Here is a 48,078-nt window from a genome sequence, read left to right as displayed (position 1 = left end):
GGGGCATGAGAGGGAAACGGCTCCAGCCTAGCATCTATCGCATGGCACCTGCTATCGTGTCGTCATCGGCCCCATCTTCACCACTTCGAGGTCGCTGCCTTTCACCCGGCGGATGGGGAGCAGCTCCTCATGCACCCAGCGATCATCAGGCACGCCGCTGATGAACCAGTCGCCGCCGTTGTCGGCGAGGATCAGGCCATGGGTCTTGAGCCCTTCGAGAATGACCTTCGCCGCGCCGGTGAACTTGCTTGTGTCAAAGCTGGCCTTCAGCCGCACTCTCATGCCCATGGGCGGCAGGTTTTCATCCTTGTGCGGACTGGCGAAGTGGGTGGCGGGCGGCACGTAGGCGCGGCGGGATTTCTTCACCGTGAAGCGCAGCGCATGGGTGAGCTTCTTTGCGCCGCAGATTTCATCATAGCGGGCCAGGCCGGGCAGGATGGGCAGCCCTGCGGCATCCGCACTCGTCCAGCCCGCGGGTCGTGGCTTCGGTGTTTTTAAATCAAAGACGGCTCCACTGGCGGCTTTCCAGGATTTTCCGCCATCGATGGGGAAGGCGCGAAAGAGCTCGTAGAGACGCCAGTTGTCCTTGTCGAGCACGAGCACATGGCGGTCGCCATTGCTCTGCGGGCCGCCTTCGATGTGAGCGGCTGGCGGGATGGGATAGGGGCCGGGGTCGCTCTCATCGGCATAACCAAAGATCACCGGAACACGCGGCTGGTCGCCGCCCACCACATGATAGGGGATGCCGCCGGGCGCGCCCTTCCAGACGATCCCGAAGTCCTCATGCAGCGGTTTGTCCGCGCCGATGCTGGCGATGATGGCATCGCTGAGCGGATCGACAGGGTCTTTCGAAACATCGCAGTTCCATTCGTCATCGGCTGGCATCAGCAGGACGCCGCCGAGATCGGCATTCGGACCCGTTTTGAGCTGCGGATGCTGGGCAAGAGCAAGACTGGCCAAGAAAAGGAATCCCAAGGATTTCATGACGTGAAAGCTATCGGGTGATGGCGCCGCTCCATGGCATCGTGCGTGAGGCACCGTGAAAATCCGTGGGAAGCAGAAAGCTGGGATCAGCCAGGCCGAACGGCGCGTCCGGTGCGGGCTTTGCGTCGTGGCGCTCGCCTTCCCAGTTTACGCCTGGCAAATCTTGCAGGCCGCGACCGCGCGCGGAGTCATGATGCGCACCACTTCCGAGGATGACGTTGCCTTTGATGACCACACCCGAGCTGCCGTTCGCGAAGTGAAGCGCGTTCTTGTCACGCGAGTAGATCACGTTGTTGGCGAGGATCATGCCCTCCCGCTCATTCCACGAGCCGCCGCTGAAGGCGTGGCCGGTGTTCACGATGGTGTTGTGCACGACCTGCAGCCGCGTGGTCTTGCCTTGATGGTCGGTGCTGGCAAAGCCGGAGCCCTGGGCGCTGATGAGCACGTTGTTGCGAACGATGGCCTCGCCCTGCACCTGCATCACATGGTCGCCGCTGCGGTAGCAGAGGTTCCGCTCGATGATGTTCACCGGCTTTCCTGCGGTGCCATAGACGGTGATGCAGGGATAGTTGGTGTCGTGGACATGGTTCTCGGCGATCAAGTTGCCCCACGAGCCCTGCTTGACCTCAATTCCATCTCCTTGATCGCCGCGGCAGTCATGAATGTGGTTCAGTGCGATGACGCTCTCGCTCATAATGTGGTCGCCGTTGTTCGCGCCGAGATACATGCCCTCGGCATGTCCCGCGCCGTGATGAATGTGGTTTCGCGTGAGAAACAGACGCCGCGTGTCGGCACTGTTGGCGCTAAGGCAGACGCCATCAGTGTGATGAATGTGGCACTGGTCGATCCAGACCTCGGTGCAATGCCCGAGCCTCATGCCGTGGCTGCCGCCGGTGAACTCCAGACCTCGCAGGCACAGAAAAGAAACAGGGCCGCCCTGGCCGATGTTGATGACGTTTTGCTTCGCATCAGGGCGAGTGATGATCACGGAGGCACCCTCAGCCGCAGTGATCCAGATGGGTGCCTCGCGGGTGCCGCTGACGCGCAGATCCCACATGAGATCGACGCTGTAGGTGCCGGCGGCAATTTCGAGCTTGTCACCAGGTTTCAGGGCTTCCACGGCCTTCACCAGCGCATCGCCATCACCACCCGCATGAGAAATCACACGCTGGGGAACGATGGAGGCCCAATCAGGCTGGTAGGAATCGCCGTGGGCGAGTTGCGCGAAAGACAAGAGGCAAAAGAGAAGTCGGATCATGGTTGGTGAATCGGGCCGAGGTATTCTGGCGATAGACGCAGGTCATGCACGTTTACGTCCGCCCCCGGCGTGCCGTTGCAGCCCACCATCTTCTTTGACCCTGTTCCGAAGCTTCACCCTGTTTTGATGAACCGCCTGTTTAGGGTCCAAGGTTGTGAGAAATGAGCCTTCCAGCGTCCGTAGAAAGCTGGATGACTCCCCCGATCCCCTTCTCCCGCCGTGAACTGCTGACCCGCATGGGTGGCGGACTGGGATCGTTGGGCTTGGCATCGAGCTTGCAGGCGGGCGGTGGGGTGGCGACGCATTTTCTGCCGAAGGCGAAGCGGGTGATTCATCTCTTCATGAATGGCGGGCCGTTCGGACCGGACTTCTTCGATCCGAAGCCTATGCTGACGAAGTTCAACGGTCAGCGGCCCGAAGGTGCCGACCTGCGCACCGAGAGGCCCACGGGCGGACTTTTGGCATCGCCTTATGCGTATTCGAAGCATGGGCAAAGCGGGCTGGAGATCAGCGAGCTGCTACCCAACATCGCCCGCCATGCGGATGATCTTTGCCTGCTGCGCTCCTGCCACACGGACAATCCGAACCACGGGCCGGCGCTGCTGCTGATGAACAACGGCACGATGACGGAGCGCGTGCCGAGCATGGGTTCGTGGCTGAGTTACGGCCTGGGCAGTGAGAACGCGAATCTGCCCTCCTACGTCGTGCTTTGCCCCGGCAGGCCGGTGCGGTTTTCCATCCTGTGGAGCAGCGCCTTTCTTCCGGCGCAGCATCAGGGGATCTACATCAATCACACGAATCCTGATCCCAAGCAGCTCATCCCATGGCTGAACAATGGCCGCCTCGGCATGAGCGATCAGCGCAAGCAGCTCGATCTGCTTCAGGAGTTGAATGCGGAGCATCTCGCCGCGCGTGGCGGAGCTGATGTGGCGCTGAATGGCCGCATCCAGGCGATGGAGACGGCCTACCGGATGCAGTCCGCCGCGACGGATGCCTTTGATGTGAATCTGGAGCCCGAGAAGGTGCGCGAGATGTATGGGAAGAGTCATTTCTCCAATGGCTGCCTGATGGCGCGAAGGCTGGTGGAGCGTGGGGTGAGGTTTGTGCAGGTGTATTACGGCAACGGACAGCCCTGGGACTCGCACTCGAATCATGATGCGACGACGCGTCGGCTCGCGGCGGACATTGATCGCCCCATCGCAGCGCTGCTCGGTGATCTTAAACAGCGCGGGCTGTTGGATGACACGCTGGTGGTCTGGGGCGGTGAGTTTGGCCGCACGCCGGTGAGTGAAAACGGCAATGGCCGCGATCACAACCCGCACGGCTTCTGCATGTTCTTCGCCGGTGGCGGCGCACGCGGTGGCACGGCCTATGGCGAGAGCGATGACTTCGGCTTCAAGGCAGCCGTGGACAAGATGCACATCCATGACATCCACGCGACGATGCTGCACCTGATGGGCATGGATCACGAACGCCTGACTTATCGTTACGCCGGGCGTGACTATCGCCTCACCGACGTGCATGGCCGCGTGCCCCGCGCCATCGTCGGCTGATCAAGCCGACTGCCGTGCCAACTCATGCCCCACCATAGCCAGTGAGGCGATGGCGGCGGTCTCGGCGCGCAGGATCAGCGGGCCGAGCGTGACGGGCTGAAAGCTGTGCTGCTGGGCGAGGGCTTCCTCCTCAGGCGTGAAGTCTCCCTCAGGCCCAATGAGGATGAACACGGATTTCGCCTGCGCGAGCGGCAGCTCATGGAGACGACGCGAGTGCTCACTGAGCGCGGGGATGATGCGGGTGCTGTCCGCAGGCAAGGAAGCGAGCGCCTCGGCGAGGCTGCGCGGCCTTGCCAAGTGCGGAATCCAGGGCGTGTGGCACTGCTTCGCGGACTCGACCATGTGACGACGCCATTTGCTGAGCTTCTTTTCCAAGTGATCGCCGCTGAGATGCACGATGGTGCGTGCGGTGACGATGGGCTGCACGCTGGCAGCTCCGAGTTCGGCGGCCTTTTCCAGCAGCCACTCGAAGGGCTCGGCCTTGATCATGGCTGGCAGGAGATGGATCTGGTGGGCACGCGTCTCGTGCTGATGCTGGGAGTCGATGCGCGCAGTGACGGTGCTCCTGGTGATGGCCGTTATCGTGGTGATGGCCACACGTCCGAGGCCATCAAAGATCTCGATCTGCTCGCCCACCTCCCGACGAAGCACGCGCGAGCAATGCGCGGCTTCATCACCGATCAAGGTCAGACTGTCCGACTGCCAGGCTTCGGCGGGGAGATGGAAGCGGCTGAGGGACATGGCGGAGGGGATTACGCTCCGCGGAGCTTCGACACGTCGTAGAGGCTCATGATGGATTTCATGACTTCGTCACGACGGCCTTCTTTGAGCGCAGCGAAGGTGGTGTGATTGCCTTCCTTAAAAGTGAAGTGGCCGCTGCGGGTGCGGCGGAGGTTGGTCAAGTGTGCGCCACATCCGAGCTTCTCGCCGATGTCATGAGCGTAGGTGCGGACGTAGAAGCCTTTGCTGCACACGACGCGGAAGTCGATGTCTGGCACGGCGATGCGGTTGATCTCATGCGCATAGACGCGGACGAAGCGCGGCTCGCGTTCGACCACTTTGCCCTGACGTGCGAGCTTGTGCAGCGGAACGCCATTGATCTTGATGGCGCTGACCATGGGAGGAGTCTGATAGAAGTCGCCCTGGAATGCCTCGAAGGCGGCCTTGATCTCTTCGTCGGTGAATGCAGGCACGGGCCGCTCTTCCAGCACCTCGCCTTCGCGGTCCTGCGTGTTTGTGGTCTGGCCGAGCTTCATGCTGCCGGTGTACTCCTTGTCCTCGCTCATGAGCAGGTCCTGGAGTTTCGTGCCGCTGCCGAGCACGAGGATGAGCATGCCTGTGGCCATGGGATCGAGCGTGCCACAGTGGCCGATCTTCTTCATGTTCAAGCATCGGCGTGCGACCGCGACGACATCATGGGAGGTCATGTCGGGGCTTTTATCTACTAGCAGGACGCCGTTAAGCGATTCTTCGGACTTCATGTTCAAGAGCTGTCAAAAAGGTTTCTGCGGCCGCTTCAATGGGGCCTTTCATTCGTGCGCCAGCCGCCATGCGGTGACCACCGCCGCCAAACTGACCACAGATGGCGGAGACATCCAGTCGTGTGTCTTTGGAGCGGGCGGAGATGCGTATTTTGCCATCAGGCAATTCTTCAAAGATCACGGCGCTGATCACGCTGTCGATCATGCGGAGGGTGTCGATGATGCCTTCGGTATCACCGGACTCGATCTGCACCTCGTTCATGAGAGCCTGGGTGAGGTTCCAGCTCACGACACGCCCATCAGCACGGAAGGCCATCTCATTGAGCATGGCGCGCATGAGAGCAAGTCGCCGCGCCGGGTAGGTCTGGTAAATCAGTCTGGCGAGACGTGCGGTGTCCAACCCGGCGCGCATCATCTCAGCAGCGATCTCATGGGTCCGCGCGGTGGTGGAGGAGAACTGGAAGGACCCCGTGTCCGTGCTGATGGCGGTGAACAAATGTTGCAGCACCGCATCTGTGAGAGGGAAGCCGCCCTCCTTCAGCAGTTCATAAATGATCTGGCCCACGGCGGGCTGGTCACTGTCGATGTGATTGAGGTGCCCGTAGCCGGGATTCGTGCCGTGATGGTCGATGTTCAGCAGCAGAGGTGCCGCAGCGAGTGCAGCCTTCGTTTGCTCACCCACACGCTCGTGCGTGGCGGTATCGACAGCCACCGCGCAGTCGATCTCCATCGCGGCATAAGGCGGCTGGAGGACGGTGATCGTCTCCGGCAGGAAGGTGAGATTGCTCGGCACGCCATCTTCCAGGAGGGCAAAGACGGTCTTCCCCGCCGCACGCAGACTGAGAGCGAGCCCGAGCACGGAGCCCACGGCGTCACCATCCGGGCGCACATGTGCGGCGATGGCGATGCGCTGCGCGGAGTGCAGTGCGGAAGCGATTTCAGAGAGGGAATTGGCCGGGCTGGGCATGAGGGGTTTGCACAAAGCACTACAACTCTTTCGCGCAAGGGGGAAGATGGCCGCAGCAAGACGGTGAGACATTGGGGTTGCGCGTCTTGATTCACGCGGCTTAGCCTCCGCTCAGCATGGATTCTCCCCCTCAGTCCTCGGCTTCTTCATCTCAAGCGAAAGGCTTTGCGACCATCGCGCTCGCCTCCGCAGCAGGGGTGATCGTGGCCTCGCGCATGAATCGTCCGGCCTTGATGCTCGCTGCGGGACTGGCTCTCTCGTGGTGGCAGAAGCGCGCCAGGATTCCTGCCAGTGAGAAGCCGATCGTAGAGGAGGCTGATGCGGTGAATGCGTCCGTGATGCCCGTGACGCACTCCCCCACTCTACCTGCCTTTCCTGAAGCCCCTCGACGTCCGGTGGAGCCGCTCGTCAATGCCTGGGATGATTTGCGGGCAGCGATCTCTCCTGAAGTCAGAAAAGTCGTCTCAGTGACGGAGCCAGTGCCGCCGATGCCAGCCTTTGTGTTGCATTCGGAAGCCGAGGAGATCGAGGATGAGTCAGCTCCGCCGATGCCCAATTTTATCATCTCTGCCCCGTCCTCACCCTTGATCACTGCTGACGATCTCGCTGAGGTGATGACTGAGCCAGACATGCATTTCATCCCACGCAGTGCTGGTCATTCCAGGTCGATTCCAGACAGCATCAGCCTGCCCATCATTGCCGAAATCGAGTCCACGCTGGAGGCTGGGTCAGGCGATTTCATGCTGACAGAAACAAGCACGAATCAAGCTCCGACCACACCCATGGGGCACCCGGATTCGTTCATGGTGCCAGATGCTAATCCTGAGATCGGCTCCTCCACTGCACCGTCCTTCCCGCCGTCCCCAAACTCTTCTGTAAAACCTCTCGCCGACCCAGATATGGGCTCGCGTGAATCACAGTCGAAGAAAACGTTTTTCGACTGGTTGAGGAGCTGATTGATCCAGCCGCACTAGCGCCTCTTTTTCAATCCCCAACCTGCAAGCAGGATGCCTGCGACAGTCTGAACGAGCAGCCAGACGATGGCGCTCGCTGGAGTGGCGAACCAAGTGCGCACGAACTTTGTCATCGGCTCAAACACCGCCGAACTCGTGAGTGTGTCCACACTGCCAGACCAGCCGTAGTAGGCCGTCACGAAGGGCTGGATCAACATGCCCAGCGGTCTCGGAAAACCGAGCAGAGCGCCGGCGAGGATGACATTTGCGGCCCACAGCTTCCATGCATGGCTCTGCGCCCTGTCCGCACTGCGGCTCGTGGCGGAGATGCCGAGACACAGGCTGCTGAAAGCCACTCCCGTGAGCACGAGAAGCACGATCCTGGCGGCTCCGGCTCCTGGCAGATGGCCGCCCATGACATCCACGAGCAGTGCCAGCGCTGCACCATGGGCGATCATCAGCGGGATGAGGAATCCAAGCTTGGCGACGAGATACGCCATGCCTCGCAAACCGGCGCTCCGCTCACGCTCAAAGACGAGCCTGTCACGGGCGATCTCAGGTGCGGCCACACGCAGACTGACGATCATCAGAAGCAGCACCTGCACAAACACGATCATCGTGCAGGTGTAAGCGGCGGGCCAGAGCACCGCCGGGCTGTGGTTCTGACTCTGAAGTTCGGAGAGGTAACCCGTGTTCGGCGCCACGAGCAGCATGGCTGCCAGCGGGCAAACCAAAAACAAAGCCAGATGCTCCAGCCACTCCCGCTGTGTGCGCCGCCAAAGAGTCCAGCGACGACGGACAAGGTGCCCGATCTGCGAGATGATGGAAGGCAGTGGAGATGGCAATGGATACTCGATCTCAGGCTTCGAGGCTGAGTTGGTTTCTCGCCGGGCTTCGGTTTCATCGTTCGCCTCGACTTCAGCTTCGTTGGGCTCCTCGAAGGGCTTGCCGATTTCACCAAGCTTGAATGCTTCATAATACTGATCGCGATGCCGCGACCATGATTCACCCCAGCGCTCGGCGGGACGCTTGGCCAGCCTTGGATACAACTCCTCGACATTCGAAATGCTGAAGTAATGGGCCACCGCGCGCGCGGGTCCATGGAAACAAATCCTCCCTTCATGCAGAATGAGCACTGAATCATACGTGCTCAGGTTTGCCAGGCTCTGGCTGGCATGGACGACGATGCGCCCCGGCAGATCTGCCACGACGTATTTCAGCAGTGCCGCCATCTCCTGCTCCGATTTCACATCGAGCCCGTCTGTAAACTCATCACACAGCACCAGCGGCGCATCACTGAGGAGAGCGAGTGCCAGTTTCAAGCGACGACGCTGCGGCAGAGACAAGGTGTTGACTCGATGAGAAGCCACGGTTTCCAACCCCATGCCGACGAGTAGATGAGAGACCTTGTCCACCCGCGCCTCATTGTTCTGACCCGCCACCCGGAGGATGTGAGCGCTCATCATCGACTCACGCACGGTCAGCGCATCGAAAAAAACCTCATCATGGGCGGCAACGAGGCCAAGGCTGTTCGGGTGAATCGGCTTCAACGCCGTGTCGCGCCCCTGGAAGCGGATCTCGCCTGCCGTCGGTGACTCCAGGCCTGCCAGCAGGCGAATCAGAGTACTTTTGCCACTGCCAGGCGCACCGATGATTCCCAGCAGATGTCCGGTGGGAACCGCGAGACAAAGCGCATCTAGCACTGGGTCCGCAGAGGCGTTGGACTTCGTGGGGAGATGGGAAAGGTTCAGGACTTCCAGCATGGCTCTATCAAAGATGGCTGACTGACAAACACAACCACCAAGTCCTCATCCAGCGGTGATGGTGATCACGAAGCTCTCGCAGGATTGCATTTGGCAACAGCAGGTGCTTTGGGCTTGATGGCCTCCGTGTAAAACCCAATTCTAAGCAAATGATGAAACACCAGCCTTTCATTTTCGACGCTCTCTGGACCTGAATTGAAGTAACCAACTGATCCGCATGAAACTCGTCGCTGCCATCCTTCTCGTCCTCTGTCCCGCTCTCGTCGCAGCCACACCCAACTTCGTCATCATCCTCGCGGACGACCTTGGTTACGGTGACGTGCACGTGAACAACCCAGAGCGCTCGAAAATCCCCACGCCAAACATGGATCGTCTTGCTGCGGAGGGGATGCGCTTCACGGATGGACATTCGAGTTCAGGCTGCTGCTCACCGTCGCGCTACACGCTGCTCACGGGGCGCTATCATTGGCGGACGACATTGCAGGCGGGCATCGTCAGCGTGTGGGGCAAGCCACTCATCGCACCAGATCGTCTGACGATTGGCAAACTGGCGCAGCAGCATGGCTATCGCACAGCCTGCATTGGCAAATGGCATCTCGGCAGAGACTGGCCGATCACGCCGGAGCAAAAAGCACACTTCACTGGCTTCGGCGGCAAAGCGGGTGGCGGCGGCGAGGTTTCGACGGCGATCACCGATGCGCATCGCGAGACATGGAAGGCGGTGTTTTCGCAGCGCATAGCAGGAGGGCCGACAGAGCGCGGCTTTGACGAGTATTTCGGCACCGACGTGCCGAACTGGCCGCCGTATTGCTTCATCGACGGAGATCGCACCGTCGGCATCCCGAACGTGCTGCTGCCCGCGTCGAAGTTGGTGAAGAACCAGGCAAGCCTGCAAGGCCCTGCGTTGCCGGACTGGCAGTTGGAGGGCATTTTGCCCGCGCTGGCGGATCGGGCGGAAAAGTTCATCCAAACGCAGTCAGAGGCGAAGAAGCCCTTTTTACTTTACCTGCCGCTCACCTCGCCACACACGCCGCTGGCCGTAAATGCCGAGTGGAAGGGCAAAAGCGACCTCAACAGTGATTACGCTGATCTGGTCATGGAAACCGACGCGGTGATCGGTCGTGTGCTGGCAGCATTGAAGGCCGGTGGCGTCGAAAACGACACCTTCGTGCTGTTCACAAGCGACAACGGCTGCGCGTCCTACATCGGCGTGCCGCCGCTGGAAGCGCAGGGCCACTTCCCCAGCGGCCCGCTGCGTGACTACAAGGCCTCCGTCTATGAAGGCGGTCATCGCGTGCCTTTCGTCGTGAAATGGCCCGGAGTGGTGAAAGCCGGAAGCGTGTGCAAGCAACTCGTGCTGCAAGCCGACACCATCGCAACGCTCGCCGAGATCCTCGGCACCAAACTGCCCGAGACGGCTGGTGAAGACAGCTTCAGCCTCATGCCACTGATCAAAGGCGAAGACCGACCCATCCGCACCCACGCCATCAACACCGCCTGTGGCGGCACGCCGAGTCTGCGCGAAGGTGCCTGGAAGCTCGTCCTCGCCGCTGATCCGGTGATGAAGACGCCCGTGCAACTCTACAACCTCGATGAAGACCTCGGCGAGACCACAAACCTCGCCGCCATGCATCCCGACCGCGTGAAGTCGATGCAAGACACGATGGAAAAACTCATCCGCAATGGCCGCAGCACGTCCGGTGCTCCGCAGAAGAATGACATCAAAGTCGTGCGTTACCCCAAAGCAGCCGTACCGGCCAAAGCCAAGAAAAAATCATGATCCGATCACTCGTCTTCTGTCTCACCACCATCGGCAGCCTGGCCATTGCTGCCGAGCCTGCTTTTCTCCACGAAGCCTTCGACGCCGGCTTCGATGCGAAGCGATTCACCACACCCATCCCGAACAAGAACACGGAGGTGCGGGATGGCGTACTCTGGACGCGTGGTGACAGCGGCGGGAAGTATCCTCCAATGGTTTATCTGCCCGTCGAAGGCAGGGACTTGAGCATCTCCTTCCGCTACCGGCATCTCGGTGATGGCGGCTGGCTGTGGTTCTTCGTCGATGGTGATGATGGCTTCGGCAGCGTCGATCACATGCTGCGCGTGAAGCTTCTACGCACCGGCGTCCAGCTCCAGATCGATGCGCATTCCAAAGACCCGAATCACCCCATGCGTCAGAAGCAGGGTCGGCCTGCTGATAAGGTCAGCGGTGCCTACCGCCTGAATGAACATCTGCCGCTTGAGAAAGTCGATCTCGCCAAGAACGAATGGCACACCGTGAAGCTCGTCTTCACTGGCGAAACCGTCGTCATCACCCTTGATGACACAACGTGGACTCACACCCTTGCGCGTCCAAATTTTGACGCCGCCAAGCGTAAGCTGCTCTGGATGCAAAACGGTGGTTCTCAGGGAATCGAACTCGATGACATCCATGTAGAACCCGCCTCGAAAAAGCCATGAAGACCATCCTCTCCTCACTCGTCCTCATCCTAAACTCATTACTCGATTCCACGGCGGCATCGAAGCCCGACATCGTCTTCATCATCGCCGATGACCTTGGCTGGGCGGACGTGGCGTTTCATGGTGGCAATGCGCCGACGCCAAACCTTGATCGCCTCAAGCGTGAAGGAGTGGAACTCACGCAGCACTACGTCGCGCCAGTGTGCAGCCCGACACGCACGGGACTGATGACCGGACGCTGCTGGAGCCGCTTCGGCGTCACCACACCGCAGAATAATCGCGCGCTGCCGTGGGACACCGTCACGCTGCCACGCGCGCTCAAGGCCGCAGGCTACGACACCTGCCTCACGGGCAAGTGGCACCTCGGCTCGCTGCCGGAGCAGGGTCCAAATCACTTCGGATTCGACCACTCCTACGGCTCACTCGCGGGTGGCGTGAGCCCGTGGAATCATCGTTACAAGCAGGGGCCGTTTTCCATCACCTGGCATCGGAATGAAAAGCTCATCGAAGAAGAAGGCCACGTCACCGACCTCATCGCGGCGGAGGCCGTGAAATGGATTGAGGCACGCGGCAACGCGCCCTTTTTCCTCTATGCACCCTTCACCGCCGTGCATCTGCCGGTGAAGGAACCTGCAGAATGGGTCGCGCGTGTGCCCGCAGCTATCACTGGCGATGTGGCACGCCACTACGCGGCATCGGTGATGCATCTCGATGATGCCGTGGGCCGCATCATTACCGCGCTGGAAAAGAAAGGCCGCCGGGGGAACACACTTCTCATTTTCACCAGCGACAACGGTGGCAGCACCACGGAGAACAACGATCTCAAGTATCCCGACGACAACTGCCCGAATGGCCAACTCACCGGCAACAACTTGCCTCTGCGCGGGCAGAAAGGCAGCGTGTATGAAGGTGGCATCCGCGTGCCCACGCTGCTCTCATGGCCGGCAAAGCTGAAACCGGGCACCTACAACGGTGTCGCGCAAATCATCGACTGGATGCCCACGCTCTGCGCTCTCGCAGAAGCCAAGCCCGCGCAGGATTTGAAATGGGACGGCCTCAATCTCTGGCCGCAGTTCAGCAGCGCGGAGCCAATTAAACCTCGCGCGATCTACACCACCGGCCCCGGCTTCAACGCCCGTGCTGTGCGTGATGGCGACTGGAAACTCATCGTCTCCCGTAAAGGGGCTGCAAAGAAAGATGCGGCTCCTGCTGGTGAAATAACCGAGCTCTACGACCTCGCGACCGACCCGAACGAAACCACCGACCTCGCTGCGAAGATGCCGGAAAAGGTCGCCTCACTACACGCTCGAATGGACGAGCTTTCCAAAGCAGACCGCGACTCTGTAGTGAAGGACTGAACCATGAAACACATCCAATCCGTCATCAGCGCCCTGCTGCTCGCTCCAGTGAGCGCGCTCCAAGCCGCCGACTTCATCCTGGTCGATAACGGCAAAAGCCTTGCTCCCATCATCCTGCCGACGGAGCCGACGATGTTCACCAAGATCGCCGCACAGGATTTGGCCGCATACATCGGCAAGGTCGGCGGCGTGAAGCCGGAGATTCTGGAAGGGCTGCCGAATCCGGTGCCAGCACATGCGATCTGGGTGGGGTTTCAGCCGCAGCTCAAGGCGTTGTTTCCTGACACCGACTTTGATTTCAAAAACCCCGAGGAGATACTCATCAAGTGCGATGGCAAGCATCTCGCCATCGTCGGACGCGATGTCTGGGACGCGATCACGAACCAGATGACGATCAAGGGCGGCGCGACGGAAGCGGAACGAAAAGACTACCTGGCGGGCTTCGCGGAGGCGAACCGCGATGTGGTGGGTTTTCAGTATGAGTATGGCACTGTGAACGCGGTGGCGACATTCTTGCAGGACCAACTCGGCGTGCGCTGGCTCTGGCCTGGAGCGGCGGGTGAAGTGGTGCCGAAGCAGTCCAGAGTGATCGTTGGCCCGATGGAGTTCCGCTATCACCCGAAGATCCGCCAGAGATCGACGGTGTATGCGCCGCTGGCCCTTTATAAACAAGGCGGGAAGCCGGGATCGAGTGGTGGCGACTGGGTCCGCAGACAGCGCCTCCAGCTCGACTCGCTCTACACGCCGAGCGGCGGTCACGGCTTCACCGAATGGTATGCGACCTTCCACAAAACCCACCCGGAATACTTCGCCCAGCAATCGGATGGCACGCGGGTTTACAAGGGCGAGCCGCGACATGCCAAACTTTGCCAGTCGAATCCCGCCGTCGTGGAGCAGTGGCTGAAAATTGTGGAGGCAGCAATTGCCAAAAATCCGCACCGCACTGTTTTCAACGTCGCGGCCAACGACGGCACCGCCAGCGGCATCTGCTGCTGCGAGAAATGCAAAGCCTGGGATCATCCCGACGGAATGAAAATGGTCTGGAACTACCCCGGCGGAACCGAATTGATCGGAGTAGCCACCACGGACCGCGAGGTCACCTTCGCGAACATCCTCGTGAGGAAGCTCAGGGAACGCTACCCGGACAAAGATTACAAAGTGCTCATCCAAGCCTACGGCGGCGCGGCCACTCCGCCGGTCAAAGCGGTGCCCGACGCCAACGTGATCGTCTCCTCAGTCGCCGCTACCTTTTCCAATCTGGAGGAATGGTCGAAGAAGACCACGGCGGGCATGATCTGGCGACCGAACTTCGCCGATCCAGCGCACTGGAAGACCGGCGGACCGCCGAACATCACGGGAACCGCCGACTTACTCAAGCGGGCAGCAGCTTGTGGCGTTTCAGGCGTTTCCCTCGACATGCTGTGGTCGTGGTGGTCCACGCAAGGGGCGATGTATTACGTCATGGCACAACTCGCTTGGAATCCTGACAAGTCGGTCGGTGAAATCATGGACGACTACTGTAAATCGGGCTTCGGACCTGCGGCTGATGAGATCAAAGCCTATTGGAAACTCCTCCAAGACAACCGCATCGCCATCGCGCCCGATAAGGCGACCACAGGCACCAAAACCTGGGCGGAGGCCTTCAATCCAGACTTCTTCAAGACCGCCTACGCGCTGCTGGACACAGCCGCAGCCAAGACCGCCACCGCCGGAAAAGAATACACCGACCGCATCGCCTTCGTCCGCGCCGGACTCGACTACCTGCGACTGAACACGGAGAATCAGGCGCTGGCAAAACAGGGCATCGAAGCGAAAACCCCTGACCCAGCCATCAAGACCAGGATGCAGGCGAACTGGGCGGCGATTCAAGAGATCGACAAAAAGTTCCCCGAGGCCTTGAACATCACCCGAGTGTCAGAACTCGGTTATATCAACCCTGCCGTGGACCACCGCGAGATCGAAAGAAAGCTGGCGAACAAGGCAGCTCTCAAAAAGCGGAAGGACGCCAAACGAATGGAGCTCAATGCGAAGTGAGCTGCTCCCCTTGGTGCCTCTTCATTTACCGGGCAGCTGCACTCGTGATCACGAGTCCCATGATCCCATATCGAGAAATCAGAAAGCATAGGTAAAAAGCACAGGCTCGTTGCATGTGATGGAGCGCCACGTTAGTAGTGATGTTTTATGATGAAAGCAGCGTCGCACGAGTCCACCCCATCCGCTGAGGAACTGCCGGAGGAGTTGCGTCCCGCCGCAAGGGCACTGACCAAGGCGCTGGCAGAAAATCACGGCGTGAACCATTGTTTCGCGGACTTTTGTGCCAAGGCGTATGTGAAGCCTGAGTGGGCTGGGGCAGCCAGCGAATTCCTCGTGTCCTCCTTCGGAGAGCGCGAGGAGGAGCTGGCCGGCATGGCTCGCATCCCGGACCTGATCATCGAGCTGGCCAGTGGACAGCAGACGCTGACCACGGTGGTGGCCTTCCAGTGGGCGGCACGCGCAGATGCCGGCCGTCTGGCAAAGCTGGCCGAGGCACTGGCCGCCACTCAGTCCAAGATCCAGAGTTCGGAGGTCGTGCATCTGATGCTCGCCCTGGCCACCTCTCTGGCGATCACGCGCTACCCGCGTGCGATTCAGATGCTGACATTGTCGGAGCCCCAGGCCACGGAGGAACATGCGGAGAGTCTCGCCGAAGCCCGGCAATGGCTGGCCATCGGCGGCATTCTGCGCGGTTGCAGCCAGGAAACGCGCGATCTCTGGGATTACCGCCTGCGTCGGCGACGCACGACGTGGACTTGGACGAGCCCGGTAGAATGTGCGGCGCTGGAGGAATTGGCGGATCATTTGAAGCCTGATCAGGACGGCTCGGAAATTTTCAAATCCATCGTTCCTGCCGCCTGGTGGGAGACAGCTCAGAAACTCATCGCCGAGCGAGCTGTCAGTGACACTGAACCGACGGAGCCTGAGCGGATCGAGTCCGAGCCTATTTTCCCACGGACAGCCGCGTCCTCTTTGGCGAGCCAGGACATGGCTGTGAGTGGAACGACTTCGCTGTTCCCGCCTGAGGAGCCCCCCGTCATCATCTGGAATGCCTGGCCCTTTTTTGCTGGAGGGCTCGTGGGTGCGGCTGCCTTGGCGATGGTCATCTGGGTTTCGCCCTATGAGCTGAAAAAAGTCCGGCTGACCGACTCGGCTGAAAGCGAATACCGCTCCATCACACCTGCCGCAGATGAACCACCGCCGCCGCAGGAAGAATGGCGCAAGACAGAGGCAGCCCGCGTGGCCGCTGAAAGCACGGACCTCAAGGATTTGCATGGACGCATCCTGACCAGCACCTGGGCGGATGTGGAGGGACTGCTGTCTGGCTCCACGGCCGACCTCCCCAAAGAGGATACCCGCTACCCACGCCTGCTCACCTGGCTGCATCTCGACCCGCCGAAGGATGTGGAAATCCGCAAGCGCCTCCCTGCCTTGCTCAGTGCCGTGAAGGCGGACAGCGACACCCTCGAACTCTGGGACAAGCTGGCCTACAAAGGCAGCCCGATGGAAGAGGCCATCCGCAATGGGGCACGTCGTCAGATTTACGAAAACAAGGACGCCTGGACTGCCAGCCAGGAGCATGTGCTCGGCCGCATCGGCTTTCCTACAGCTCCGTAGCCTCCGGCTCCTTCACAAACAGCAGGCGCAGGGAGTTTAAGCAGACCACCACGGTGCTGCCTTCATGGGTAAGGACGCCCAGCGTCAGCGGCACGACGCCAAACAGCGCGGCCACCGCCATCACCATCACCGAGCCGAGCGAGATGGCGAGATTTTGCCGAATGATCGACCTCGCCCGCGAGCTGATGTGACGGGCGGAGAGCAGTTTCTCGATCTTGTCCTGCATGAGCACCACGTCCGCCTGCTCCAGCGCCGCATCACTGCCGCGCGCGCCCATCGCCATGCTGACGTACGCCACAGCCAGACTGGGCGCATCATTCACACCGTCGCCGATCATCGCCACCTTGTGTCCCTGCTTCGTGAGTTCCTGGATGGCGGCCACTTTGTCCTCGGGATGCAGGCCTGCGCGCACATCGGTCACACCGAGTTCCTGCGCCACCTGAGTCGCCGCGGCACGGCGGTCGCCCGTGAGCATCACCGTGCGCACATGATCTGCGGCCAGCGCTTTCAAAACGGCTCGGCTGCCACGGCGGATCTCGTCTTTGAGCAAAACACGGCCCATCGTGCCAGCGTTCAGCACCCAGACTTCAGAGAAGCCGAGTGGTGCATCCGGCACCTCGGCCAGCCAGCGGGAGAAGTCTCCCTGGTCCATGAGTTCACGCCTGCCCACATAGGTCACGCCATCGGCGGTGCGTCCACGCACGCCCTGGCCGGGGATGGACTGATATTCGCTCAGCTCGCCGGGCTCGATCCCCTGCCCTTTCGCGTGCTGCGTGATCGCCCGGGCGATGGGGTGATTCGAGTGTGCATCCAAGGTCACCGCGAGGCGCAGCACTTCATTTTCACGCCCCGGCGGAAAGCTTTCAACGAGAGCCACGCGCAGATTGCCTTCGGTGAGCGTGCCCGTTTTATCCATCGCCACCGTGTCCACTTCGGCCAGCTTCTCGATAGCAGCACCGCCGCGAAACAAAATCCCGCGTCGTGCGCCCCAGGCGATGGCCGCGAGGATGGCCGAAGGGATGGAAAGCACCAGCGCGCAGGGGCTCATCACCACCAGCAGCGTCATCGCGCGATAGAAGGCCGACTTTGTGCCCTCCGTGCTGGCGAAAGGCTCCAGTCCCAGCGCCAGCCACCAGATCAAAAACATCACCAGCACCAGACCTAGCGTGATCAGCGTGTAGGTCGTGCCGAAACGATCCGTGAAGCGCTGGCTGGGGGCGCGCATCTGCTGCGCCGTCTGGATCATGAGGATGATGCGTGCCAGCGCGCTCTGGGTGGCGAGTTTGTCCACCCGCGCCTGCACCAGGCCCCAGAGATTCAACGTGCCGCCAAAGATCTGTGCGCCTTTGCCTTTGTCCACCGGCACCGCCTCGCCCGTGAGCGTGGATTCATCCGCCGCCGTCTCGCCGCTGATCACTGTGCCATCCACGGGGAAAAGCTCCGCCGGGCGCACCTGGATCACATCACCTATTTTCAGATGCGCCACCGCGCGGGTCTCCACGGAGCCATCTGGCAAAACCACGCGCGCCTGCTTCGGCGCCGCCTTGGTGAGGGCTGAAATCTCACGGTGAGTGCGGTGAAGTACATAATGCTCCAGCGCCCCCGAAGTGGAGAAGAGAAACAGCAGCAGCGCCCCCTCCTCCCAGGCTCCGATGGCAACCGCACCCGCTGCCACGGCAAGCATGAGGAAATGAACATCCAGCCGCCGCTCACGCAGATTTTCCCAGGCATCCTTCGCCGCATCCCAGCCACCACTGACGAGGGCGATGCCGAACCAAGTGTGAGCCACCCACAACGGCACCTGGAAGAACCGCTCCGTCACCCAGCCGGCAACCAGCGCCACTCCGCAGATGGCGGCCTGCAGGGCCAGCGCCCTCCATTCCTCATCACTCTGCCGTTCCATTTCCTCCGGCTCCGGCCACTCAAAATCACGCCACTTCCAAAAACGAGGCGCGGTGGGGCAGGTCGGCTTTTGCAGCAGCAGCGCACCTTCCTGGCGCGTCATTTGCAGCCCCTCGGCATGACCAAGCGGGGCGGAGGCCAGCAGACGCTCATCCAGACTGCGCAGGACTTCATCCAACTGCGTCTTCAGCGCCTCCATGTCCACCGGCCCCAGGGTGGCTACCTCGACACGACGATCACCCGCATTCAGCCGGATCGCCTCCACGCCGCTCTGGCCCGCCAGGAAGTCAGCCAACGCGTCAGTCCAGGATGTATCAGTCTCTTTTTCAGCCGCCATGTTCCGCGCTGATACGCCAGAATTGCAAGGCTGTCCGCTTCTTTGAGCAAGGAAGCCGGGGCACCTATTCCCACACGGAGTCTAGCTTTGAGAAAAACGAGTTGCAAAGATCTTTGTTCGAGCGAACAGAGTTCGTATGTTCGGCTCCACCAACATCAAACTCACGGATCGTCAGCAGGAACTCCTCACCTACCTGCGCCTGCATCAGCGCGAACAGGGCGTCATGCCCAGCACGCGAGACATCCAGAAGCACTTCGGCTTCTCCAGCCAGACCGCCGCCATGAGCCACCTCCGGGCTCTGGAGAAAAAAGGCGTCATCCAGCGCCATCCCCACAAGGCACGCGCCGTTGTCTTCCCCGAAGACCTGGTGCGTGAGGAGATCGTGGACATCCCCCTCTACGGCAGCATCCCCGCTGGCTACGCCGAACTCCAGCAGCAGCAGCCCGACGGCAGCCTCTCCATCGACACTGCCACGCTCGGCATCAAGCGCGCGGACAAAGCCTATGCCCTCCGAGTGCGCGGCGAATCCATGATCGGCGCGAACATCTGCGATGGCGACATCGCCATCCTCGAGATCAAAGAACCCCGCCCGCGTGACATCGTGGCCGCCCTCATCGACGGCGAAACCACGCTGAAACGCTACGTGATCGAAAACGGGCAGCCCGTCCTTCGCGCTGAAAACCCCGCCTTCCCTGACCTCCATCCAGCGGAAGAACTCGTCATTCAGGGCGTGATGAAGACCCTGATCCGCCGCATGGCGTAAGTCGGGGCCATTGGCTTTCCACTTTACTGGCTCACCGCCCCTCTTGACACCCGGCAGCGAGCTTCGGACACTCCCCCCCTCGTGTCCCTCTTCGCCTCCGGCCTTCTTTACCTCGGCCTCCTCGCCCTTCTGGCCATCATCTCCGCCACGGAGACAGCCATCCATTCAGCGCGAGATCTCGAAGAACGTCTGGAAAAGGCGGGAGAAGGTGGCGTGGCACGGAATCTGCGAAGCATTACGGCAAATCCCTTCGTCCAATTGCAACGCACGCTGCTGCTCTCCGCAACGCTGAATCTGGCTCTCGCCGCACTCGGATTGCACCTCGTTTCCGGCCCTTTCAAGGCCATGGGCTGGCACCCGTGGATCACCGCTGCGGTGTTGTTCGCCGGCACCGTTTTGGTCGGTGATGTGATTCCCAAGTTCCTTGCCGCCTACTCGCCCTCCGGCGTTCTGCTCGGCAGCCTGCGTCTGCTGAATCCACTGCGCTCCGTGCTCGATCCGCTCACGCGTCTGGCTGACCGCAGCACCGATGCACTCATCCGAAAGATCGTCCCCAGCCGCATCAAAACGCGCGTGCCGATGACGCGGGAGGAGTTTGAGACTCTCGTGGAAATGCGTGAAGAACAGGGCCTGCTCGATGCCGCTGAGGCGGAGATCATCCGCGAGGCGCTCGACATCGAGCGACTGACCGTGCGTGACTGCATGGTGCCGCGCGTGGACCTCACACTCCTGAGTTCTGAAGAAAGCGCTGCCAAGGCAGCCTCGATTCTCGATCAGTCCGCCGGGCGGTTCGTCGTCGTGTATGGCGAGACACCCGACGCCGTGCTCGGCATCATCGACACCCTGGCCTGGCGCTTCGCCGAACGGCCAGCCTGGCAACGCATGATCACCCAGGTGCCCTTCGTGCCTGAGACCATGCTCGTGCTCGATGCCCTGGAAAAACACCTCCAGCACTCCGCATTGCCCGTGCTCATCGTCGATGAATACGGCGGCCTGGAAGGCATGGTCAGTCAGGAAGAGATCGCCGACTGGCTGCTCTACGAGGCCGCGCCATGGCAGGGTGAGGCGGGGGAAATCCGCGAACTCGGCAACGGACGCTACCTCGTGGACGGCGGTGCCCGCATCGAAGACGTGGCGCAGGAGCTTGATTTGGTGCTGACCTCCGAAGGCGGCATCGACACCATCGGCGGCTTTGTTTTCAATCAGCTCGGTCATGTGCCGAAAGCAGGTGAGCGCATCCAGGTGCCCGGTGCAGACATCAAAGTCCGCCGCGCCGTTCGCGCCCGCATCCAGCAGGTCGAGCTGCGGCTTCATCGGCGCAAAGAAGACCTCGAAGACAAAGCTGCCCCGGACCACCACTAGCCCATGTACTGGATTCTCCTGCTGCTCCTCGCGCTCGCGCTCTCTTTTGCCCTCTCGGGCCTGGAGAGCGCTGTACTTTCCGTGAGCCGTGTGCGCGTTCGACATGCCGCCGGGGCGGGAGATCGCCGCGCAGCCGGGCTGCTGCCTCTGCTCGCAGATCGTGACGCGCTGCTCGGGGCCATCACCGTGGCGAATCATGTCACGAACCTCGTCGCCTTCCTCATCATCGCCTCGAAGCTCGTGCGCATCTCTGGTGGCTGGGGTTACCTCACCGCCTTCGTGATCGGCCTGCCCATCTTCCTCATCGGACTTGAGATCCTGCCCAAGAAGCTCTTCCGCCGCTACCCCTTCCGCACCATCCGCACTCTCTCGCCACTCGTGCATCTCGTGGGACTCATCCGCCCGCTATTTCGTCTCTTTGCCCGTCAGCAGTCAGCCTCAGAGACCGCCCCAAGCATCCCCGAAGTATCCGCCGGGCGCGAGGATCTCCGCCAGCAGGCGCGTGCGCTCCAGCGTCTCGGCCAGCTAGCACCCGGCACCTCGCACCTGATCGAGAGAGTGCTCGGCTACCGTCGTCTCCGTGCAGCCGATGTCATGCGCCCCCTCACTCAAAGCATGGCTCTTTCACCCGACCTGCCTTTGAGCAGTGCCCTCATCCTCGGACGTGAGCACCACAGCAGCACGCTCCCGGTCATCGGGGAAAAAGGCAGCTTCATCGGCGTGATCGACCTCAGCACCTTGCCCGCCGGCCTGCCGCCAGACCGCCTCGTGCGTCAGCACATGCGCACCCTCGACACAGTGAGCGAATCCGAGGGTGCCCTCAGTGCCCTTCAACGATTGCGCAAACGTGGTCGCGCCCTCTGCCTCGTCACTGATGCGAAGTCCCTGCCCTCCGGCCTGCTGCATGAGGAGGATCTGCTCCGGCATTTGATGGGGATGGTGGCTTGATGTGTGTCACCCCTGCGGCAGCTTGATCCAGAAACGAGCGCCGCCGCTGCTGCGGTTTGAGACGCCCACACTCCCACCATGGGCGGTGGCGATGGCACGCACGAGGCTCAGCCCGAGTCCGATGCCCGGATGCCGCACCACCGCTGCGCTGCCGCGATTGTAGCGCTCCCAGATCATCTCCATCTCCTCGGGACGCACGCCGGGACCAGTGTCCTCGACAAAAATGATCGCTCCCGTGCCCTCGGCCTGCCAGCGCAGAGTCACCTTCCCGCCCTTCGGCGTGTAAGCCAGAGCATTGTCGAGCAGGTTGGAGATGGCCTGGTTGATCAACTCTCGGTCGATGTTCAGCACCACGTCCAGCCCCTGCTCGATGCCGAGCGTGAGCTGCCGATCTTCCGCCGCAGGAGTGAAAAGATCGACGAGGTTCTTGACCAGATCATGCACGGGCGTCTGCTGGCGGTAGAGACGCAGCGCCCCGTGATCTCCCGCGCGCACGGTGAGGATGGTCTGCACGAGCTGTGCCGCGCGGTCGATCTCCTCCAGACTACGTGCAGCAGCATCCTGAGCATCGGCGTTGTCGCTTTTATCCAAAAGCGTCTCCAAGTTTCCCCGGATGCGCGCCAGCGGGGTGCGCAGCTCATGAGCGAGCTGGTCGTTCGTGCTTTGCAGCTCACGCGTGAGGCTGAGGATCTGGTCGAGTCCTGCATTCACCACTGAAGCGAGTGTCTTCAGTTCCGGAATGGCTCGTGGAGCCATGAGGCGCGCGGTGCCCTCTGGCAGATGCAACTGGCGCGCGCTGGAGGTGAAGGCGCGGATAGGCGTGAGCACCTCATGCGAATACCAGATCACCGGCAGCAGCGCCACAGCTGCGGCCAGGATGCCCGCCAGCCAGAGATAGACGGTGATGTTGTGCTGGTAGCGCTGTGCCTCCGCATCCGTGCGGCCGAACCAAAGAATGTTTCCATCTCGAAGCTTGGTGGCACCAACGGTGAGGCGGAATTCGAGTTCCGGACTGGTGATTTCCTGAAGCACTGTTTTTCGCTTCTCCAGTTCGGCCAAAGGTGCTTTTTCCGGCCAGCGGTAGAGGCGCATGGCGTCCGGGATGTCCTCCAGCAGAATCTCGCCCGTGGGTTTGGTAATGCGCACCGCATTGCTGTCACTGTGCTGCCCGGCGGGGAAGACCTCCCGCACACCCTGAATGCCACTGGAGGCATAAATGGCGGCGTATTCCACGAGGTCATCAATGACGATCCCTGTATCGAAATGCCGCAGGTCACGGCTCACGGTGCTGCGCACAAAGACGAGCGTCAAAGCCGTGCTGGTGCCGACAAAGAGCGCCAGCAGCACCGCCAGACGCCACTGGGACGGGATGCGGTCAAACGGACTCTTTCTTGTAGGCATAACCTTTTCCTCGGATGGTTTCGATGTGGAGGTCGCTGCCTGCCGACTCCAGCTTTCGGCGCAGACGACAGATCATGGCATCGACGACATTCGTGCCCGGATCAAAGCGGATGTCCCACACCTGTTCGAGCAGGAACTGCTTGGGCACGATGCGTCCCTCATGCTTCATCAGCACCTCCATGAGCGTCCATTCGCGCGGTTGCAGATCCACGGTCTCACTGCCGCAGGTCACGCGGCGTTTCACCGGATCGAGAATGGAATTCCCCACCCGGCGACGATCTGGCTTCACCTGCGCGGCCCGGCGATGCAGCGCATCAAGTCGCGCGAGCAACTCCTCGGCAGCAAAGGGCTTCGTCAAATAATCATCCCCGCCAGCCGCCAGCCCACGCACCCGGTCCGGCACGCCTGCACGCGCCGTGAGAAAGAGCACTGGCGTTAGCACCCCCTGGCTGCGCAGAGTTTCCACCACGGTGAATCCATCCATATCAGGCAGTCCGACATCCAGGATGGCCGCATCACAGGTATGATCCTTCAGCCAGTCCAGCGCCGCCTGCCCACGCTCCACCCAGTGCAGGGAATGGCCCGCTTGCGCCATCCATGAGGTCATCTGGCGGCCGAGTTCGGGGTCATCTTCGACGAGGAGGAGATGCATGGGGAAGATGTTAGAAAAGTACGACCGGGTGATCCACTTGGGAATCACCCGGTCAAAGTCAGCTTGTTACCTGATCATGCCGGTCAGCGGCAATCCTGATCTCAAAGAATCTCAGGGCTTCTTCACCTCGACACCGGCTTCCTTCGCCACCTCTTCCTTCTTCTTTTCCACAGCAGCGGAGCCGAGTTCGAGGAGCTTCGGAGCCTCTCCGCCCTTCTCCACGAACTTCAGCGCCACGCCATTGATGCAGAAGCGGCGGTTCGTCGGCGTGTTGGCGGAGACGGATTCTTTTTCAAAGACGTGTCCTAGATGTGCCCCACATCGCTTGCACACCGTTTCGATGCGCAACATGCCGTGGGAGTCGTCGCGACGCTCCAGGACGTTCTTGGCCTTGGAGGCATCGTAGAAGGAAGGCCAGCCGCAGCCGGAGTGAAATTTTTCTTTGGAAGTGAAGAGCTCCGCATTGCAGCAGACGCAGAAGTAGGTGCCCTCGCCCTGCTTCTCGAACTCCTCGTACACCTGACCAAAGGGACGCTCCGTGCCAGCGGTGCGGGTCACACGATACTGCTCGTCGCTGAGGCGCTTCTTCCATTCTTCTTCACTGAGGGTCACTTCGGGTTTGAGCATGGCTTTGTCGGTGGCGGCGGGTTTGTCCTCCGCGCAGGCGGGGACGAGAGAGGCGATGAGAATGAGGAGACTGAGGGCGGTTTTCATGAGGGGAGATACGCTGCTACCAACGTACGAGACAACCCAAGCTTTGCTATTCCCAAAGAATGAGAAAACCAAACGAGCCAGGATGCCTCATGGCTGCGCTGTTTTGAAAACCAGCAGGCGCATGTATCTACGCGGCGCGGTGACGGCGTGGAAGGCGGTCGTGTCACGCACCTCGACGGTGAGAGCCGGTGGTGCACCTGTCTCGCCAATGAATCCGCCTCCCGACGTCACTGCACCACCCACACTGCTGGCCACAATCGTCCAACTGGATAGATCGGGGGAAGACTGCACCGCATAGGTCAGGTCTGTGGCGGTGGTCAGGCGCGTGAATCGGATCGAAAGATAGTCATGCACGCCAAAAGCCTTCTTTTCGATGACGGGCAGGCCTGCCAGGCTGGAAAGCTGGGGTGACAGGTTTAGCGCATATTCCAGGATGTTTTGGATGCCATCGCGATCCGGGTCTGCCGTGAGATCAGCATTCGCCACGCTGAAGCCAAAGGCTGCCACATAGCGCTCAAAGGTGTCAGCCACGGTGAAACTGAAAGTCTGGGTGGCGTTTGGATTCAGGCCGTTGGCAGCGGTGATGGTGATGCCAGGATAAACCCCCGGCGTGGTAGGCGTGCCTGAGAGGACCGCACCCACGAGTTCGAGTCCCGTGGGCAAAGTTCCCGCCGTGAGGCTGAAGGTGGGTGGTGGTGTGCTGCTGGAGGTGAAAGTGTGGCTGTATGAGGTCTGGAAGGCAGCGCTGGCAGGCATGAGGCTGGTGATGATCGGGGCCTCGCCACAGCAGGCGTAACTCACGTCTGATAGAGAAATCGAGTCCACCCTCCAGACGGCCCCGGAGGGACTCACCGAAGTGTCGCAGCCGAGACGGAAGCGGAGACGCACATTTTGACCGGCCGCCGAGGCCGGGAGATTGGCTGTCGTGGTCGTGTAGGCAGTGTTAGTTCCCGTCCATGCTGACCTCCCCGCGAGCGGATTCGAGTAATCAAGATCAATGGAGCCCGTGTAGCCTCCAGCCGAAAAAGAGCCGCCCGCTGTGATGAGATCGGTGAAGGCTCCTCCACCGATGGAAATCTCCAGCACCCCGCCATCGTAGTCCGGCTCCGTTTTCCAGAGATGCCGGAACGACACCTGGGCCGTGGCGGAGACGACGGGGAAGCTCGCGGAATCCAGGCGATTGTCGCTGACGCTCGTGGTCGGTGTGGCAAACACACAGTTCGGCGCAGTATCCACCGTCGTGGTTGTGGTGGCCCAGGCGGAAGGAGTGCCCGAGGCCACGGTTGCTATCCAGCCCGCTGGCAAGGCAGGCGCTGCGACTGAATCGAAGTTCTGCAAAGTGCCGCCCGCATTCTGCGACACACCAAGTCTCAGCACATAATTCACCGTTCCCAGATCCAAGAGACCATCCTGAAGCTGAAGGGTCACCGTGATGGTTCCGCCACAAGTGCCACTGGCCCTGAACGTAAAAGGCAGTGTCTGATTCCCCGCAGAGGTGATCTGGCCGTAATTCTGACTCGTGGTGATGGGTGTGACGCCGCCGGTATTTAGCAATGTAGCGACGAGATCTGTGCTCGCCACACCACCCTGGTTCATGAGCCCCAGTTGGATGGTCACCGTTTCAGCAGGATCGACAGCAGCATTGGCGGGCAGACAATTTTCAGCCGTGGGAGCCGAGGCCGTACCGGCCACGATGACAGGGCTGGAGTCTGCCACCGTGAGGTTAAATCCTTTCACCACCGCAGCTCCGCTAGTGTCCTGCACCGTCACTCGGATCGTGTAAACACCAGACACAGTGGCAGGCAAGGCCGCTGCGGTCACGACTCCTGTCACTTGATCAATGCTCAGCGTGCCTCCGCCTGGCAGTGTCGCCGGGAAAACAGTGGCTGGAGAGGCTCCGAGATTGTCATTGGCATCGGTGGGGGCGCTGGAAGGTGTGGCGGTGACGCTCATGCCTTTGAGAACATTTTGATCCGCATAGTCTCCCAGAGTCGGGGCCGGATTCGGCTGGACGATGAGGTTAAACGTGGCCGAAGTGATCGACCCGGCGCTGTCAGTCAGCTTTAGGGTCACGGGATAAGTGCGACTGCTGAGGGTGGTGGAAATCGAACTTTCCGCCCGGGCGCTGACCACGATATTCGAACCCGAAATGCTGGCGGTGATCACCGTATCCGCAGGGGCGCTGGTGATCGTGGCTGTGAGCGGTGTATCCAGATCTGTCACCGTGCCGACGGTGGCCACCGTCGGCGTGGGCGTGCCGCGCTGAACGGTGACACTGCCCGCCATGCTCAGCACCGGAGCTGTGTTGGTGCTGGTGATGGTTAGATTCGCATCCGAGATGTCGAAAAAGATGTTCCCCACAGCCTCGATTTTGATCCTCCCCTGGGTGGTGGACACATGGCCCAGATCTGGAATGGTCACTTCCTCGGTTCCGTCATTCGTGGTGCTCTCCGCCAGCACGATGGGGAAGGTATTCCCGCCATCGGTGGACAGGGAAATTTTGACATCGGCGCAGTTCACCGGAGCCGCGGTAGTGCCTGCGACGGACCAGTTCACCGTTTGCAGCGTGCCTCCGGCGATCGTCGCCGCAGCTCCCTGGGAAGTGAGGGCAAAAGGCCCGGCAGCAGTCGTCGAGGTCACCGTCGTCGAGGCGTAATTCGAGCCGCCGCCAGCGGGGTGACTATCCCGCACCGTCACCCGGAAGGTCATGGTGCGGCTGGTCGTTGGTAGAAACTCGCCACTGATAAAAGAGCCCACCGTGGCGGGCGGCACATTGGCGTTATTTAGAATGTAAGTCAGCGATGGGAAAAGCCGCGTCGGACTCGGGCTGGGATCATAGGAGCGGAAGAGTGGGGAAGAGCCATTGTCACGCGGAGCCGCCGTGGGGTCTTGAGCCGCGCCGAGATCAAACTCCTCCCACCCGTAAGTCAGCACATCCCCCACATCAGCATCCGTGGCTGTGGCGGTCAGCGCAAAAGGCGTCTGCTGGGGGATGGTGTAGCTGGCCAGCGCCGCGATGACAGGAGGCGAGTTCCCAGTAGCGGTGGCCACGCCCACATTGCCTGGTGCCGTCGAGGTATAATCGTCGATCTGATCATAGCTGATGGTGTGGAAGTAATCGTCGCTGTTAGGGGCTAGATTTTGCGGAGAACAGATCCCCGCATAGGCCATGATCGAGGTGCCGCTGCCAGGCTCATAGGCCGTCGAAGCATTCCGATTGCCACCGCCACAACTGCCAGCCGTGGAGTTGAAGGTGTGATCTGCACCGAATTGATGGCCCATCTCATGAGCCACATAGTCGATGTCAAAAGGGTCACCCACGGGATTCGAGGAACCCGTCACGCCCTGGGCCTTCTGCCCGGTCAAGCCCACGACACCGAGGCCAGCCAACCCACCGCCCCCCGTGCTGAAGACATGCCCGATGTCGTAGTTTGCATTGCCGATGATGGCATCAACCTTCGCCTGATTTTCATCGATCAAAAAACCTCCATCATCGTTGGTAAAGCCATCGGTGACCGAATTCAGGAAAATCAACTGATCCTCCCCGTTCACCAGCTTCAGCCGGATCGACAAATCTCTTTCGAACACGGCGCTCACACGATTGACCGTCGTAAGGATCGCCCCAAGCGCGCCATTCACCGTGCCACCGCCAGCCGCCGTCGCATATTCACCGGTGCAGGACACTGCCAGCCGGTAGGTGCGCAGGGAGGCACCGGTGGGTCTTTCAGCCGCCTGACGCCGCTGGAAGCGCTTCCCCGCCGCACGATCTCCAGCTTGGACCAGGCAGTTGAGTGACTTGTCCAGAGGACGATGCTCGCGCAGGTAGCAAAGATAGCTCGTCGTGTCGTCACGCCAGTAGGGGTCGATGTAAACCGTGCCGGAAGGCGTGAAGATGATGGCGTGAAAGCCCTGCGGCGTCTGGTCCAACCTCGCCGTCAGACTCGGGTCATCGATTCCTCTCGCCACATAGGTCTTCAGATCTGGGTATTTCTTCGCCAGCTTCGGCTCCATCATCGAAGATTCCTCGATCATGAACCGGGCAAACCTGCCATCTGGCAGCGGCAGAAAAAACTCCGCCTCAGGCAGTCCCTGCGATTCAAATTCCTTCGGAACCCTGGCCATCGACTTCTTCAGCGCGCTCCCGTTCAGCGTCAGTGTACGGGCCATCACTGGCTCCAGCGTGCGCGCTGAGACCGCAGACTTGCGCCGAGCCTGAATCATCGGTTCCGGGGTATCCTGCCAGAGGTCATCTGCGGTTTGGGCACACACAATCGGACCAGTCGTGGCCAAAAAGACCGCCAGGAGTTTGTAGATCGAACGCATGGTCGGAGAGGTTCTATTTAGGAAGGGATTCTTTCCGCATCCATTTTGGAAAGAGGGTCTTTTACTAGCGACGTCGGTTCTGAAAGGGAAGGCAATTGATCAGAAAAACCTGTGAAGATTTTGCCATTCAACGAGCTTTTCCTTCGCTCAAACTTCCGCAGGAAAGCCAGAACTTGAGGCCACGAGAGGGACTCCCAGTGGCATTATTTCAGAACTGCAAAATGCCGTGACTGAGGTCAAGGCTTGCCGGGGGGCAAATGCTCGATTTGATCGGCACTTCCTCATGCCCACCGCTCCCGCCTTTGCCCCTCGTCATATCGGACCCTCGGATGCTGAAAAATCAGCCATGCTCGCTGCACTCGGCGTGAAAGATCTCGATGCGCTGATCGACCAAGTCGTGCCGGATTCCATCCGCCAACGGGGAAATCTCAGCCTGCCTGCACCGCTCACTGAAGAGCAGGCCCTGCGTCGGCTGCGCCAGCTCATGGACCGGAACAAAGTGCTGCGCAGCTTCATCGGCCTCGGTTATCACGACACCTTCACTCCGCCGGTCATCCAGCGGAACATTTTGGAAAACCCAGGCTGGTACACCGCCTACACGCCCTACCAGCCAGAGATCAGCCAGGGCCGCCTCGAAGCCCTGCTGAATTTCCAAACCATGATCTGCGACCTCACCGGACTCGATGTCGCCGGCGCCTCGCTGCTCGATGAAGGCACCGCCGCCGCCGAGGCCCTCGCGCTCGCCCTGGCCCAGGTCAGCGGCTCCTCCCGCGTCTTCGTTTCCGACCGCTGCCATCCGCAAACCATCGCCGTGGTGAAAACTCGCCTCCAGGCGCTCGGCACCCAAGTCGTCATCTGCGATACAATGAACTGGAAGCGCGACGGCACGGCAGGTTTCGCCGCCGTGCTCGTGCAGTATCCCGACACCTTCGGCGTCATCCATGACTACAGCGACCTCGCAAAGGAGGTCCACGAAGCCGGTGCCCTGCTCATCGTCGCCGCAGATCTGCTCGCGCTTACTTTGCTGAAAGCGCCCGGCGAATTCGGCGCAGACATCTGCGTGGGGAACAGCCAGCGCTTCGGCGTGCCGCTCGGGTTCGGCGGACCTCACGCCGCCTTCATGGCGGTGAAGGACGCCCTGAAGCGCCGCATGCCCGGGCGTCTCATCGGCGTCTCCAAAGATGCCGAAGGCCGCCCCGCCTGCCGCCTCTCCTTGCAAACCCGCGAGCAACACATCCGCCGTGAAAAGGCCACCAGCAACATCTGCACCGCCCAGGTCCTGCTCGCCGTCATGGCCAGCATGTATGCCGCCTACCATGGCCCCGAAGGTTTAAAAAAGATCGCCCTCCGCGTGCATGGCGCCGCCGTCTGGCTCGCTCGCGAGGTCATGTGGGCCGGGCTCGACATCGCCAGCGATGATTACTTCGACACCCTCACCGTGCGTGTCCACAAAGCCGACGACGTGCTCCGCTCTGCGCTGCTCTTTGGCATCAACCTTCGCAAGGTCGATGACACCCACGTCAGCATCGCGCTCGACGAACGCATCACGCCGGAAGAACTCATCAATCTCGCCGCCGCCCTCGGCATCAAGAAAGCACGCCAGAAGCCCGAACTCGATGATGCGGTGGAACCCCACTTCTCCGCCCTCTATTTCCGCGAGTCCGCCTACCTGACGCATCACGTTTTCAACCGTTATCACAGCGAGACCGAGATGATGCGCTACCTGCATCGCCTGGAGTCCAAGGACATCGCGCTCAACCGCAGCATGATCCCGCTCGGCTCCTGCACCATGAAGCTGAACGCCGCCGCCGAGATGATGCCGCTGAGCTGGCCGGAGGTGAATTCGATCCATCCCTTTGCTCCCGCCGATCAGTCGGAAGGCTACCGCGCCATGTTTACCGAGCTGGAAAATTGGTTGGCCGAATGCACCGGCTTCGATGCCGTCTCGCTTCAGCCGAATGCCGGATCACAGGGCGAATACGCCGGCCTGCTCGCCATCAAGCGCTTCCATGCCTCGCGAGGTGAGGCCCACCGCGATGTCTGCCTCATCCCCACCAGCGCCCACGGCACGAATCCCGCCAGCGCCGTCATGTGCGCCTTCAAGGTCGTGCCCGTCGCTTGTGATGACCACGGCAACATCTCGCTCGATGACCTGAAAGCCAAGTTCGAGGCCAACGCGGGCAAGGTCGCTGCGCTAATGGTCACCTACCCGAGCACGCACGGCGTCTTTGAGGAAAGCATCAGCGAAATCTGCCGCCTCACGCACGAACACGGCGGTCAGGTTTACATGGATGGCGCAAACATGAACGCCCAGGTCGGCCTCACCTCGCCCGGCAAGATCGGGGCCGATGTCTGCCATCTCAACCTGCACAAAACCTTCTGCATCCCGCATGGCGGCGGAGGCCCCGGCGTCGGCCCCATCGCCGTCGGCGCGCATTTAAAGCCGCACCTGCCCGGCCACATCACCTGGAGTGACAAAGCCGAAGGCGCGGTCTGCTCCGCCCCCTGGGGCAGCGCCAGCATCTGCACCATCTCCTGGATGTACATCGCCATGATGGGCCCCCGCCTGGCCGATGCCACGAAGTTCGCCATCCTGAATGCGAACTACGTCGCCAAGAAGCTCGCCCCCCACTTCCCCACGCTTTACAAAGGTCGCAGCGGCTTCGTGGCCCACGAGTGCATCCTGGATCTCCGCCACTTCGGCAAAGTCACCGTCGAGGACGTGGCGAAGCGGCTCATGGACTTCGGCTATCACGCGCCCACGATGAGCTGGCCCGTCGGCGGCACCCTCATGGTCGAACCCACCGAAAGCGAAAGTCAGGCCGAGCTCGACCGCTTCTGTGAAGCCATGGCCTGCATCCACGCCGAGATCCTCGGCGTGGAGGAAGGCCGCTTCCACGCTACCGACAACACCCTCAAGCGCGCGCCCCACACCGCCGAGTTCGTCACCAAAAGCGACTGGCCTCATGCCTACACCCGCGAATCCGCCGCCTATCCCCTGCCCTGGGTCAAAGAGTCCAAATACTGGCCGCCCGTGGCTCGTGTGGACAACGTCTTTGGCGACCGCCACCTCGTCTGCTCCTGCCCAAGCGTCGAAGAAGCCGCCGCAAGCTGAGTTCAAGTCGCCGCGATCCAGCGCTGCCAGAGCCGCAGCACTGGAGCCAGCGCGACAAACCCGAAGGCGAGAGGCAGGGACACCTGGCTCACCGCCAGCGCATCCACGATCGGGATGCCCGCCAGCAGCAGCCCCACCGCACGCCCGATAGCCGGGCCGCCTTGGCGCATGATGCGCATGGCAAAGAGCACCCAGAGGGCGAAGACGCCGATGATTACCAGTGGGATGAGCGGGGTGAAATCAGCGAGGATCATCACACGCTTCGCGTTGTTTCCCCAAGTTTCCCTGAATGCCGAAATGGCCGGAGACCAAAGGATGCAAATAGAGAACCAGCGGCTGACTTTGGAGCTGGCTGACTTCTTCGATTCCTGTCTCGCCACTATGGTCAGACCCACGATGTAGGCTCCCAAACCCAAAGCAGGTTCCCAATGGAATCGCCAAAGATCCTCACCGGATACAGCCATCAAGAAGAGCAGCACCCGGCACATCCCCATCACCCAAACCGCGCCCGCCCATGGCTTATGGTAGAGGTCGTAAAATAAAATACACCCCACCAGCGCTGTCGTGATCTCCCAACTCGCCGTGCCGAGAAACACCGCGAGATACCACCCCAGCGCCAGCATTCCCAATCCCACCGACCAAGCCGCCGCCCTACTCACGCGACCACTCGGGATCGGACGTTCCTGCCGATGCTCGCGGTCGAAGCGGACATCTGCCGCGTCATTGAGGATCATTCCGCCCGTATAGAGCAGCGCCCCTGCGGCCAGCATCCAAAGCAGCAGCGGATTTCCCAAATCACCCCCGGCGAGCAGCCACCCGGCGGTCACGTTTGTCCAGACCGTGGGCAGGTTGGAGATGCGGGCAAGCTCTAGCCAGGCGCGGATCATGGGAGCGATTGGCTTTGGGCTAGTTTCAGACCTTCGTCAGACTCGTCAGCTTCGTCGTCACCTGCTGACGGACGGGGATCTTCTTCCCCTGGATCTCGAGCTGGATGTCCGCCCGGAAGGCTCCAAAAGAAACCGTGCCGCGTTCCAGATCGAAGAGCACCTGCCCGAAGACCCGCGAGCCATCGCCGATGGTGACAGCGCGTGATCCGGCGGACTCGTCAGCGCGCTTCATCTCACCTTCAAAAGATACCTTGGCCTGAGGACGGCCTTCATAGTCCACCAGCGCCTCCAGTTTGGCCCGCAGCTCGATGTTCACCGTGCCTGCGCTGGGAAAGTTCACCGTCTCCTGCGAGGTCCAGCGGTCACCCGTCTTCACCGGCATCTTCGGCAGCCCCATTTCCAGAGAGCGGCGGTAGAGATCCGCCACCTGCCGTGCCTCGGAGATTTTTTCCAAATCAGGCCCCTCCTCCTTCGCCGGAGTCATCGCGCTGGAGTCACGCACCTCGATGAAGCGGTCCTCGGCGTCGTAGGCCAGCACAAACGTTTTGCCCACACTTTGGCCGACGGAGGCACGGATCATTGGGTTCGCCTTTTCCAGATTCGTCGAGTCGAAGAGTTCCTTCTTCCCGTTGAGCATTACCTCACCACTGAGCGCGGCAAAGGTCACTCGCGCCTGCTTTTCGCCGCTGGCAGCACCGGTCACACGAATCTCCGTCGTCTGCTTCACCTTCATTTTTTGATCCTCCGGCTTGCCGATGGCGGTGAGGCCGGTGGTCGTCTCCGTGGTCGTTTCCTGCACATAGGCATGGTCCGGGAGCCAGCGCAGCCGCAGGGAGAGAGCCTCCTCCTGGGCCTGCACGGCGGGGTGGAGGAGGCACAAAAAACAAAGGATAAACAGATGGCGGAGCATGGCCCCCCGTCGTAGGTCAGACAGGCTTGGAATGCAACCCCGCTGCGTAGCTGGGGATAGGCCGAAAATATTTCGCGAGGAAACTTGGCACGCTTCCCGCTTTTGGATAAATCTCGAAGCAATCAACCTGCGGAAAATCACCTCTGGTCTTCTCTGGTCGTTGCATAATCCGCCAAACCACACAACTAATTGCTCAGCCATGAAAAAAGTCGAAGCGATCATCAAGCCCTTCAAACTCGAAGACGTCAAAGAAGCCCTCTCTGAAGTGGGAGTGGAAGGCATGACCGTCGTCGAGGTCAAAGGGTTCGGCCGTCAAAAGGGCCATACTGAAATCTACCGCGGTTCCGAATACACCGTGGACTTCCTTCCCAAAGTGAAGATCGAGGTCGTCGTCGAAGACTCCCGCAGCGAAACCGTCGTCGATGCCATCGTCAAAGCCGCCAACACCGGCAAGATCGGTGACGGCAAGGTCTTCGTGAGCGATGTCCTCGAAGCCGTCCGCATCCGCACTGGTGAGCGTGGTTCCGACGCCGTCTCCGGCTCCTAATTTTCCCCTCCCCCGAGACCTGAAATCCATCAACACCCGCCGTGGCGCAAGTCCGGCGGGTTTGTTGTTTTCAGGGTCGGACTCGACCATCGAAAGAGCCGGGCGTCGTCATGGCGTATGCTGTCCATGCGCTCACAACTTGCTCTTCTCTGTCTCGTCACCTCTCTCCAGGCCGCGCCTTATCCAGAAAAGACACCCGACACGCCAGGGAACCGAATGCTGCAAAGCTACTGGGAACGGCAGGTGAATGAGATCGAGCAGACCGGCGGACTAAAGCACATCCAAAGTGCCGATGACTGGAAAGCCAAGGCACCCGAGTATCGCCGCCAGCTCGCCGAGATGCTCGGGCTCGATCCGATGCCAGCGCGCACGCCGCTCCAAGCCACGAAGACTGGCGATCTCGCGGGCGACGGCTGGCGCGTGGAAAAGATGCACTACCAGGCCGTGCCGGGACTTTACGTCACGGCAAATCTCTACCTGCCCGCGAAGGTGGAGAAGCCGCTGCCAGCCATCCTTTATGTCTGCGGCCATGCCAATGTCGTGAAGGACGGCGTGAGTTACGGCAACAAGACCGGCTATCATCACCACGGCATCTGGTTTGCCCGTCACGGCTACGTCTGCCTGATCATCGATACCGTCCAGCTCGGCGAGATCCGTGGCGAGCATCACGGCACCTACAGCAAAGGCCGCTGGTGGTGGTATTCACGCGGCTACACGCCAGCCGGACTCGAAGCCTGGGCGGGGATGCGCGGGCTCGATTATCTCGAAACACGCCCCGAGGTGGACAAGACACGCTTCGGCGTCACCGGCCGCAGCGGCGGCGGAGCCTACTCCTGGTGGGTGGCCGCGCTGGATGAGCGCATCAAGGCCGCCGCACCCACGGCTGGCGTGACGAACATGCGCAACCATGTCGTGGATGGCTGCGTGGAAGGTCACTGCGACTGCATGTTTTATGTGAACACCTACCGCTGGGACTATGACCGCCTCGTGGCGCTGGTGGCACCGCGCGCCCTGCTCATCTGCAACACGGACAAAGACAGCATCTTCCCCATCAACGGCGTCTTTGACCTCCATCAAAAAGTCAGCCGCATCTACTCCCTGCTCGGTGCCGATGCCAAACTCGGCCTGCAAGTGGCCGAAGGTCCGCACAAAGATCTCCAGCCGCTGAACAACGGCGCTTTCCACTGGTTCGAGCGTCATCTCAAAGGTGCCGACCCCATGGCCGTGCTGGATGAAGGCGCAAAAAAGCAGCTCGAACCCGAGCAGCTCCAGGTCTTCAAAGAACTGCCGAAGGACGAAAAGAACACCACCATCGACCAGACCTTCGTCGCGCAGGCCAAAGCTCCTGAAGTCCCCGGCTCACAGGGCGACTGGAATCAGCAAAAGGAAACCTGGATGACTGCGCTGAAGGACAAAGTCCTCGCCGGGTGGCCAAAGGAAGTCGCCGCCATCCAGCCGAACAAAGAAGGCCGCAGCGAGCGCGACGGCATCGAGTTCACCGCCTACGACTTCGAGTCCGAACCCGGAGTCCGGCTGCGTCTGCACATCGCCCACCGCGCCGGTTTGCGGCTGGAAGATCTGGAACTCGTCGCGCTGAACGTGCTTGATGCCGAAGGCTGGGAACACTTCATCGGCACCTACCACTCACGATTCGGCAAGCACTTCGATGTCTTCCCATCCATCAAGCCGGATGAAAAAGCCTTCGAGAGCGAGAAGAAGATGTTTGAGACCTTCAAGTGGGGCATGGCATACCTCGCCCCGCGTGGCGTTGGCCCCACCGAATGGACCGGCAGTGAGAAAGCCCAGACGCAGCGTCTCCGCCGCTTCTACCTCCTCGGCCAGACCGCCGACTCCATGCGCGCCTGGGACATCCGCCGCGCCGTGCAGGCTGTGAAACAAATCGCCGGACTTGAGAAGAAACCGCTGTGGATTCAGGGCCAGCGCGACATGGCCGTCAATGCCCTCTACGCCTCCCTCTTCGAAGACGGCATCACACGCCTCGATCTGCACGAACTTCCCACCAGCCACGCCAGCGGTCCCGCCTACCTGAACGTGCTCAAGTATCTCGACCTGCCACAGGCCGCCGCTCTCGCTGCTGAAAAGACCCGAGTGATCATTTACAGCGCCGATGAAAAGGCCTGGGCCTATCCCGCCGGAGTCGTGAAGCTCCTCGGCCTGCCCGAGAAGCAGTGGCAGATCAGGAAGCCCATGGCGGCAGAGTGATCTCACTTCGCCACCGACAATAACTCCGCCGGAGCAGCCTCGATCTTCTCGAAGACCCGCGCCGGGATGTCCACCGCCCTCATTTTGCCGGACATTTTGTCCCGCTGGACACAGGCGGCGATGATGCGCCCTTCGGCACTCAGCTCACCATCCTTTTTCCAAAAGCGGATCAGGTAGCGGATCGTCTTCCTCCGCACTTCTTCGACGAGCAGCTCCATCGTGAACTCCTCCTCAAAGCGCAGTGGAGCCTTGTAATCGCACGAGGCATGAACCCGCGGCCAGCCCACGCGCTCGCCATCGGTGACTTCATTGTGCCCATCCCAGATCGACATCCCCAACGCGCGAAAGAAGTCATGCTCCACGCGCTCCATGTAGCGGAAGAAGTTCGAGAAATGCACGATGCCCGCCATGTCGGTATCGGCGAACTGGACGCGGTCGGTGAGCGTGTGACGGTAGGGCATGACGAATGTCTGGCGCAGGGCCGTCCATCATTCAAGCTCTCGCAAAGCCTGCCCGAGATGCGCGATCACATCCGTGGGCAGCACGGAGTTTTGGCCCATGCTCAGCGCCGCGATCTCCGCCGCACGTCCGCAGCTCCAGGCTCCGAGCCCTGCGGCATGGTGCAAATCCAGTCCTTGTCCGGCAAACGCGGCGCACACGCCGGTGAGCACGTCTCCCATGCCGCCCGTGGCCATGCCGGGGTGGCCTGTGGTATTAAAATAGGTCGGCGGACCTTCGGTCGCGATCACGGTGCGTGCGCCTTTCAGCAGCAGCGTGTTTCCCGGATGCGCCATGGCCCAAAGCTCCGCCTGACTAATGCGCGGATGGGCATCACAATCTCCTGCCAGCCGCGCCATTTCACCGGGATGCGGGGTCAAAAGTCGCGATGGCGTGGAGGTGAGAAACACAGGCACCTCCGCGCGTGCGACCATCGTGATCGCATCCGCATCCACTACGGCGGGAACGCTGGCGTATTGGATCACGGTCAGCACCTCGTCCTCATATTCAAAGCCAAGCCCCGGACCGATGGCGAGCACATCAAACTTCATCTCCAGCACCTCGCGGTAATCCTTCACCAGCTTCACCATCACTTCAGGCGGCACAAGCGATGCGAGGAGTGGATAGACCTCCTCCTTCACCAGCAACGTCACCATCCCAGCCCCGGCACGCAATGCGCCGCCACAAGCCAACACGGCAGCACCAATGAAGCCACGCGATCCCGCGATGATGCCGACTCGCCCCGCCTGACCTTTGTGAAACTCAAAGCTCCGCCGTGGCAGGAAGCTACGCACCAGTTCAGGCATGAGTAGTTGCGGACTGTGATCATCCTCAGCTCTGAGTTCACGCAGCGGCACGACTGCAAGCCGCCCAACGAAGGGTGTGGCAGCATCTGCCACGAGCCCAGCTTTGCCACAGGCCACCGTCACGGTGAGATCCGCGATGACGCAATCGGGTGATGGCTCGCCCGTGTCACCGTCCAGACCAGACGGAATGTCCATCGCCACCGTGAAAGCGTGTGCCTCCTGATGCAGAGCATTCATCTCAGCGGCGAGGGCACGGATGTCAGCCCGCATCTCTCCGACCGCACCGATGCCGAGCAAGCCATCGAGTTGCACGATGGGCCGCGCGAGTTCATCGACCTTCGCCGGTGCTTCGAGCACGCGCAGATTCGTGAAGGCATCAAGATGGCCTTTCGGCAATGGCTTCAGCTTCTCGATGGGCCCGCTCAATCTCGCCAGCACCTGCCAGCCGAGCTTTTGCAATTCACGCGCTGCGACGAGTGCATCACCACCATTGTTTCCACTGCCGAGATAAAGGATCAGCGTGCCTGGCTGCGGAAAGAATCGCTGCACCTCTTTGGCGATGCCGATGCCCGCCTGCTCCATCAAATCCGCTGCGCTCACACCTCGATCAAAGACGCGCTGCTCGATCTCCTGCATCTGGTGGCAAGTCACGAGCATGGCGGGAAACCTCAGTTCGCTTTTTTATACGACACGATCCCCTGGGCGATGCCCTCGGCGATGCGGTTGCGAAACTCGCCCGTCATCATGCGGGCGCGCTCGGTCGAGTTGCTCACGAAGCCGCACTCGATGAGCACGGAAGGATTACGCGTGGTCTCGCGGATAACGTGGAAGCTGGCGTGCTTCACGCCGCGATTCGTCATGCTCGTGCGCTGCACGAGATAGGCCTGAATGTAGGCCGCGAGCGTGTAGCCCTTCGTGTGATAGTAATAGCTCTCCACTCCCGCGCCGCTGCCGCCGCGATTGTAGTTGTAGTGAACGCTCACGAAGATCGCGTTGCCATAGCGGTTGCCCGCGGAGGCTCGACCTGACAGCGGAATGAAGACATCGCGCGAGCGGGTCATGATCACCTTGAGGCCAGCCTTTTTCAAAAGCTGTTCCACTCGGCGCGCCGTATCCAGCGCGAGGTGCTTTTCATAAACGTAGCCGATGGCCGCTCCGCGATCGAAGTCGCCATGACCGGCGTCGAGCACCACGGTGTCAAAGGCCTGAACCAAGGGCGAGGCCAGGAGCACAAGCGCCGAAAGCCAGACGTTCAGAGAACGGCGAAATACTGGTGGGAAGAGAGAGGCGCAGACCATGCCAGGAAAAGGGGAATCGCGTGACACGCAGAGGCCGTGCCATGCTGGACTCTATGCGTTAGCGGTTTTGACCGGATGTAGCAAGCCCTTTGGATGAACTCTCATTGCGTTCATTTGTGACGTCCTGACAGGGCACCTGCCGCCATGGCGTAGTTCTGGAGCCATGCCCACCGACCGCCGCTCCTTCCTCAAGTCCTCCTCCCTCGCTGCCAGCGCCCTCGCTTTCCCCGCTGTGGTGAAGTCTGCCAGCCCGAACTCAAAGCTCCAAGTCGTGTCCGTGGGCGCGAACGGCATGGCTTTCAGCGACATCAAGAACATTGGTGGTCATGCGAACGTGCAATACGTCGGCTTCTGCGACATCGACAGCACCCGCTTCGACAAGGTCGATGCCGAGCATCCCGGCGTGGCGCACTTTGCCGACTTCCGCGAGATGTTCGCCAAGCTGGGCGACAAGTTTGACGCGGTGAACGTCGGCATCCCCGACCATATGCACGCAAAGGTGGCCATCGACGCCATGCGCATGGGCAAGCACGTCTATTGCCAGAAGCCGCTCGCACACACCGTCTGGGAAGCGCGCCAGATGCGCCTGGAAGCCGCGAAGGCCAAGGTCGTGACCCAGATGGGAAATCAGATTCACTCGAACCTCGAATACCGCCTCGGCACCCGCCTGATCAAGGAAGGCGCGATTGGCAAAATCAAAGAAGTCTATTCCTGGGTGGCCGTCACCGGCAACGAGCGCAACAAACGACTCGCTCCCGCGCCAGGTGCCAAAGTGCCCGCCCATGTGAACTGGGACCTCTGGCTCGGCGTGGCACCGATGCGTGAGTATGCACCGTGCTACCATCCCTTTGTCTGGCGTGACTGGCAGGACTTCGGCGGCGGCGCGCTGGGTGACTTCGGCTGCCACATTCTTGATCCCGTCTTCACTGCGCTTGGCATCAAAGCCCCGCTCACCATCACGGCTGAAAACAGCGGCGTGAACGAGCACATCTGGCCCACGAACGAAACCATCGAGTATGTCTTCCCTGGCAATGAACTCACCGCTGGCAAGACGCTCAAGGTGACCTGGATGGACGGCGGCCTGCGCCCAGATCGGAAGCTCGCTCGGATGCCTGACAATCTCGAGCTGCCACGCAGCGGCTCGCTCTTCATCGGTGAGGAAGGAAACATGGTGCTCGCTCATGTCGCCGGACCTCGAATGTATCCTTTGGAGAAGTTCACTGGCTTCAAGTATCCCAAAGAGCAGGGCCTGAGCCACTGGCACCGCTGGGTGGACGCCTGCCTCGGCGGCGAAAAGACCAGCGATGGCTTCGACTACGCCGGTCCGCTTTCAGAAACCGTGCAACTCGGCAATGTCGCCACGCGTCTCGCCATCGGTGAAATCGACCAGCGCACCGGTCGCCCGCTTGATCTCAAGACCCTCGAATGGGACACCGAAGCCTTCGCCTTCAAAAACAACCCCGCCGCCGACCAGCTTCTCACGAAGACCTACCGCGAAGGCTGGGCCATCTGAGTTCGTAGTTCGGGCTTCAGCCAGTGCTTGAGCTAGGCGTCCAATCCCCGGCTAAAGCCCGGAACTACAAACCCAATCCGGCATAATACGGAGCGATCCGCCGCGCGTGCTCGTCATACGCGGCTTCGAAGAGTGCCGTGGCGCGCTCGGCTCCGACAACGACTCCCGCTGTAAGTACCTTGGGTGGCTGACCTGCTTTCACGAGACGGTCAGCCACTTCGGCTTTGATAGCATTCACGAGCAGGCATCCACCCACCGTGCTGCCAGGGGCGACAGGCGTCTCGAGGCCTTCAATCTTCACCATCGCGTCTCCGACTGGCGCACCGGTATCCAGCACGATGTCGGCAAAGTCCTGGAGCTTCTTGCCACCGGGATGCCGTGTCTTGCTGGCATCGGCGTGGACCTTGGAAATGATGGCCACCACCTTCACACCACGACGCTGAAACTCCTCCGCCATCTCCACCGGCACCACATTGCAGCCGCTGGAAGACACCACGAGCGCGCTATCACCTGCCTTCAGATCAAAGTTCCGCAAAATGCGCGCTGCGAGACCGCTCACGTTCTCCAGGAACATAGCCTGACGCTGTCCATTCGCGCCGACGACGAGGTTATGGAAGGTCAGAGACAGCTCGACGATGGGATTGAACCCAGGGAATGAGCCATAACGCGGCCACATCTCCTCCACGAGGATGCGGCTGTGGCCCGAACCAAAGACATGCACCATTTGCCCAGCGAGGATGGTCTTGGAAAAGAGATCCGCTGTTTGTGAAATGAGCGGAAGCTGCGCGCGGACGCAGTCGATGAGGTTCGCAGATTTGGCGAGGTAGGTTTCAGCAGGAGTCATGAAGGTGAAATGTTAAGTTGATGAACGCAGCCATAAGCTCCCGCCCATTCTCCCGCCGAAGCGAGAGCGAGTCGAACGCGATGCCCGCCCGGAGCCCATTCAAACTCGTCGAGGCAGGTTTGCAGCGGCAGCATGAGCTGATCCCCTGCACCGGAGGCAATGCCGCCGCCGAGGATGACGAGTTCGGGATCGAGGACATTAATGAGCGAAACAATGCCGACGGCCAGGTAGCGCACAGATTCGAGCCACAGTGCTTGTGCCTCCACATCACCGGAAGCGGCGGCAGCCACGAGCACATGCGTGTTGGCATACATGCCAGCCCCGCGCTCCTGAAGCGTCTTGTTGCCGAGGTAGGATTCCAGACTGCCGGGTGTGTTAAAAATGTCCTTCGGCGCCTTCGCATCGACAGTGATGTGCCCGAGATGCCCACCACGACCAATGTGACCTTTGAGCAACCGTCCGCCGCAGAGCACAGCGCCCCCGACTCCCGTGCCGAGCGTGATCATAAAGACATCCTGGCAGCCCTTCGCCGCACCGATCCATACCTCGCCGAGCAAGGCCGCGTGCGCGTCATTGAGCACCTGCACCTCGCGTTCGAGAAAGCTGGGCCAGTCAAACTTCTCCAGCCCATGCATCCGCCCCGGCATCCAGTCGATGCAGCGCCCGTTCGGGTTCGCCAAACCCGGCGCGGACAGTCCGACGCGCAGCTTTTCGCCACCAGCTTTGGCTTCCAGCTCATGCACGATCTCCCGCACCGTGTGTGCGAAGCGCGGCTCATGACCCACAAACTCGCCATCCAGCGTAGGCTTCGAGATGCTCGTTACCAGTTGGCCTGAAGTGCCATCAATGAGCGCTGCTTTGATGTTCGTGCCGCCGAGATCGATGCCTATCGCCAAACTCATGATGCTTTGTTTCTCCCTTCCGACACAGTCCAACCACCATCCACTGCGATCACCTGCCCGGTGATGAACTTCGCCGCACGAGAAAGCAGGAAGAGCGCTGCCCCATCGCAATCCTCCGGTGCGCCTGCGCGGCCACCATCAAGCGGCTGTTTTGCGGCCACGAAGTCCATGATCGATTCATTGCCCACCGCACGCTGAGACATCGGCGTCTCCACCAGCGCAGGGGCGATGACATTCACGCGGATGTTTTGCGGCGCGTAGTAGCTGGCGATGGACTTGCTGAAGCCGAGGATGCCCGCCTTCGCCGCCGCATAGGCATGACTGGCAAAGAACTCCGGCGAAGGCGACCAACCGAGCACGCTGCCCATGTTCAAAATGCAGCCACCACCTCCCTGCCTGATGAACTGCCGCACCGCCGCGCGATTCGAAAGCATGATGGAACTCAAATTCAGGTCCAGCGTGTAGCGCAGGCCTTCATCGGTCATCTCGTGCAGCGGACCGTCGCCCTTTGCGCGACCACTACCGCCAGCCACATGGTAAAGCGCATCCAGCCTGCCAAATGCCTCCACCGCCAGCGCCACCGCCCGCTCCGAAGTTTCCGACAAAGAAGCATCACCCGCAAAGCCTCGCGCATTGGCACCGAGCTGCGCTAGCGCTGCCTGCACATTCGTTTCTGAACGGCTCGACACCACGACGCGTGCGCCATTTTCCACCAGCGCACGAGCTGCGGACAGGCCTAGCCCGGTGGTACCGCCCATGACGACCACCACCATTCCTTCGACATCGTATCGCGCGCTCATTCGTGACCTGATCTAGTCAAACCCGCCCCCGACCACAATGCCAAACTGCGGATGACAATTCATGGGGCGGGATGGGACATGGAGAGTGCGGCCATGCCAAGCCCCATTATCTCCTCACCATCCACAAGACCACCAGCCAGAGGATCGCGACCAGGGGGAGCGCCAGCCGTGCATCGGAGAGCCAGCCGAGCCCGACGCGCAACCACGAGGGCGTGTGCTGAATGTTCCGCTGAGCACGAGGCCGGAGCCGTCGGGATGCTCGCACCGTGCGTGCAGGAACTGGTGCCGGGACTGGCCCGGGATTTCTCTGCCGCCGGAGCATGGCGTCGTAGTCGGCACGTTTGCTGGTGTCGGCCAGCACGGCATAGGCATCATTGATGCGCTGCATCTTCCACTTGGACTGAGGGCGGTCGCCCGATGTGTCGGGATGATGCTTGAGGGAGAGGGATCGATACGCTGCGCGAATCACCTCATCAGGTGCGTCCTCGGTCACGTACAGATCCTCGTAATGTGTCCTCATGCTTCAAAAGCCAGTTGGCGGCGGCGAGTTTTCGCTCCCGCTCAGACCTCTGGCAACTCGAATCCCGCCGCATACTCCTCCTGGCAGAGCTTGTTCGCCTCGGCGGCGAACTCACCGGTGAACTGGTTGGTCGCTGGATCGAAGTCGAGCCAGGGGCCTGCGATGATTTGCTCCGCTGTGGTGTCGATGCCGTTGTTGGCGAGGTTCTTGAGGAACTCGGTGTAAAGCTCCTGGCCGAACTTGTCGCCTTCGAGACGTTCTTTGACCTCGTTGGGCTTCATCGCCTTGCCGAGTCGATAGGAGACGTTGGCGAGGTGGGACAAACAAGCGGCAGCGTGTCCGTGGCGGATGTGGAGCACGGCTTTGGTGTATTTACCGGCGCGGACGGAATCAATGAAGTTCTTCATATGGTCGGGGCCAGTGAGGAAGTTCTCAAACTTCATGATGGCCTTGCCCTCGTGGTCATAGGCCTTCGATTCGGCGACGTAGCCGCCTTCGCAGTGGATGATGTTGCCGGTGCGCAGGCCTTTGTAAGGCGGCTCGCCGGTTTTGGCGTCGAGGTTGCGCATGGGCAGGCCGAACTTGTCCATGATGAGCGGCACGGGCTCATACGGATGAAAGGCAATCTGGCAGTTTGCGCTCTGGCCATCATCTTTGTAACCCCAGCGATTACCGAAGCTCATGACGCGCTTTGGCAGCGTGTCGGGATCTCCGAGTGCCCAGCGGGCCACGTCGTATTGATGCGGTCCCTGATTACCGATGTCGCCGCCGCCATACGGCCACTGCCAGTGCCAGTCGTAGTGGAACTGCTTCCGCATGATGGGCATCTCGGGGCGTGGTGCGGACCAGAGCTTGTAATCGACGGTGGCGGGCGGTTGCTGCGGGCCATCCACTTTATCAATGCTCAGGCGCAGTCCGTGAACGAGGGCATGGGAGAGCTTCGCCTTGCCGATGTGACCTTCTTTGACCCACTGCATGGCGCTGGCCCAACCTTCGTCGGACCGGCGCTGCATGCCGTGCTGGACGATGATGCCCTTGGCATAAGCCTTCGTCGCGGCAGCCATGAGCTTGGCGCTTTCGATGAGGTTATGGCTGACGGGTTTTTCGACATAGACATGCTTGCCGTGCTGGAGGGCGGTGAGCGCGATCAAGACATGGCTGTGATTCGGCGTGGCGATGGTGACAGCGTCGATGTCCTTGTCCGCACAGCACTCGCGGAAGTCGCGGTAGGTCTTCACTTTGACGCCCAGCTTTTCCAGTTCGGCGACTTTTTTGTCCACGACGGCGGAATCGACATCGCAGAGCGCGACAAGACGCACGCCGGGCACCTTCATCAGCTCCTTGATATGACCGCCCCCACGACCTCGAAAGCCAATGACGGCGACGCGCACATCGCTGTTTGCCCCGAGGTGTGCTGCCCAGGCGGGCGAGGTGGCAGCGGCAAAAGAGGAGGCGAGGAAGCTGCGGCGGGTAGTGGTGGACGTGTTCATGGCGGCATGGAATACGCCGGGTGTAGAACGAGATTTCATCTCGTAAGCTGGTTGGGCGAGTTTGGAACTCGCCAAGGGTCGAGTTGGAAACTCGACACACCAGTTGACGAGTTGGAAACTCGTTTTACGGCGCTGCTGCATGGAGCCACTTCCGACCCTCAGCGAAATCGAAGCCGCCAAGGCGCTCATTCGTCCACACATCCGCGAGACGCCGACCTATCGCTGGCCGCTGCTGGAAGCAGGGCTGGGCTGCGAGCTGTGGCTGAAGCATGAGAACCACACGCCCGTGGGTGCTTTCAAGATCCGTGGTGGGTTGGTGTATATGGACGAGCTGAAACGGCAGCAGCCGGAGGCGCGTGGAGTCATCGCGGCGACGACGGGGAATCACGGGCAGTCCATCGCCTTTGCGGCGAGGCTCAATGGCCTGCGGGCGGTTATCGTGGTGCCGCATGGAAACAACCCGGAGAAGAATGCGGCGATGCGTTCGCTCGGCGCAGAGCTGGTGGAGCATGGGAGCGAGTTTCAGGAGGCCTTGGAATACTCGCGCGAGCTAGCGGTGAAGGAGGGGCTTCATGCCGTGCCGTCGTTTCATCCTTGGTTGGTCCGTGGTGTGGCGACTTACGGCCTGGAGATGTTCCGCTCCGTGGCGGACTTGGACGCTGTGTTTGTGCCCATCGGTCTTGGGTCGGGCTTTTGCGGTATCGCGGCCGCTCGTGAGGCGCTGGGTTTGAAGACGAAGATCATCGGCGTCGTGTCCGAGCATGCTCCGGCCTATGCGCTGTCGTTTCAACAACGGCAGTTCGTGGAGCAGCCGAGCACGACGCGTGTGGCGGAAGGTGTGGCATGCAAGACGCCGAACGCGGAGGCGCTGGAGCACGTGATGCGTCATGCGCATGAGATCGTGACGGTGAACGATGAAGAAGCCATCACCGCCATGCGGGAGATTATCCAGTCTACACACAACATCGCCGAAGGCGCGGGAGCGCTGGCGTATGCGGCGCTGAAGAAGCAGCGGGATCAATGGCAGGGCAAACGCGTGGCCTGCGTGCTCACCGGTGGGAATGCGAGCATCGCGATGATCGCGCGGGCGCTGGCTTGATGAAAAGGAACTCGTGAGAATGACGGCAGATGAAGCGTCTTTTTGTTCCTCATGTCACAACCTCATTCCTCCCAACGTCTCGTTTCACTCGATGCCCTGCGCGGCTTTGACATGTGCTGGATTCTTGGGATGGGCGGAGTCGTGACGGCACTGCAGAAGCAGTTCGCATCGGAGTCGGCCATCACGGGCGTGGTGACGACGCAGCTTGAGCACGCTGCGTGGGATGGGTTCCGCTTTTATGACCTGATCTTCCCCCTGTTTCTGTTCATCGCGGGTGTGTCGATGGCGATTGCTCTGCCACGTCGGTTGCAGCGCGAAGGTCATGCGGGGGCAGTTCGGCATTTGATCGGGAGGGCGCTGATCCTTGTGGCGTTGGGAGTGTTCTTCTCCGGTGGGCTGAAGGATGGCTGGGAGAAGATTCGCTGGCTGGGTGTGCTGCAGCGCATCGGCATTGCCTCGGCGGCGGCGGGGATGATCTCGCTTTGGCTGGGATGGCGGGGACTGCTGATCACGGTCATCACCCTGCTCGGCGGTTATTGCCTGCTGCTGGGGCTGGTGCCAGTGCCGGGGATTGGCGCAGGAGACTTTGCCGAAGGGCGGAATCTGACGAACTACCTTGACTCGATCTGGCTGCCGGGGCGCAAGTATGATGGAGATCACGATCCCGAAGGGGTGCTGAGTACGCTGCCAGCCATCGCCACGGCGCTGCTGGGGCTGCTGGCGGGAAAGTGGATCACGAGCGGCGCGGCGGCATCGAGGAAGGTGCTCGGGCTCATCGGCGCAGGTGTCGTGATGATCGCGCTGGGCTGGGGCTGGCATCCCTTCTTCCCGATCATCAAGAAGATCTGGTCATCGAGCTTTGTGCTGGTGGCAGGCGGCTGGAGCGCGGTGCTGCTGGGGGTGTTTTACTTGATCGTCGATGTGTGCGGCTGGCAGAGGTGGACGACGCCGTTTGTGTGGGTCGGCGCGAATCCGATCACGCTGTATGTGTGCAGCGGCCTGGGCTTCTTCCGAACGATCTCTGAACGCCTCGTCGGTCATCCCGGCATGGAATGGGCCTGGGTGCCCGCCTGCGTGACCTTTGCCCTGATGCTGACAGTGGCGCGCTGGCTGTGGAAGCGCGGGATCTTCATCAAAGTGTGAAGCTGCGTTTAGCGCAGATCAGGTTTCAACGCTCTGCGCATCGGTAGCTGGCGATTCTTCGCGCACCATGCCGTAGTAGCGGCGGCTGGGGAGGCCGAAGGTGAAGCGGTGGAAGAGCCAGAGCATCAAGGCCAGGGCAGGAACGGTGATGACTAGAACCGTGAATACTCCATGCTTTGAGAAAGCTGAAAGCATGCTCACCAAGTTGATGGCTAGATAAAATACGATAGCTGCTGTTGCGGACACGATTGCCGAGGAGAGCTAGCCACTCTTCAAGATGCGAGGGACGGACATTGCGCACTTGGAATTTGCTGCCATAAGGCCACCAGCCAAGGAATTCGTCTCTGATGCCTTCGATTATATCAATGGAGTTGGGAGACTTACCCGCGCTGACCGCAAGAAGCCGGGCGAACAGGTCTTCAAGAGTAGTCTTCTCCACCTCCTTGTCCACCCGCCCCAGGTCCTCGATCCAGGCTTTGAAGCGGCGTTCGGCGATCTTCCGGTCGGTGGTCTTGAGGGAGCGCTCTTTACGCTTGCCCTGGACCTTCTTAACGCCCAAGTAAATGCCGCTCTTGGAATTGCGATAGAGACCGGGAAAGCCAGGGACTTTGAGGAATTCGGAAGTGGAGGAGTGTGATGAACTGGAAGCAGAA

General features: G+C 60.9%; 38 protein-coding genes. 16 read left to right on the top strand and 22 right to left on the bottom strand.

Going from position 1 to position 48,078, the window contains the following annotated elements; genetic code table 11:
- Positions 1 to 51: 51 nt before the first annotated feature.
- Both AC6FTP_RS09050 and AC6FTP_RS09045 read right to left on the bottom strand, forming a co-directional pair.
- Positions 52 to 984, bottom strand: coding sequence for a hypothetical protein (locus AC6FTP_RS09050; RefSeq protein WP_497206589.1), 933 nt, complete (start codon positions 982 to 984; stop codon positions 52 to 54).
- Between the two features lie 10 nt (positions 985 to 994).
- Positions 995 to 2,242: a right-handed parallel beta-helix repeat-containing protein gene (locus tag AC6FTP_RS09045; protein WP_497206588.1), complete on the bottom strand. Its 1,248-nt coding sequence runs from the start codon at positions 2,240 to 2,242 to the stop codon at positions 995 to 997.
- 191 nt (positions 2,243 to 2,433) lie between these two features.
- Here AC6FTP_RS09045 and AC6FTP_RS09040 point away from each other — a divergent pair, with 191 nt between their 5' ends.
- Entirely contained in the window at positions 2,434 to 3,795 is a 1,362-nt protein-coding gene (locus AC6FTP_RS09040; protein WP_497206587.1) for a DUF1501 domain-containing protein, read from the top strand.
- Here AC6FTP_RS09040 and AC6FTP_RS09035 read toward each other — a convergent pair whose 3' ends face one another.
- From AC6FTP_RS09035 to AC6FTP_RS09025, 3 genes are read right to left on the bottom strand one after another with little or no spacing between them, the layout of a single operon-like run.
- On the bottom strand, positions 3,796 to 4,536 hold the full coding sequence (locus tag AC6FTP_RS09035; RefSeq protein ID WP_497206586.1) for an RsmE family RNA methyltransferase: 741 nt from the start codon (positions 4,534 to 4,536) through the stop codon (positions 3,796 to 3,798). It abuts the gene before it with no gap.
- A gap of 11 nt (positions 4,537 to 4,547) precedes the next feature.
- Positions 4,548 to 5,222 (bottom strand): tRNA pseudouridine(55) synthase TruB, encoded by a 675-nt coding sequence (gene truB, locus AC6FTP_RS09030; RefSeq protein ID WP_497206585.1) that lies wholly within the window; start codon positions 5,220 to 5,222, stop codon positions 4,548 to 4,550.
- A 31-nt stretch (positions 5,223 to 5,253) separates the two neighbouring features.
- Positions 5,254 to 6,243 (bottom strand): DHH family phosphoesterase, encoded by a 990-nt coding sequence (locus tag AC6FTP_RS09025; protein ID WP_497206584.1) that lies wholly within the window; start codon positions 6,241 to 6,243, stop codon positions 5,254 to 5,256.
- A 116-nt stretch (positions 6,244 to 6,359) separates the two neighbouring features.
- Here AC6FTP_RS09025 and AC6FTP_RS09020 point away from each other — a divergent pair, with 116 nt between their 5' ends.
- The gene (locus AC6FTP_RS09020) at positions 6,360 to 7,199 is read left to right on the top strand and encodes a hypothetical protein (RefSeq protein WP_497206583.1); all 840 of its coding nucleotides are present in this window, start codon (positions 6,360 to 6,362) and stop codon (positions 7,197 to 7,199) included.
- A 14-nt stretch (positions 7,200 to 7,213) separates the two neighbouring features.
- Here the strand turns inward: AC6FTP_RS09020 and AC6FTP_RS09015 are convergent, their stop codons facing one another.
- Entirely contained in the window at positions 7,214 to 8,959 is a 1,746-nt protein-coding gene (locus AC6FTP_RS09015) for an ATP-binding cassette domain-containing protein (protein ID WP_497206582.1), read from the bottom strand.
- A 217-nt stretch (positions 8,960 to 9,176) separates the two neighbouring features.
- On the opposite strand from AC6FTP_RS09015, the gene AC6FTP_RS09010 reads away from it, so the two are divergent.
- The 5 genes from AC6FTP_RS09010 (at position 9,177) to AC6FTP_RS08990 (ending at position 16,428) form a co-directional block, all read left to right on the top strand.
- Positions 9,177 to 10,739 (top strand): sulfatase family protein, encoded by a 1,563-nt coding sequence (locus AC6FTP_RS09010; RefSeq protein ID WP_497206581.1) that lies wholly within the window; start codon positions 9,177 to 9,179, stop codon positions 10,737 to 10,739.
- Positions 10,736 to 11,419, top strand: coding sequence for a 3-keto-alpha-glucoside-1,2-lyase-like domain-containing protein (locus tag AC6FTP_RS09005; RefSeq protein WP_497206580.1), 684 nt, complete (start codon positions 10,736 to 10,738; stop codon positions 11,417 to 11,419). Before AC6FTP_RS09010 ends, AC6FTP_RS09005 begins: the two co-directional genes overlap by 4 nt.
- Positions 11,416 to 12,777, top strand: coding sequence for a sulfatase-like hydrolase/transferase (locus AC6FTP_RS09000; RefSeq protein ID WP_497206579.1), 1,362 nt, complete (start codon positions 11,416 to 11,418; stop codon positions 12,775 to 12,777). The genes AC6FTP_RS09005 and AC6FTP_RS09000 overlap by 4 nt, the downstream gene beginning before the upstream one ends.
- A 3-nt stretch (positions 12,778 to 12,780) precedes the next feature.
- The gene (locus tag AC6FTP_RS08995; protein ID WP_497206578.1) at positions 12,781 to 14,811 is read left to right on the top strand and encodes a DUF4838 domain-containing protein; all 2,031 of its coding nucleotides are present in this window, start codon (positions 12,781 to 12,783) and stop codon (positions 14,809 to 14,811) included.
- A gap of 147 nt (positions 14,812 to 14,958) precedes the next feature.
- Positions 14,959 to 16,428: a hypothetical protein gene (locus AC6FTP_RS08990; protein WP_497206577.1), complete on the top strand. Its 1,470-nt coding sequence runs from the start codon at positions 14,959 to 14,961 to the stop codon at positions 16,426 to 16,428.
- Here the strand turns inward: AC6FTP_RS08990 and AC6FTP_RS08985 are convergent.
- A complete protein-coding gene (locus tag AC6FTP_RS08985; protein WP_497206576.1) occupies positions 16,415 to 18,625 on the bottom strand; it encodes a heavy metal translocating P-type ATPase in 2,211 nt (736 codons plus the stop codon). The genes AC6FTP_RS08990 and AC6FTP_RS08985 overlap by 14 nt on opposite strands.
- A gap of 178 nt (positions 18,626 to 18,803) precedes the next feature.
- On the opposite strand from AC6FTP_RS08985, the gene lexA reads away from it, so the two are divergent.
- From lexA to AC6FTP_RS08970, 3 genes are all read left to right on the top strand, one after another.
- Positions 18,804 to 19,430: a transcriptional repressor LexA gene (lexA, locus tag AC6FTP_RS08980; RefSeq protein ID WP_497206575.1), complete on the top strand. Its 627-nt coding sequence runs from the start codon at positions 18,804 to 18,806 to the stop codon at positions 19,428 to 19,430.
- A gap of 81 nt (positions 19,431 to 19,511) precedes the next feature.
- Positions 19,512 to 20,792, top strand: coding sequence for a CNNM domain-containing protein (locus tag AC6FTP_RS08975; RefSeq protein WP_497206574.1), 1,281 nt, complete (start codon positions 19,512 to 19,514; stop codon positions 20,790 to 20,792).
- A gap of 3 nt (positions 20,793 to 20,795) precedes the next feature.
- Positions 20,796 to 21,740 (top strand): CNNM domain-containing protein, encoded by a 945-nt coding sequence (locus tag AC6FTP_RS08970; protein ID WP_497206573.1) that lies wholly within the window; start codon positions 20,796 to 20,798, stop codon positions 21,738 to 21,740.
- 6 nt (positions 21,741 to 21,746) lie between these two features.
- Here AC6FTP_RS08970 and AC6FTP_RS08965 read toward each other — a convergent pair whose 3' ends face one another.
- The 4 genes from AC6FTP_RS08965 to AC6FTP_RS08950 form a co-directional block, all read right to left on the bottom strand.
- Positions 21,747 to 23,141 carry a sensor histidine kinase gene (locus tag AC6FTP_RS08965; protein ID WP_497206572.1) on the bottom strand — a complete coding sequence of 465 codons (1,395 nt, stop codon included), beginning with the start codon at positions 23,139 to 23,141 and terminating at the stop codon, positions 21,747 to 21,749.
- The gene (locus AC6FTP_RS08960) at positions 23,116 to 23,793 is read right to left on the bottom strand and encodes a response regulator transcription factor (RefSeq protein ID WP_497203755.1); all 678 of its coding nucleotides are present in this window, start codon (positions 23,791 to 23,793) and stop codon (positions 23,116 to 23,118) included. The genes AC6FTP_RS08965 and AC6FTP_RS08960 overlap by 26 nt, the downstream gene beginning before the upstream one ends.
- 111 nt (positions 23,794 to 23,904) lie before the next feature.
- The gene (gene msrB / locus AC6FTP_RS08955) at positions 23,905 to 24,507 is read right to left on the bottom strand and encodes a peptide-methionine (R)-S-oxide reductase MsrB (RefSeq protein ID WP_497206571.1); all 603 of its coding nucleotides are present in this window, start codon (positions 24,505 to 24,507) and stop codon (positions 23,905 to 23,907) included.
- 87 nt (positions 24,508 to 24,594) lie between these two features.
- Entirely contained in the window at positions 24,595 to 28,830 is a 4,236-nt protein-coding gene (locus AC6FTP_RS08950; protein WP_497206570.1) for a reprolysin-like metallopeptidase, read from the bottom strand.
- A 283-nt stretch (positions 28,831 to 29,113) separates the two neighbouring features.
- On the opposite strand from AC6FTP_RS08950, the gene gcvP reads away from it, so the two are divergent.
- Positions 29,114 to 31,945: an aminomethyl-transferring glycine dehydrogenase gene (gene gcvP, locus AC6FTP_RS08945; RefSeq protein WP_497206569.1), complete on the top strand. Its 2,832-nt coding sequence runs from the start codon at positions 29,114 to 29,116 to the stop codon at positions 31,943 to 31,945.
- Positions 31,946 to 31,947: 2 nt separating this feature from the next.
- Here gcvP and AC6FTP_RS08940 read toward each other — a convergent pair whose 3' ends face one another.
- Together AC6FTP_RS08940 and AC6FTP_RS08935 are read right to left on the bottom strand one after the other, a co-directional pair.
- Positions 31,948 to 32,832 carry a UbiA family prenyltransferase gene (locus tag AC6FTP_RS08940; protein WP_497206568.1) on the bottom strand — a complete coding sequence of 295 codons (885 nt, stop codon included), beginning with the start codon at positions 32,830 to 32,832 and terminating at the stop codon, positions 31,948 to 31,950.
- 25 nt (positions 32,833 to 32,857) lie between these two features.
- The gene (locus AC6FTP_RS08935) at positions 32,858 to 33,742 is read right to left on the bottom strand and encodes a hypothetical protein (RefSeq protein WP_497206567.1); all 885 of its coding nucleotides are present in this window, start codon (positions 33,740 to 33,742) and stop codon (positions 32,858 to 32,860) included.
- A 199-nt stretch (positions 33,743 to 33,941) separates the two neighbouring features.
- On the opposite strand from AC6FTP_RS08935, the gene AC6FTP_RS08930 reads away from it, so the two are divergent.
- A complete protein-coding gene (locus AC6FTP_RS08930; protein ID WP_146852899.1) occupies positions 33,942 to 34,289 on the top strand; it encodes a P-II family nitrogen regulator in 348 nt (115 codons plus the stop codon).
- Positions 34,290 to 34,415: 126 nt separating this feature from the next.
- Positions 34,416 to 36,512 (top strand): alpha/beta hydrolase family protein, encoded by a 2,097-nt coding sequence (locus tag AC6FTP_RS08925; protein ID WP_497206566.1) that lies wholly within the window; start codon positions 34,416 to 34,418, stop codon positions 36,510 to 36,512.
- A gap of 2 nt (positions 36,513 to 36,514) precedes the next feature.
- Here the strand turns inward: AC6FTP_RS08925 and AC6FTP_RS08920 are convergent, their stop codons facing one another.
- From AC6FTP_RS08920 to AC6FTP_RS08910, 3 genes are read right to left on the bottom strand one after another with little or no spacing between them, the layout of a single operon-like run.
- A complete protein-coding gene (locus AC6FTP_RS08920; protein WP_497206565.1) occupies positions 36,515 to 36,973 on the bottom strand; it encodes an acyl-CoA thioesterase in 459 nt (152 codons plus the stop codon).
- 27 nt (positions 36,974 to 37,000) lie between these two features.
- Entirely contained in the window at positions 37,001 to 38,473 is a 1,473-nt protein-coding gene (locus tag AC6FTP_RS08915) for an NAD(P)H-hydrate dehydratase (RefSeq protein ID WP_497206564.1), read from the bottom strand.
- A gap of 11 nt (positions 38,474 to 38,484) precedes the next feature.
- Positions 38,485 to 39,114, bottom strand: a complete 630-nt coding sequence (locus AC6FTP_RS08910; protein WP_497206563.1) for an N-acetylmuramoyl-L-alanine amidase family protein — start codon at positions 39,112 to 39,114, stop codon at positions 38,485 to 38,487.
- Positions 39,115 to 39,277: 163 nt separating this feature from the next.
- Here AC6FTP_RS08910 and AC6FTP_RS08905 point away from each other — a divergent pair, with 163 nt between their 5' ends.
- Complete coding sequence (locus AC6FTP_RS08905; RefSeq protein ID WP_497206562.1) at positions 39,278 to 40,627, top strand: Gfo/Idh/MocA family protein; 1,350 nt, start codon at positions 39,278 to 39,280, stop codon at positions 40,625 to 40,627.
- A 64-nt stretch (positions 40,628 to 40,691) separates the two neighbouring features.
- On the opposite strand, the gene AC6FTP_RS08900 is transcribed toward AC6FTP_RS08905, so the two are convergent.
- From AC6FTP_RS08900 to AC6FTP_RS08880, 5 genes are all read right to left on the bottom strand, one after another.
- Positions 40,692 to 41,471, bottom strand: a complete 780-nt coding sequence (locus AC6FTP_RS08900; protein ID WP_497206561.1) for a sugar isomerase domain-containing protein — start codon at positions 41,469 to 41,471, stop codon at positions 40,692 to 40,694.
- The gene (locus tag AC6FTP_RS08895; protein WP_497206560.1) at positions 41,468 to 42,373 is read right to left on the bottom strand and encodes an ROK family protein; all 906 of its coding nucleotides are present in this window, start codon (positions 42,371 to 42,373) and stop codon (positions 41,468 to 41,470) included. Before AC6FTP_RS08895 ends, AC6FTP_RS08900 begins: the two co-directional genes overlap by 4 nt.
- On the bottom strand, positions 42,370 to 43,173 hold the full coding sequence (locus AC6FTP_RS08890) for an SDR family NAD(P)-dependent oxidoreductase (RefSeq protein ID WP_497206559.1): 804 nt from the start codon (positions 43,171 to 43,173) through the stop codon (positions 42,370 to 42,372). Before AC6FTP_RS08890 ends, AC6FTP_RS08895 begins: the two co-directional genes overlap by 4 nt.
- Before the next feature lie 106 nt (positions 43,174 to 43,279).
- Complete coding sequence (locus AC6FTP_RS08885) at positions 43,280 to 43,693, bottom strand: J domain-containing protein (RefSeq protein ID WP_497206558.1); 414 nt, start codon at positions 43,691 to 43,693, stop codon at positions 43,280 to 43,282.
- A 41-nt stretch (positions 43,694 to 43,734) separates the two neighbouring features.
- On the bottom strand, positions 43,735 to 45,183 hold the full coding sequence (locus tag AC6FTP_RS08880) for a Gfo/Idh/MocA family protein (protein ID WP_497206557.1): 1,449 nt from the start codon (positions 45,181 to 45,183) through the stop codon (positions 43,735 to 43,737).
- A gap of 139 nt (positions 45,184 to 45,322) precedes the next feature.
- Between AC6FTP_RS08880 and AC6FTP_RS08875 the strand changes: the two genes are divergently transcribed.
- Together AC6FTP_RS08875 and AC6FTP_RS08870 are read left to right on the top strand one after the other, a co-directional pair.
- Positions 45,323 to 46,282, top strand: coding sequence for a threonine dehydratase (locus AC6FTP_RS08875; RefSeq protein WP_497206556.1), 960 nt, complete (start codon positions 45,323 to 45,325; stop codon positions 46,280 to 46,282).
- 51 nt (positions 46,283 to 46,333) lie between these two features.
- Positions 46,334 to 47,425: an acyltransferase family protein gene (locus tag AC6FTP_RS08870; protein WP_497206555.1), complete on the top strand. Its 1,092-nt coding sequence runs from the start codon at positions 46,334 to 46,336 to the stop codon at positions 47,423 to 47,425.
- 25 nt (positions 47,426 to 47,450) lie between these two features.
- On the opposite strand, the gene AC6FTP_RS08865 is transcribed toward AC6FTP_RS08870, so the two are convergent.
- Positions 47,451 to 48,078: hypothetical protein (locus AC6FTP_RS08865; RefSeq protein ID WP_497206554.1), on the bottom strand; the 628-nt coding region annotated here is incomplete at its 5' end.

The sequence above is a fragment of the Prosthecobacter sp. genome (assembly GCF_044378005.1).
GTDB lineage: Bacteria > Verrucomicrobiota > Verrucomicrobiia > Verrucomicrobiales > Verrucomicrobiaceae > Prosthecobacter.
This window is presented reverse-complemented; position numbering and strand designations above follow the sequence as displayed.

Bases quoted from the DNA above. Each gene is read 5' to 3' on its own strand.
- AC6FTP_RS09045 (WP_497206588.1), bottom strand. From the start codon at position 2,242: ATGATCCGACTTCTCTTTTGCCTCTTGTCTTTCGCGCAACTCGCCCAC.
- truB (WP_497206585.1), bottom strand. From the start codon at position 5,222: ATGACCTCCCATGATGTCGTCGCGGTCGCACGCCGATGCTTGAACATG.
- AC6FTP_RS08875 (WP_497206556.1), top strand. From the start codon at position 45,323: ATGGAGCCACTTCCGACCCTCAGCGAAATCGAAGCCGCCAAGGCGCTC.
- AC6FTP_RS08920 (WP_497206565.1), bottom strand. From the start codon at position 36,973: ATGCCCTACCGTCACACGCTCACCGACCGCGTCCAGTTCGCCGATACC.
- AC6FTP_RS08995 (WP_497206578.1), top strand. From the start codon at position 12,781: ATGAAACACATCCAATCCGTCATCAGCGCCCTGCTGCTCGCTCCAGTG.
- AC6FTP_RS09035 (WP_497206586.1), bottom strand. From the start codon at position 4,536: ATGTCCCTCAGCCGCTTCCATCTCCCCGCCGAAGCCTGGCAGTCGGAC.
- AC6FTP_RS08870 (WP_497206555.1), top strand. From the start codon at position 46,334: ATGTCACAACCTCATTCCTCCCAACGTCTCGTTTCACTCGATGCCCTG.
- AC6FTP_RS09020 (WP_497206583.1), top strand. From the start codon at position 6,360: ATGGATTCTCCCCCTCAGTCCTCGGCTTCTTCATCTCAAGCGAAAGGC.
- AC6FTP_RS08965 (WP_497206572.1), bottom strand. From the start codon at position 23,141: ATGCCTACAAGAAAGAGTCCGTTTGACCGCATCCCGTCCCAGTGGCGT.
- msrB (WP_497206571.1), bottom strand. From the start codon at position 24,507: ATGAAAACCGCCCTCAGTCTCCTCATTCTCATCGCCTCTCTCGTCCCC.
- AC6FTP_RS09025 (WP_497206584.1), bottom strand. From the start codon at position 6,243: ATGCCCAGCCCGGCCAATTCCCTCTCTGAAATCGCTTCCGCACTGCAC.
- AC6FTP_RS09005 (WP_497206580.1), top strand. From the start codon at position 10,736: ATGATCCGATCACTCGTCTTCTGTCTCACCACCATCGGCAGCCTGGCC.
- AC6FTP_RS08915 (WP_497206564.1), bottom strand. From the start codon at position 38,473: ATGCTCGTGACTTGCCACCAGATGCAGGAGATCGAGCAGCGCGTCTTT.
- AC6FTP_RS08885 (WP_497206558.1), bottom strand. From the start codon at position 43,693: ATGAGGACACATTACGAGGATCTGTACGTGACCGAGGACGCACCTGAT.
- AC6FTP_RS09050 (WP_497206589.1), bottom strand. From the start codon at position 984: ATGAAATCCTTGGGATTCCTTTTCTTGGCCAGTCTTGCTCTTGCCCAG.
- AC6FTP_RS08990 (WP_497206577.1), top strand. From the start codon at position 14,959: ATGATGAAAGCAGCGTCGCACGAGTCCACCCCATCCGCTGAGGAACTG.
- AC6FTP_RS08895 (WP_497206560.1), bottom strand. From the start codon at position 42,373: ATGAGTTTGGCGATAGGCATCGATCTCGGCGGCACGAACATCAAAGCA.
- AC6FTP_RS08930 (WP_146852899.1), top strand. From the start codon at position 33,942: ATGAAAAAAGTCGAAGCGATCATCAAGCCCTTCAAACTCGAAGACGTC.
- AC6FTP_RS08900 (WP_497206561.1), bottom strand. From the start codon at position 41,471: ATGACTCCTGCTGAAACCTACCTCGCCAAATCTGCGAACCTCATCGAC.
- AC6FTP_RS09015 (WP_497206582.1), bottom strand. From the start codon at position 8,959: ATGCTGGAAGTCCTGAACCTTTCCCATCTCCCCACGAAGTCCAACGCC.
- AC6FTP_RS08940 (WP_497206568.1), bottom strand. From the start codon at position 32,832: ATGATCCGCGCCTGGCTAGAGCTTGCCCGCATCTCCAACCTGCCCACG.
- AC6FTP_RS08905 (WP_497206562.1), top strand. From the start codon at position 39,278: ATGCCCACCGACCGCCGCTCCTTCCTCAAGTCCTCCTCCCTCGCTGCC.
- AC6FTP_RS08925 (WP_497206566.1), top strand. From the start codon at position 34,416: ATGCGCTCACAACTTGCTCTTCTCTGTCTCGTCACCTCTCTCCAGGCC.
- AC6FTP_RS08910 (WP_497206563.1), bottom strand. From the start codon at position 39,114: ATGGTCTGCGCCTCTCTCTTCCCACCAGTATTTCGCCGTTCTCTGAAC.
- AC6FTP_RS08880 (WP_497206557.1), bottom strand. From the start codon at position 45,183: ATGAACACGTCCACCACTACCCGCCGCAGCTTCCTCGCCTCCTCTTTT.
- AC6FTP_RS08970 (WP_497206573.1), top strand. From the start codon at position 20,796: ATGTACTGGATTCTCCTGCTGCTCCTCGCGCTCGCGCTCTCTTTTGCC.
- AC6FTP_RS09000 (WP_497206579.1), top strand. From the start codon at position 11,416: ATGAAGACCATCCTCTCCTCACTCGTCCTCATCCTAAACTCATTACTC.
- AC6FTP_RS09040 (WP_497206587.1), top strand. From the start codon at position 2,434: ATGACTCCCCCGATCCCCTTCTCCCGCCGTGAACTGCTGACCCGCATG.
- AC6FTP_RS08890 (WP_497206559.1), bottom strand. From the start codon at position 43,173: ATGAGCGCGCGATACGATGTCGAAGGAATGGTGGTGGTCGTCATGGGC.
- lexA (WP_497206575.1), top strand. From the start codon at position 18,804: ATGTTCGGCTCCACCAACATCAAACTCACGGATCGTCAGCAGGAACTC.
- gcvP (WP_497206569.1), top strand. From the start codon at position 29,114: ATGCCCACCGCTCCCGCCTTTGCCCCTCGTCATATCGGACCCTCGGAT.
- AC6FTP_RS08960 (WP_497203755.1), bottom strand. From the start codon at position 23,793: ATGCATCTCCTCCTCGTCGAAGATGACCCCGAACTCGGCCGCCAGATG.
- AC6FTP_RS08950 (WP_497206570.1), bottom strand. From the start codon at position 28,830: ATGCGTTCGATCTACAAACTCCTGGCGGTCTTTTTGGCCACGACTGGT.
- AC6FTP_RS08935 (WP_497206567.1), bottom strand. From the start codon at position 33,742: ATGCTCCGCCATCTGTTTATCCTTTGTTTTTTGTGCCTCCTCCACCCC.
- AC6FTP_RS09010 (WP_497206581.1), top strand. From the start codon at position 9,177: ATGAAACTCGTCGCTGCCATCCTTCTCGTCCTCTGTCCCGCTCTCGTC.